The 57,671-nt window shown below is 70.2% G+C and carries 48 protein-coding genes, 1 tRNA gene and 1 riboswitch (2 of these 50 cut by a window edge); of the genes, 26 read left to right on the forward strand and 23 right to left on the reverse strand.

Going from position 1 to position 57,671, the window contains the following annotated elements; translation table 11 throughout:
- On the reverse strand, positions 1–1,219 hold the 5' portion of the coding sequence (locus ABD732_RS15225) for a M20/M25/M40 family metallo-hydrolase (RefSeq protein ID WP_344785245.1). Its footprint begins 116 nt before the window's first position; 1,219 of the gene's 1,335 nt are visible here — the first part of the coding sequence; its start codon is at positions 1,217–1,219; its stop codon lies off the left edge, out of view.
- A gap of 94 nt (positions 1,220–1,313) precedes the next feature.
- On the opposite strand from ABD732_RS15225, the gene ABD732_RS15230 reads away from it, so the two are divergent.
- Positions 1,314–1,399: transfer RNA gene (locus ABD732_RS15230), tRNA-Leu, on the forward strand.
- A 173-nt stretch (positions 1,400–1,572) separates the two neighbouring features.
- Positions 1,573–2,982 carry a ClC family H(+)/Cl(-) exchange transporter gene (locus ABD732_RS15235; RefSeq protein ID WP_344785247.1) on the forward strand — a complete coding sequence of 470 codons (1,410 nt, stop codon included), beginning with the start codon at positions 1,573–1,575 and terminating at the stop codon, positions 2,980–2,982.
- Between the two features lie 19 nt (positions 2,983–3,001).
- On the opposite strand, the gene ABD732_RS15240 is transcribed toward ABD732_RS15235, so the two are convergent.
- Both ABD732_RS15240 and ABD732_RS15245 read right to left on the reverse strand, forming a co-directional pair.
- The gene (locus ABD732_RS15240) at positions 3,002–3,736 is read right to left on the reverse strand and encodes a YciC family protein (RefSeq protein ID WP_344785249.1); all 735 of its coding nucleotides are present in this window, start codon (positions 3,734–3,736) and stop codon (positions 3,002–3,004) included.
- Between the two features lie 54 nt (positions 3,737–3,790).
- Entirely contained in the window at positions 3,791–4,486 is a 696-nt protein-coding gene (locus tag ABD732_RS15245; protein ID WP_344785252.1) for a VOC family protein, read from the reverse strand.
- 187 nt (positions 4,487–4,673) lie between these two features.
- Here ABD732_RS15245 and ABD732_RS15250 point away from each other — a divergent pair, with 187 nt between their 5' ends.
- Positions 4,674–5,507: a crotonase/enoyl-CoA hydratase family protein gene (locus ABD732_RS15250; protein WP_344785254.1), complete on the forward strand. Its 834-nt coding sequence runs from the start codon at positions 4,674–4,676 to the stop codon at positions 5,505–5,507.
- Between the two features lie 25 nt (positions 5,508–5,532).
- Here ABD732_RS15250 and ABD732_RS15255 read toward each other — a convergent pair whose 3' ends face one another.
- The gene (locus ABD732_RS15255; protein WP_344785256.1) at positions 5,533–6,006 is read right to left on the reverse strand and encodes a nitroreductase family deazaflavin-dependent oxidoreductase; all 474 of its coding nucleotides are present in this window, start codon (positions 6,004–6,006) and stop codon (positions 5,533–5,535) included.
- A gap of 7 nt (positions 6,007–6,013) precedes the next feature.
- Positions 6,014–7,930, reverse strand: coding sequence for a molecular chaperone HtpG (htpG, locus tag ABD732_RS15260; protein WP_344785258.1), 1,917 nt, complete (start codon positions 7,928–7,930; stop codon positions 6,014–6,016).
- Between the two features lie 103 nt (positions 7,931–8,033).
- Between htpG and ABD732_RS15265 the strand changes: the two genes are divergently transcribed.
- Positions 8,034–8,810 carry a PIG-L family deacetylase gene (locus ABD732_RS15265; RefSeq protein WP_344785260.1) on the forward strand — a complete coding sequence of 259 codons (777 nt, stop codon included), beginning with the start codon at positions 8,034–8,036 and terminating at the stop codon, positions 8,808–8,810.
- Here the strand turns inward: ABD732_RS15265 and recD are convergent.
- From recD to ABD732_RS15285, 4 genes are all read right to left on the reverse strand, one after another.
- The gene (gene recD / locus ABD732_RS15270; protein ID WP_344785262.1) at positions 8,793–10,667 is read right to left on the reverse strand and encodes an exodeoxyribonuclease V subunit alpha; all 1,875 of its coding nucleotides are present in this window, start codon (positions 10,665–10,667) and stop codon (positions 8,793–8,795) included. The two genes, ABD732_RS15265 and recD, sit on opposite strands and share 18 nt — an antisense overlap.
- Positions 10,664–14,008: a UvrD-helicase domain-containing protein gene (locus ABD732_RS15275; protein ID WP_344785264.1), complete on the reverse strand. Its 3,345-nt coding sequence runs from the start codon at positions 14,006–14,008 to the stop codon at positions 10,664–10,666. Before ABD732_RS15275 ends, recD begins: the two co-directional genes overlap by 4 nt.
- Entirely contained in the window at positions 14,005–17,334 is a 3,330-nt protein-coding gene (recC, locus tag ABD732_RS15280; RefSeq protein WP_344785266.1) for an exodeoxyribonuclease V subunit gamma, read from the reverse strand. The genes ABD732_RS15275 and recC overlap by 4 nt, the downstream gene beginning before the upstream one ends.
- A gap of 109 nt (positions 17,335–17,443) precedes the next feature.
- Positions 17,444–17,884: an acyl-CoA thioesterase gene (locus ABD732_RS15285; protein ID WP_344785421.1), complete on the reverse strand. Its 441-nt coding sequence runs from the start codon at positions 17,882–17,884 to the stop codon at positions 17,444–17,446.
- 69 nt (positions 17,885–17,953) lie between these two features.
- Here ABD732_RS15285 and ABD732_RS15290 point away from each other — a divergent pair, with 69 nt between their 5' ends.
- Both ABD732_RS15290 and ABD732_RS15295 read left to right on the forward strand, forming a co-directional pair.
- Complete coding sequence (locus tag ABD732_RS15290) at positions 17,954–18,544, forward strand: GNAT family N-acetyltransferase (RefSeq protein WP_344785268.1); 591 nt, start codon at positions 17,954–17,956, stop codon at positions 18,542–18,544.
- A 100-nt stretch (positions 18,545–18,644) separates the two neighbouring features.
- Positions 18,645–20,114, forward strand: a complete 1,470-nt coding sequence (locus tag ABD732_RS15295) for an NAD(P)/FAD-dependent oxidoreductase (protein ID WP_344785270.1) — start codon at positions 18,645–18,647, stop codon at positions 20,112–20,114.
- A gap of 58 nt (positions 20,115–20,172) precedes the next feature.
- Here ABD732_RS15295 and ABD732_RS15300 read toward each other — a convergent pair whose 3' ends face one another.
- On the reverse strand, positions 20,173–20,589 hold the full coding sequence (locus tag ABD732_RS15300; RefSeq protein ID WP_344785272.1) for a PaaI family thioesterase: 417 nt from the start codon (positions 20,587–20,589) through the stop codon (positions 20,173–20,175).
- A 276-nt stretch (positions 20,590–20,865) separates the two neighbouring features.
- Here ABD732_RS15300 and ABD732_RS15305 point away from each other — a divergent pair, with 276 nt between their 5' ends.
- The 14 genes from ABD732_RS15305 to ABD732_RS15370 all read left to right on the forward strand — a co-directional run bounded on the left by ABD732_RS15305 (position 20,866) and on the right by ABD732_RS15370 (position 36,999).
- Complete coding sequence (locus tag ABD732_RS15305) at positions 20,866–21,258, forward strand: BlaI/MecI/CopY family transcriptional regulator (RefSeq protein WP_344785274.1); 393 nt, start codon at positions 20,866–20,868, stop codon at positions 21,256–21,258.
- Between the two features lie 149 nt (positions 21,259–21,407).
- A complete protein-coding gene (locus tag ABD732_RS15310; protein ID WP_344785276.1) occupies positions 21,408–22,355 on the forward strand; it encodes a M56 family metallopeptidase in 948 nt (315 codons plus the stop codon).
- 52 nt (positions 22,356–22,407) lie between these two features.
- Complete coding sequence (gene guaB1 / locus ABD732_RS15315) at positions 22,408–23,847, forward strand: GMP reductase (RefSeq protein WP_344785278.1); 1,440 nt, start codon at positions 22,408–22,410, stop codon at positions 23,845–23,847.
- Positions 23,848–23,856: 9 nt separating this feature from the next.
- A complete protein-coding gene (locus ABD732_RS15320) occupies positions 23,857–25,239 on the forward strand; it encodes a hemolysin family protein (RefSeq protein WP_344785280.1) in 1,383 nt (460 codons plus the stop codon).
- A complete protein-coding gene (locus tag ABD732_RS15325) occupies positions 25,232–26,311 on the forward strand; it encodes a hemolysin family protein (RefSeq protein WP_344785282.1) in 1,080 nt (359 codons plus the stop codon). The genes ABD732_RS15320 and ABD732_RS15325 overlap by 8 nt, the downstream gene beginning before the upstream one ends.
- A complete protein-coding gene (locus ABD732_RS15330) occupies positions 26,308–27,210 on the forward strand; it encodes a 3-methyladenine DNA glycosylase (protein WP_425553065.1) in 903 nt (300 codons plus the stop codon). Before ABD732_RS15325 ends, ABD732_RS15330 begins: the two co-directional genes overlap by 4 nt.
- Positions 27,211–27,317: 107 nt before the next feature.
- Complete coding sequence (locus ABD732_RS15335) at positions 27,318–29,489, forward strand: malate synthase G (RefSeq protein ID WP_344785286.1); 2,172 nt, start codon at positions 27,318–27,320, stop codon at positions 29,487–29,489.
- Positions 29,490–29,649: 160 nt separating this feature from the next.
- Positions 29,650–30,828 carry a substrate-binding domain-containing protein gene (locus tag ABD732_RS15340; protein ID WP_344785288.1) on the forward strand — a complete coding sequence of 393 codons (1,179 nt, stop codon included), beginning with the start codon at positions 29,650–29,652 and terminating at the stop codon, positions 30,826–30,828.
- 260 nt (positions 30,829–31,088) lie between these two features.
- Positions 31,089–32,267 (forward strand): dimethylsulfone monooxygenase SfnG, encoded by a 1,179-nt coding sequence (gene sfnG / locus ABD732_RS15345; RefSeq protein WP_344785289.1) that lies wholly within the window; start codon positions 31,089–31,091, stop codon positions 32,265–32,267.
- Positions 32,268–32,330: 63 nt separating this feature from the next.
- Entirely contained in the window at positions 32,331–33,575 is a 1,245-nt protein-coding gene (locus ABD732_RS15350) for an acyl-CoA dehydrogenase family protein (protein WP_344785291.1), read from the forward strand.
- Positions 33,576–33,630: 55 nt separating this feature from the next.
- Positions 33,631–34,809, forward strand: coding sequence for an acyl-CoA dehydrogenase family protein (locus tag ABD732_RS15355; RefSeq protein WP_344785293.1), 1,179 nt, complete (start codon positions 33,631–33,633; stop codon positions 34,807–34,809).
- 26 nt (positions 34,810–34,835) lie between these two features.
- Entirely contained in the window at positions 34,836–36,059 is a 1,224-nt protein-coding gene (locus ABD732_RS15360) for an LLM class flavin-dependent oxidoreductase (protein ID WP_344785295.1), read from the forward strand.
- Complete coding sequence (locus tag ABD732_RS15365; protein WP_344785297.1) at positions 36,056–36,550, forward strand: flavin reductase family protein; 495 nt, start codon at positions 36,056–36,058, stop codon at positions 36,548–36,550. Before ABD732_RS15360 ends, ABD732_RS15365 begins: the two co-directional genes overlap by 4 nt.
- Positions 36,547–36,999 carry a hypothetical protein gene (locus ABD732_RS15370; protein ID WP_344785299.1) on the forward strand — a complete coding sequence of 151 codons (453 nt, stop codon included), beginning with the start codon at positions 36,547–36,549 and terminating at the stop codon, positions 36,997–36,999. Before ABD732_RS15365 ends, ABD732_RS15370 begins: the two co-directional genes overlap by 4 nt.
- A 6-nt stretch (positions 37,000–37,005) precedes the next feature.
- On the opposite strand, the gene gcvP is transcribed toward ABD732_RS15370, so the two are convergent.
- From gcvP to secA2, 8 genes are all read right to left on the reverse strand, one after another.
- Positions 37,006–39,894, reverse strand: a complete 2,889-nt coding sequence (gcvP, locus tag ABD732_RS15375) for an aminomethyl-transferring glycine dehydrogenase (RefSeq protein ID WP_344785301.1) — start codon at positions 39,892–39,894, stop codon at positions 37,006–37,008.
- Positions 39,895–40,069: 175 nt separating this feature from the next.
- Positions 40,070–40,181: riboswitch (glycine riboswitch) on the reverse strand.
- An 80-nt stretch (positions 40,182–40,261) separates the two neighbouring features.
- Positions 40,262–40,888, reverse strand: a complete 627-nt coding sequence (locus ABD732_RS15380) for a MerR family transcriptional regulator (protein ID WP_425553066.1) — start codon at positions 40,886–40,888, stop codon at positions 40,262–40,264.
- Positions 40,889–41,108: 220 nt separating this feature from the next.
- The gene (locus tag ABD732_RS15385) at positions 41,109–41,621 is read right to left on the reverse strand and encodes a bifunctional nuclease family protein (RefSeq protein WP_344785303.1); all 513 of its coding nucleotides are present in this window, start codon (positions 41,619–41,621) and stop codon (positions 41,109–41,111) included.
- 22 nt (positions 41,622–41,643) lie between these two features.
- Positions 41,644–42,381: a transcriptional regulator FtsR gene (gene ftsR, locus ABD732_RS15390; protein WP_486326940.1), complete on the reverse strand. Its 738-nt coding sequence runs from the start codon at positions 42,379–42,381 to the stop codon at positions 41,644–41,646.
- A 14-nt stretch (positions 42,382–42,395) separates the two neighbouring features.
- Positions 42,396–42,839 (reverse strand): glycogen accumulation regulator GarA, encoded by a 444-nt coding sequence (garA, locus tag ABD732_RS15395; protein WP_344785306.1) that lies wholly within the window; start codon positions 42,837–42,839, stop codon positions 42,396–42,398.
- A 187-nt stretch (positions 42,840–43,026) separates the two neighbouring features.
- Positions 43,027–43,431 carry a glycine cleavage system protein GcvH gene (gcvH, locus tag ABD732_RS15400; protein ID WP_344785308.1) on the reverse strand — a complete coding sequence of 135 codons (405 nt, stop codon included), beginning with the start codon at positions 43,429–43,431 and terminating at the stop codon, positions 43,027–43,029.
- 100 nt (positions 43,432–43,531) lie between these two features.
- Positions 43,532–44,176 (reverse strand): CDP-alcohol phosphatidyltransferase family protein, encoded by a 645-nt coding sequence (locus tag ABD732_RS15405; RefSeq protein ID WP_344785310.1) that lies wholly within the window; start codon positions 44,174–44,176, stop codon positions 43,532–43,534.
- The gene (gene secA2, locus ABD732_RS15410) at positions 44,173–46,461 is read right to left on the reverse strand and encodes an accessory Sec system translocase SecA2 (RefSeq protein WP_344785312.1); all 2,289 of its coding nucleotides are present in this window, start codon (positions 46,459–46,461) and stop codon (positions 44,173–44,175) included. The genes ABD732_RS15405 and secA2 overlap by 4 nt, the downstream gene beginning before the upstream one ends.
- Positions 46,462–46,585: 124 nt before the next feature.
- Between secA2 and ABD732_RS15415 the strand changes: the two genes are divergently transcribed.
- Genes ABD732_RS15415 through ABD732_RS15435 form a run of 5 tightly spaced genes read left to right on the forward strand, consistent with a single transcriptional unit; the run spans position 46,586 to position 50,930 of the window.
- A complete protein-coding gene (locus tag ABD732_RS15415; RefSeq protein ID WP_344785314.1) occupies positions 46,586–47,374 on the forward strand; it encodes an META domain-containing protein in 789 nt (262 codons plus the stop codon).
- A 58-nt stretch (positions 47,375–47,432) separates the two neighbouring features.
- Positions 47,433–48,455, forward strand: coding sequence for a malate dehydrogenase (locus ABD732_RS15420; RefSeq protein WP_344785316.1), 1,023 nt, complete (start codon positions 47,433–47,435; stop codon positions 48,453–48,455).
- A gap of 43 nt (positions 48,456–48,498) precedes the next feature.
- Entirely contained in the window at positions 48,499–49,335 is an 837-nt protein-coding gene (gene ppk2 / locus ABD732_RS15425; protein WP_344785318.1) for a polyphosphate kinase 2, read from the forward strand.
- Between the two features lie 36 nt (positions 49,336–49,371).
- On the forward strand, positions 49,372–50,619 hold the full coding sequence (locus ABD732_RS15430; RefSeq protein WP_344785320.1) for a polysaccharide pyruvyl transferase family protein: 1,248 nt from the start codon (positions 49,372–49,374) through the stop codon (positions 50,617–50,619).
- A gap of 14 nt (positions 50,620–50,633) precedes the next feature.
- The gene (locus ABD732_RS15435; RefSeq protein WP_344785321.1) at positions 50,634–50,930 is read left to right on the forward strand and encodes a DUF503 domain-containing protein; all 297 of its coding nucleotides are present in this window, start codon (positions 50,634–50,636) and stop codon (positions 50,928–50,930) included.
- Positions 50,931–50,970: 40 nt separating this feature from the next.
- On the opposite strand, the gene ABD732_RS15440 is transcribed toward ABD732_RS15435, so the two are convergent.
- Together ABD732_RS15440 and ABD732_RS15445 are read right to left on the reverse strand one after the other, a co-directional pair.
- Positions 50,971–51,342, reverse strand: coding sequence for a VOC family protein (locus ABD732_RS15440; protein ID WP_344785323.1), 372 nt, complete (start codon positions 51,340–51,342; stop codon positions 50,971–50,973).
- 31 nt (positions 51,343–51,373) lie between these two features.
- Positions 51,374–53,869, reverse strand: a complete 2,496-nt coding sequence (locus ABD732_RS15445) for a Tex family protein (protein WP_344785325.1) — start codon at positions 53,867–53,869, stop codon at positions 51,374–51,376.
- Here ABD732_RS15445 and ABD732_RS15450 point away from each other — a divergent pair.
- Entirely contained in the window at positions 53,868–54,554 is a 687-nt protein-coding gene (locus tag ABD732_RS15450) for a hypothetical protein (protein WP_344785327.1), read from the forward strand. The two genes, ABD732_RS15445 and ABD732_RS15450, sit on opposite strands and share 2 nt — an antisense overlap.
- Here ABD732_RS15450 and ABD732_RS15455 read toward each other — a convergent pair.
- From ABD732_RS15455 to ABD732_RS15465, 3 genes are all read right to left on the reverse strand, one after another.
- Positions 54,437–55,861 carry an MFS transporter gene (locus ABD732_RS15455; RefSeq protein WP_344785329.1) on the reverse strand — a complete coding sequence of 475 codons (1,425 nt, stop codon included), beginning with the start codon at positions 55,859–55,861 and terminating at the stop codon, positions 54,437–54,439. The two genes, ABD732_RS15450 and ABD732_RS15455, sit on opposite strands and share 118 nt — an antisense overlap.
- A gap of 184 nt (positions 55,862–56,045) precedes the next feature.
- Complete coding sequence (locus ABD732_RS15460) at positions 56,046–57,050, reverse strand: glutathione S-transferase family protein (RefSeq protein ID WP_344785331.1); 1,005 nt, start codon at positions 57,048–57,050, stop codon at positions 56,046–56,048.
- Between the two features lie 60 nt (positions 57,051–57,110).
- On the reverse strand, positions 57,111–57,671 hold the 3' portion of the coding sequence (locus ABD732_RS15465) for a hypothetical protein (protein WP_344785333.1). It continues 96 nt past the right edge of the window; 561 of the gene's 657 nt are visible here — the last part of the coding sequence; the start codon falls outside the window, past its right edge; its stop codon occupies positions 57,111–57,113.

Here is a 57,671-nt window from a genome sequence, read left to right on the forward strand (position 1 = left end):
GCAGCGGCGCGAAGCCGAAGCAGCGGATGCCCAGCTTGGCGAAGGCCTTGGCGTCGGTGCCGCCGGACAGCATGTACGGCACCGTCCGGCCCTGCGGGTCGTGCGCCAGGATCGCGTCGTTCATCGCATCGACCAGGTGACCGTCGAAGGTGGTCTCCACCGAATCGAGGTGGGTGATCCACTCGCGCTTGACGTTCGGGCCGATCAGCTCGTCGATGGCGGCCTCGAATTCGGCCTGCCGGCCGGGCAGGACGCGGCAGTCGATCACCGCCTCCGCCTTCTGCGGGATCACGTTGGCCTTGTAGCCCGCCGAAAGCATGGTCGGGTTCGCGGTGTCGCGCAGAGTGGCGCCGATGATGCGCGCCAGATTGCCGATCTTGAACAGCGCCGTCTCCAGGTCCGGGGTGTCCGGGCTGAAATCGAGTCCGGTCTCCTCCGACAGCGCCGCCAGGAACCCGGCCACCGACTCGGTCATCACCAGCGGGAAGGTGTGCGCGCCGATTCGGGCGACCGCCGCGGCGATCTCGGTGACCGCGTTCTCGTCGTGCAGGAACGAACCGTGACCGGCGCGGCCCTCGGCGGTCAGCCGCATCCACGACAGCCCCTTCTCGGCCGTCTCCACCAGATACAGCCGGCGGACCTCGCCGTCGGGCCGGTCGACGGTCAGTGAGAAGCCGCCGACCTCGCCCACGGCCTCGGTGATGCCTTCGAACAGGTCGGGCCGGTGTTCGACGAGCCACTGCGAGCCCCAGGTGCCCCCGGCCTCCTCATCGGCGAGGAAGGCGAAGACGATCTCCCGCGGCGGCACCACTTCGTCCCGTTTGAACTGCCGGGCCAGGGCCAGCACCATCCCGGCCATGTCCTTCATGTCCACCGCGCCCCGGCCCCAGATGTAGCCGTCGCGGATCGCGCCCGAGAACGGGTCGACGCTCCAGTCCTCCGCGGCCGCCGGCACCACGTCGAGGTGCACATGGATCAGCAGCGCCCCGCGGTCGGAGTCCGGCGGGCCGGCCAGCCGCGCGAAGACGTTCCCGCGCCCGGGTTGGCCGGACTCGACGTATTCGGTGACGTAGCCGACCTCCTCGAGTCGCTGAGCGACCCATTTGGCGCAGTCCTCCTCGCCGCGGGTCGTCTCCAGATCTCCGGTGTTCGAGGTGTCGAACCGGATCAACCGGCTCACCAGATCCACCACTTCGTCGGTCGCACGGGGGGTAGTCACCCTCTCATTCAAGCCCATTTCCGGCGGATTTGGGATACCCGGGAAACCTTGGTTAGAGTTACACGGCGCGCCGCGGGAGCGGCGTGCTGCTCGAGTCCGAGTGGCGGAATGGCAGACGCGCTAGCTTGAGGTGCTAGTGCCCTATTAACGGGCGTGGGGGTTCAAGTCCCCCCTCGGACACCGCGTCATGAGCCGCGGCATCGTTCACACACGATGTCGCGGCTCATCTGCTTTCTTCCCGGACGCGCCGACATCACCGATCAGACACGGCGGTACCGATAAGGTGCCGGTATCTTTCGTATCCGCCGGCGGCCGCCGGCGCACGGTCGAGTCGAGTCCATGGGGAGCCGCGGATGAGTGAGGGACGGCAGGACGGCGACGACGACGCCGATGCCCCACCGCCTCCTGCCCCACCACCGGCGCCCGGCGAGCAGGGCGCCGACTCGAACTTCCCCGGACCGCGGACCCTGTACTACCTGACGTTGCTGGCGGTGCTCGCCGGAGTCCTGGCGGGATTCACCGGGGGCGCCTTCCGCTGGGTGCTGGTCAAGACCGACGCGGCCCGCGCCGATCTCGCGCAGTGGGCCCTGGACCACGGCCCGTGGGGATGGCTGGTGACGGTGCTGGTGAGCACGGCGGCCGCGGCGGCGGCCACCTGGATCGGCACCCGGTGGCCGATGTCGGCCGGCAGCGGCATTCAGCAAGTGGAAGCGGTGGAACGGGGCGAGGACCGGGCCGCGCCCGCCAGCACCATCCCCGCCCGCTTCATCGGCGGTGTCCTCTCGATCGGTGTCGGCGGCCTGGTGCTGGGACGCGAGGGCCCGACCGTGCACATGGGCGCCTCGTTCGGCGCGCTGGCCGGGCGCCTGGGCCGCGCCACCCGCGACGAGATCCGCGTCCTGCAGAGCTGCCTGTCCGGCGCCGGTCTCGCCGTGGCGTTCAACGCGCCGATCGGCGGCGCGATCTTCGTCTTCGAGGAGATCTCGCACAAAATCCGGCTGCGCTACCTGGTCTGGACCATCGCCGCGGTGGTCGCCGCGATCTCGTGCAGCCGGGTGGTGCTGGGCAACCATCCGGACTTCACGGTGCGCGCCATCACCGAGCCCGCGGTCGCCAACCTCCCGATCTTCGTGGTCTTCGGCGTCTTCCTCGGTGTCCTGGCCGTCGGCTACAACGTCGTCATCGCGCGCCTGCTGAGCGGACTGCGATCGATCCGCCGCATCCCGGCCGTGGCGAAGGGCGCCGCGATCGGCGCGGTGGTCGGCGGCGGACTGGTCTACGTGCCCGACGCCGTCAGCGGCGGCGACACGGTGGCCCAGTCCATGCTCGACGGCCGGCAGCTCGCCTTCTGGACGGTGGCGATCTATCTGGTGCTGCGGTTCTTCTCGGGCCCGCTGTCGTACGCGGCCGGGACCCCGGGCGGCCTGTTCGCCCCGATGCTGGCGCTGGGCACCCTGTGCGGCGTCTTCTTCGCCCGCGTGGTGGAGGCGGCCGGCGTCACCGTCGACACCGACACCCGGATCACGCTGATGATCGCGGGCATGTCGGGACTGTTCGCCGCCTCGGTCCGCGCGCCGTTCACGGGCATCGTGCTGGTGATGGAGATGTGCGCCATCACCACCGTCTCCATCTCCATGCTGGCGACGGCAGGAGCCGCGGTGATCGTCGCCGCGGCACTGCGCTCGGCACCGATCTACGACACCCTGCGCGAACAGATGCTGGCCGTCGAAGCCGCCCGACGCACCCGGTCCGGCGACGGCTGACGCACCCGAGGCCGGGCCGCTATGCGACTCCCGGCGGGATCGGCCTGCCCACCAGGTTCCGGTAGCAGTGCACCAGAAACGCTTCGCCCATCGGCAGGGTCACGACGGCGCCGAGCCCGAAGGCCACACCGCCGATGTAGCCGTAGACGTAATGCACCAGCAGCACCAGCAGACTGTCGAGGGGCTTGGCGAAGGCCAGCCGCGCCGAGGCGGCGACCGCCTGGGTCGGCGACATCTTCCGCTCCAGGACGTAAACCGGCGCGTACTGCAGCGCGAAGACCGCGATCAGCCCGGGAATCACCAGAAGGACGAAGCCGACGGCGATGATGATCGCCATCAGGATCACCGTGCCGACGAACGCCGCGGTGCGCGTGGGCACCAGGAAGTCCCGGACCCCGACCGATCGCCCGTCGGCCACCCGGATCACGCCCGACGTGACTGCGCCCTGCAGGTAGATCACAGCGAAAACGAGCAGCAGGGCGACGACGATGACCAGAATCAGACCGCCGACGGCGAAGCCGTCGGTCGCCGCGGTCTGGCCGTAGTCACCGTCCACCGAGGACGGCACCATCCAGAACACTCCGGCGATGATCAGCGCCGTGCCGATCACGGTGACGATCAGGATCGCCAGTCCCGGCACCACCATCGGCCCCGGCCTTCTGCTGAAGACCTGCCACGACCACTTCAGTGCCTCGCCGACATCGGCTCCCCCCGACGGCGGCACGGGCGGCGGGTTCTCTCCGGATTCGGCCATGATTCGCACGTTAGCCGCTCGGCTCGCCCGACTCATCCGTCTCCGGAGTTCCGGTCAGGGCTCCGTCTGCTCCAGCAGAATCGTCGGCGTGCCCAGCGCCGGTTCGCGGATCGTCGCCACTCGGGTGCCCGGCTTGCGGCCGGCTCGGATGTCACTCACGGGGAGCCCGGCCCCGGTCAGTCGCCGGTGTTCGGCATCCAGGTCCGGGCAGCGCCACGCCAGTCCCCACACCTCGATGCCCGGTCCGGCCCCGTCCGCGCCGGCCAGCACCTCGATCACCACCGTCGAGGTACGGAAGAACACCTGGTGCACCTCGCCGAAGGTCCGGACCAGGCGCAGATTCGCGCCCAGCCGACCGGCGAACAACGCGATCGCCACGTCCACCGACGGTGCGGTGAACACGATGTGGTCGAGCAGCGGCGCCCCGGGCCGCGCCCCGGCGGCCCCGGTGATCCCCACCGCGGGCGCAGCGTCGAACCAGCGGACGCCGCCGTGCCCGGTGACGGCCGACCCGCGGCGCGCCAGCAGGCGCGCCGCGCCGTCGGGGTCGGCCACCTGGAAGGCCGCCGACACCCCGGCCGCACCGTCACCGGCGTCCGCGGCGGCGATCGCCCCGTTGCCCGCCGACCATCGGCCGGTCACCGAATCGGCCGGCCCGAGCAACGCGGTGTACGCGGCGGCGGTGGCCGGCCGGTCGGTGGCCTCCACGGTCACGGCCACGTCGGAGAGCTGCAAGGGATCCGGTGCCATCCGGTCATCGTGACACATTCCCGCCGGTGACCGGCCGCGTGCCGTGGCGCCGCCCACCCCGGCGGCGGGTCCGTACCCGCCCGGGCGCACGCATCGCCTACTGTCGCTGGCAGGACGGTCCGCTTCGCCGACCGTCGTACTGCACTTCCGCCGTGCCGGTCCCCGACCGGCCCCACCAGGAGCAATCATGAGCTACCGCACCGCCGAGTACGAAGCCTTCGAGGTCAGCATCACCGATCACGTCGCCGAAGTGACCCTCATCGGGCCGGGGCGCGGCAATGCGATGGGACCGGCCTTCTGGGCCGAACTGGTGCCGATCTTCACCGGAATCGACGCCGACCCCGAGGTGCGCGCGGTGGTGCTGACCGGGTCCGGCAAGCACTTCTCGTACGGTCTGGATCTGCCCGCCATGGCCGGCGACTTCGGCCCGGTGATGGCCGACGGTGCACAGGCGGCCCCGCGCACCGCGTTCCACGACACGATCAAGCGCATGCAGGCCGGGATCAACGCGGTGGCCGACTGCCGCAAACCGGTCGTCACCGCGATCTCCGGCTGGTGCATCGGCGGCGGGGTGGACCTGATCACCGCCGCCGACATCCGGCTGGCCAGTGCCGACGCCAAGTTCAGCGTCCGCGAGGTTCGGGTCGCGATCGTCGCCGACATGGGTTCACTGGCCCGGTTGCCGCTCATCATCGGCGACGGCCACACCCGCGAACTCGCGCTCACCGGCAAGGACATCGACGCCGCGCGCGCCGAGAAGATCGGTCTGGTCAGCGACGTCTACGACGACCAGGAGGCCGTGCTGGCCGCGGCTCGGGCGACCGCCGCCGAGATCGCGGCCAATCCCCCGCTGGTGGTTCAGGGCGTCAAGACCGTCCTCGACCACAGCCGCGCCGCCCGGGTGGACGACAGCCTGCGCTACGTCGCGGCGTGGAACTCGGCGTTCCTGCCCAGCAAAGACCTCACCGAGGCGATCACCGCCGTCTTCGAAAAGCGCGAGCCCGAGTTCTCCGGCGAGTGACCCCGGTCCCTCGCGTGGCGGGGGTTCACTCTGCGGCGGGCGTGAGCCGGAACACCGGGATCACGCGCGTCGTCCGGCGTTCGTAGAGGTCGAAGTTGGGCCACACGCCGCGCAACTCCTGCCACGCCGCCGCGCGCTCGTCCCCGGCGAGCTCGCGGCGGCGCATCGGGACCAGCCGGCCGTGCCGCTCCACCTGGATCGTCTCCGCCGCCCGCAGGTTGTAGACCCAGGCCGGGGTCTTGGGCCCGCCGAAGTACGACCCGGCCACCAGCCAGTCGTCTCCGACCGGCGCGGCGAGCACCGTCGTGGTGCGCTCGACCCCGGACTTACGCCCGGGAATCACCATGGTCACGCTGGGCAGTCCCGCGACGGTCAGCAGGTCGACGCGGCCTGCGGTGGCCCACTGAAGCCCGTCGTCGACCTTGACGATCCACGGCAGGTAGTCCGGGAGCCATTCGATGGCTCCCACGCGGACGGCGATCGGGGTCAGCAGGCCCATGCGCAACTCACTTCAATCCGGCGACGAGGGTGTCCGAGAGGAGCTTGGCGAACTCGGCCGGATCGGTCAGCTCGCCGCCTTCGGCCAGCAGCGCCATCGCGTAGATGAGCTTGGCCGTCGGCTCCAGCGCGGCGTGGTCGTCTCCGCCGCCGGTGTAGGCCTCGGCCAGACCGGTGACCAGCGGGTGGTCCGCGTTGAGTTCCAGCACCCGCTTCATGTGCGGCACCTCCTGACCGGATGCCCGGTACAGCTTCTCCAACTGCGGCGACATCGAGAAGGTGTCACCCACCAGGCAGGCCGCCGAATCGGTGAGGCGCTTGGACAGCCGGGTGGCGCTGACATCCTGATCCAGCACCCCGGTCAGCCACTCCAGCAGGCCGGCGAACTCCGCGTCGCGCTCGGTGTCCTCGTCGGTGTCCTCGTCGTCCAGCGCGGCCTCGCCCTTGGCGACCGAGACGAACTGACGGTCGTCGAACTCGGGCATCTGCGAGGTCCAGAGCTCGTCGACCGGATCGGACAGCAACAGCACCTCGATGCCCTTGGCGCGGAAGCCTTCCAGGTGCGGCGAGTGCTCGATCTGCTGACGCGACTCCCCGGTCATGTAGTAGATGACCTTCTGGTCGGCCGGGCAGCGGGCCACGTAGTCGGCGAGGCTCGTCGGCTCGGTGGCCGAATGCGTGGTTTCGAAGACCGAGGCCTTGAGCACGGCCTGGAAGTTGTCCGGATCGTTGACCAGGCCCTCCTTGAAGACCTTGCCGAACGCCGACCAGAACGTGGCGTAGTCCTCCGGCTTGCGGTCCTGCAACTCCTGGACGGTGCCGATGACCTTCTTCACCAGACGCCGGCGGATCGCACGGATCTGCCGGTCCTGCTGCAGGATCTCGCGGGAGACGTTGAGCGACAGGTCGTTCGCGTCGACCACACCCTGAACGAAGCGCAGGTACTCGGGCATCAGTTCCGGGCAGTCGTCCATGATGAACACCCGGCGCACGTACAGGTGCAGGCTGCTGGAGCGTTCGCGCATGAACATGTCGAACGGCGCCTGCGTGGGCAGAAACAGCAGCGCCTGGTACTCGAAGGTGCCCTCGGCGTGCAGCGAGATCACCTCGAGGGGCGAGTCCCAGTTGTGGCTGATGTGCCGGTAGAACTCGGTGTACTCCTCCTCGGAGACCTCGTCCTTGTTCTTGGCCCACAGCGCCTTCTGCGAGTTGAGCGTGGCGTCGGCCTCCTCGGTGGTGGGCTCGCCACCCTCCTCCTCGGCCGGCACCGACACGGTCTCGGTCATCCGGATCGGCCAGGCGATGAAGTCCGAGTAGCGCTTCACCAGACCGCGCAGCACCTGCGGGTCGGCGTAGTCGTGCACGGCGTTCTCGACGTCGACGGGCTTGAGCGACAACGTGATCGAGGTGCCCTGCGGGGCGTCGGCGACGTCGTCGATGGTGTAGGTGCCGTCGCCGGTGGACTCCCAGCGGGTGCCGACGCTCTCGCCCGCTTTGCGGGTGACCATGCTCACCCGGTCGGCGACCATGAACACCGAGTAGAAGCCGATGCCGAACTGGCCGATCAACTCCTCGGACGAGGATGCGTCGCCGGCCTCCGACAGCGCCTGACGCAGCTGCGCGGTACCCGACTTGGCGACAGTGCCGATCAGTTCGATCACTTCGTCGCGGCTCATGCCGATGCCGTTGTCGGACACCGTGAGAGTCCGCGGTTCGGCCGCGGGGGTCAGCCGAACGTGCAGATCGGTGGTGTCGGCGACCAGCTCCTTGTCGCGGAGGGTCTCCAGCCGGAGCTTGTCGAGCGCATCGGAGGCGTTCGAGATCAGCTCCCGCAGGAAGCTGTCCTTGTTCGAGTAGATCGAATGGACGACGAGGTCGAGAAGTTGCCGCGCCTCGGCCTGGAACTCATGCACTTGTGAACTCATGGTGAAACGTCCCCCAATCAGGTCGGAATCGAAGCTGCCGTGCGCGGCCGTCCGCGCGCGAGGACAGCTTACCGTCGCCTCACACCACGTATTGTCTTGAGTTGTGTCCGCTGCACCGAATGCGTTGTTCATCCACGCCCACCCCGACGACGAGTCGTTGTGGACCGGCGGCCTGATCGCCGACCTGGCCGCCCGCGGTGCGCACACCTCGCTGATCACGTGCACCTGGGCCGAGGGCACCCACCGCCATCGGGAGCTCCTGGACGCCACCGCCGCCCTGGGCATGAGCGAGCCGCCGATCATGCTCGGCTACGCCGACCGTTTCGTGCCCGAATCGGCCCCCGGCGCCCCACCGCTGATCGATGTGCCCTTCGACGACGCGGTGCGCCTGATCGTGGAGAACATCCGGCGCCTCAAGCCCGACGTGATCGTCACCTACAACGCGTACGGGATCTACGGCCACCCCGATCACATGCATGCGCACCGGCTCGCCGTCATCGCCGCCGACGCCGCGGCCATCGGCAGCTACGCCCCCGAACTGGGTGAGCCGTGGCAGACCCGGTCGCTGTACTTCGCGACCCTGCCCAAGGCCACCGTCGAAGCACTGCGGCCCCACCTCGGCGCCGACTCCAAGATCCAGGTCGCCGGAACCGCGCCGGACCTGGTGGACGTCCTCCTGGATCTGCGGTACCGGCTGGGCGACAAGATCCGCGCGATCACCTCGCACAAGACCGAACTCGCCCGCAGCGCGTCGATGCAGCAGTTCGCCGCGCTCCCCCGCGACATGCAGCGACTCTTCCTCGGCTGGGAGGCCTACCGCCGCCGCGATCTGGTTCCCGGCGGCCGCGACCTGCCCGCGCCTCTAGAGCTCGCGGACTGACGAGCCCAGTCCGCTCGCCCGCTGCACCGACCGCTCCACCGCGGCCCGCAGCGACTCCTCGGTGCCGACGATGCGCACCGTGTGCCGGGCGCGGGTCACCGCCGTGTACAGCAGTTCCTTGGTGAGCAGTTCGGCCCCGGTGTCGGGCAGGACCACGGTGACCGCGCCGAACTGGCTGCCCTGACTGCGGTGAATGGTCATCGCGTACACCGGAGACGAATCGGACACCTGGCTCGGGTGCAGCAGCACCACGTCCTCGCCGCGGCCGAACGCGACGCTCACGCCGTCGCCGTCGGCCAGCACCACCCCGGAGTCGCCGTTGAAGATCCGGTGGGTCGGGTCGTTGGCGTTGACCAGCAGCGGCTCACCCGGATACCAGCCCGACGCCGGGAACGGTCCGCCCAGCGCCTCGGCGATCCACCCGGTGATCCGCCGGGTCCAGCCGGAGACGCCGTAGCGCCCGTCCCGGTGCGCGCACAGCACCCGGTGGGTCACCAGGGCCTCCAGGGCACCGCGTGCGTCGCCGGCCCCCGCCGCCGACCGCAGCTGCTGCGCCCAGGCCACCACCTGATCGCGCACCTCGTCCAGCTCACCGGGGTCGTCGGGATCGAGCAGGACCACCCGCGGTTCCCCGGCCGGCACCGGAGGTCCGGTGACCAGTTCCAGCACGCGATCGGCGTCGCCGGCCTTGACGGCCTCGGCCACGTCGGAGATCTGCCCGCCGTAGCGGTGACCGCGCTGCAGCGTGATCACCCCGTCGGCCAAGGCCCGTTCCTCGGCCGCGGAGAAGTGCCCGGCCGGATCGGCGACCGCCGTGAACTCCGGCGACAGCTGTCCGTCGCCGGACTCCTCGCGCTCCACCAGATCGGCCAGGACGGCACCGGCATCCACCGAGGCCAGCTGGTGCGGGTCACCGACCAGGATCAGCCGGGTGTCGTCGCGCAGGGACTCGAGCAGCCGGCTCATCATCGTCACGGCCAGCATCGACGTCTCGTCGACCACCACCACGTCGTACGGGAGACGATTGCCCGCGCCCCGGGAGAAGGTGCCGTCCGGACGCCAGCCGAGCAGCCGGTGGACGGTGGTGGCGGTCGGCGCGTGGTGCAGGGCGTGCTCGTCGGACGGGTAGTCGTTGATCGAGGCCTGCATCTGCGCCGCGGCCCGGCCGGTCGGCGCGCACAAGCCGATCCGGACGTCGTCGCCGAGCAGTCGCTCCATCACCGCCAGAATCCGTGCCACCGTGTAGGTCTTGCCGGTGCCCGGACCGCCGGCCAGCACGGTGGTCCACGACGTCGCCGCCAGGGCCGCGGCCGCGCGCTGCCTGTCGTACTCGGCGGGGTTCACCGGACCGAAGACGGCCTCGATGGCACCGGCCAGCGCTGCCGGATCCACCGCAGGCCGGCTCTCGCGCCGCCGCGCCAGGATCTCCCGGATGGTCTGCTCCTGCCGGAAGTACTTGCGCAGATACAGCAGGGGGCCGTCGATCGAGGTCATCAGCGCGAGGGGACGCAGCGGTCCGCTGGGGCAGCCGGTGACCAGCGGCGAGGAGCGCAGCGCGCTCACCAGCTGTTCCGGGTCGGGCCAGGGCAGCTCGACCGGTTCGGCCGGGGCATCGGAGTCCTCGTCGCGGGGAGGCTCGGGCACGATGTCGCCGATCGAGCGCAGCGGCACACAGGTGGAACCGGTGCGCACCGCGCGCACCGCCAGGGCGGTGGCGATCAGCTCGTCATCGCTGATCGGCGCGCCGCTGAGATCGGCGATCCGGCGGGCGACGTGCACGTCCGCGGCGGCGAACACCCCGGCCTCGTTGAAGATCGCCAGCGCGCCGGCGTCGGCGGCCACCCGTTGCGCGTTCATCGTGGTCCCTCCACTCCGGCCAGCAGGTCCGACAGCGCGCAGATCAGCGCGGCCGGCGGTCGCCACTCGAAGACGCCGCACCCGGGCGGAGTCTGCGGCCCGGCCATGCCGCGGACGAAGTGGTACTGGATCGGTCCCAGGTGACGCTCCGGCTCGTAGCCGGGCAGGCGCCAGCGCAGGTACCGGTGCAGGGCCACCGCGTAGAGCAGCGCCTGCAGCGGATAATGGGCGGACATCATCTCCGCCGCCATCGCTGCGGTGTCGAAGTCCTCGACCGTCAGCTCCCCCGGGCGGAGACGGTTGGTCTTGTAGTCCACCACCACGAACTGCCCGTCCGGAGTCCGCAGCACCGAGTCGATGCTGCCGGTCAGATAGCCGCGGAAGTGCTCCTCGGAGACCGTCCGTACCACCTCGGCGTAGTGGTGCAGCGGATCTGCGGCGGGCAGGTGGGCGGCCAGCAGGTCACCGACCTCGTCGAGGGTGAATCCGGGCGGCGCCAGCGGCAGCTCGAAGTCCAGTTCGGCGAGCCGGTCGGCGGGGCCGATGCTCGCGAGGTCGCCGAACCCCAACGGCGTGGTGAGCACGCCCGTCAGCGCTCGCGCCAGGGTGTCGACGTCCAGGTCCACGCCGCGGTGCGCGGCTCCCTCCACCGTCCGGTCGTAGACGTGCGCGGCCAGATCGGGACTGGCTGTGTCCACATGCTCGAGGACCTCGTGCACCAGCGTGCCGAACCCCGCACCGAAGGGCAGTCCGTTCATCGGTGACGGCGTGCCCGCGGTAGCCTCGCGCACCCCGGCCGGCTCCGCCCCGTCGGCGGGATCGGCCGGCTCGTCGTCGATCAGGCCGTCCTCCGGCTCGCTGCCGGTGTGCAACCGCTCCCCGGCGTGCGCGGCGTGCGCGTCGCGGACGATCCCCGAATACGAGGTGCGCCGCCAGGCCTGGTCGATGGTGCGGGTGAACTCGGCCGCGCTCAGCGTGGGCGGGGTGCCGCCCGCGGGATCGGCCCGCCAGCGCTGCCCTCGCGGATGCCGGCCGGCCGGTTCCACCGCGATCTGTTCCGGGGCCAGCGCTGCCACTGCCCGCAACCCGTCGACGATGTCGCGGTCGGTGGCGGGCAGCTCCACCGACGGCGGCACGGCGGTGGCGGCCGTCCCGGCCCGGACGAGCCGGTCCCGCTCGGCCGCGGTGAACAGCAACCGATGCAGCGCGCCGGCCTTCGTCGGCACACTGGGCCCCCACCAGGCCACCACCTGGGAGCGCGCCCGGGTCATCGCGACGTACAGCAGCCGCAGATCCTCACCGGCCTCTTCATTGTCGGCGCGCCACGCGCGCTTGTCGCGTCCGGGCGCGTGCTCGCCGCCGACGTCCAGGCTGCGTCGGCCGTCGTCGTCGTGGAACAGGAAGGTCTCTGGATTCGGCACCCTGGCACCGTCCCAGCCGAAGGGCACGTAGACGATCGGGAACTCCAGACCTTTGCTGGCGTGCACGGTCATGATCTGCACCGCGTGGGTGTCGCGGTCGAGCCGGCGGGTCTGCGCCCCGCCGTGCCGCAGCCGCGACCCGTCCTCGATCTGCTCACTCAGCCAGGTGACCAGGGAGGACAGGCCCCCGGGGCCGGTGGCGACGCGGCGGTTGCACAGGTCGGCCAGCTGCCGCAGATCGGTCAGCAGCCGCTCCCCGTCGGCGCCCGCCAGCAGGCGCGCTTCGGTGCCGAAGGTCTCCAGCAGCCGCGCCGACATCGACGCGAAGCCGCCCTCGGCGAAGATCCGCCCCAGATCGGCGAGCTGCGCGGCCAGCGCCCCGACGGCCTCGTCGCCGCCCGCATCCAGTTGCTCGGCCGTCCGGCCGAGCAACGGCGTGAGCGCGGCCAGGCGGACCCGGCGCGAATTGGACGGCTGTTCGATCGCCGACAGCACGTACCACCAGTGCCGGGCTGCCGGCGTCTTGAAGATCGAGGTGCCCGACCGCACCACCGACGAGATGCCGCGCACCGCCAGCGCCTCCTGCAGCGGTTCGACGGTCTTGTTGGCGCGCACCAGGATCGCGATGTCGCCGGGCGCCACCGGCCGCTCCCCCGCACCGTCGACCCCGTCGATCAGCGTCCCGGAGTTCAGCAGGACGGCGATGTCGTCGGCGACGTCGTCGATCACCCGCTCGCGGACCTGCCCCACCGACGGCAGACCGTCGCCGGGGAAGTCACCGGTGACGAAGGCGCGGAGGCGCAGCGGCGCGCCGCAGGCGATCCGGGAGACCGACTGCTTGGCGGTCACCGGCGGGTAGCCGATCTCGCGGTCCCCGAAGGCGCTGCCACCGAAGACCGCACCGAGGGCCTGCACCAGCGGACCGTCCGACCGCCAGTTGGTGGTGAGCTGCCGCTTGTCCTGTGCGTCCCTGACTGCCTGCAGGTAGCTGCGGACCTCGGCGCCCCGGAAGGCGTAGATCGATTGCTTCGGGTCGCCGACCAGGACCAGTGGCACGTGGCCGTGGAAGCAGCGCCGGATGATCTCCCACTGCTGGGGGTCGGTGTCCTGGAACTCGTCGATCAGGACCACCGAGAACTGCTCACGGATCCGCCGGCAGGCCGACTCCCCCACGTCCGGGTCGGTGATGATCCGGTACAGGACGTTCTGCAGGTCGTCGTAGGTGCGGATCCGGGCGAGCCGCTTGCGCTGGTCGACCTGGGTCCGTGCGGTGCGCGCCAGGTCCAGACGCACCTGCGCGGCCTCGTCGGCTTCGTCGGTATCCGGCGCCAGCACGGCGGCGGACTGGGCGACCGCGGCGATCGCGATCTCGGCGACCGTCGCATCCGGCGGCGCCTGCTCGGGCGCTCCGGCGAACCGTGCCAGATACAGGTCGCGGGCCAGTTCGGCGACCAGCTCGTCGACGTTCTCGACGATCGGATAGCGCTGGGCCCGCTCGCCGAGGAAGCCGAGCGCGGCGAGCATGCGGTTGCAGAAGGTGTGCGTGGTGGCGACCGTGGCCGCGTCGAAATCGCTCATCGCCTCGGTGAGTCCGCGGCGACGCAGCTCCACCTCCTCGGTCGTGCCCGCGCGCAGGAGGGCGACCACCTCGTCGTCGCTGGGACGGTGCCGATCACGCAGAGCCGCAAGGCATTCGGCGACCCGGCTGCGCGTGCGGTGCCGGAGCTCGTCGGAGGCGGCATTGGAGAAGGTCGCCATCAGCAGCCGATCCACCGGTGTCCCGGCGGCCAGATACTGCACCGCGAGGGAGACGATGGCGTGGGTCTTTCCGGTCCCCGCACTCGCCTCCAGCACCACCGTGCCGGTCGGCAGGTCGTCCTTCAGGTCGAAATCGGTCACCTCGACTGCGGTCTGACTCATCGGTTCCCCTCGTGTCGGCGCAGCGGCCCGAAGACCGTGTCGGCCAGACGCAGAAAACGATTCGCGTCCTGGATCGGCGTCAGCAGCGGGTCGAGCGCTGCGAACACCTCGGCGTCGTCGAGCGCCATCAGCTCCTCGGCCGTCGGGATCCGCCCGGGATCGTCGTACAGCACCAGCCCGCAGTAGCGATCGGCGAAGGCCCAGGGCTTCATGCCGGTCACCCGCGCCATCGCGCTGGTCACCCGGCCCGCCCGGCCGTAGGCGCCCGCGGCCGCGTCGGCCACCATCGGCGGCAGCCACATCGGCGCCCGCAGGCCCGCGTCCCGGACGGCCACCAGGAGGGTCAGCACCGCGGTCGGATCCTCCGGCAGCGTCAGCCGGCTGATCGCCGCACCCGGCTCCCGCCCGGGTACCGCACCGATCACCACCGCCTCACGCACCGTGCGCGACGATCCGGCCGCGATGGCCAGCAGCGCGATCCACGCCGACAAGCGGTGGCGGGGCGCCAGTCTGGAGTAGTTGACCGCCACCAGACGCTGGTCGAAGACGTCGCCGACGGTGCCGTACAGGCGCCGCCCGTCCGGCAGCCGGACCAGGACGTCGACGGTGTCGCGCCGGCCGGTCTGCTGCGACTGCGCGGCCACGCCGATCGCCCGGGCCTTCTCCTCGATGGGGTCGAGGGTGCGTTGTCCGAGCGCGAACGGCGGCAGCGTCCCGCGGCGCAGTTCCGCCGCGCGGAGCGCCTGCGGGTCCTCGCCGGCCAGGAATCTGGTCAGATAGCGATTGCCGATCTGCCACGCCTGCAGGCCGTCCAGATCCACGTCGAGCTGATCGGGGTGCGACTGGTCGTGCTCGGGCAGCATCGCCCCGAGCCGCTGACGGACGAACCGTTCGGTGGGCTTGTCGAAGAAGTCCATCAACTCGGCCAGGTCGATGTCGGCGGAGGGATCGACCGGCGGCAGCGCGGCGGCGCGCAGCAGCGGCAGCCGGTCGCCGCGTTCGCCGGTCGCGGTCAGAGCGCTGAGCGCGCGAGCGCCGGCCAGCAGAGCGGTGTCGTAGCTCAGCGGCCGCTGCCCGTCGTCGACGACGAAGTTGCGCTCGTCGAAGGCGTGCAGGGTGTGTCGGCGCACGACGCCCGGGGTCTCGCCGTCCAGGACCTCCTCGGCCGTCTCGATCAACTCGCTGACCACCACCGGCGGCGGGACCGGCGAACCCGTCACCGGATCGGACCCGGTGTAGAAGACCAGCAGATGATCGGTGGCCGACGAGATCGCCTCGAGGAAGACCTGCCGGTCCTCGTCGCGCCGGTTCCGTTCGCCCACCAGCGGTGCGAGACCGAGGATGTCGTCGCCGTCGACGGCGCCGGCCCGCGGGAACGATCCGGTGTCCATGCCGAGCAGGACCACGGCACGGTGCGGGACCGAACGCATCGGCGTCAGCGTGCACACGGTCAGCTCCCCGGTGCAGAAGTTCGACCGGGTGGGCCGGGCGGCGAGCAGGGTGTCCATCAAGTCCCGCAGGTCCGGCAGCGACAGGTCCACGCCGTGTGCACCGGGCGAGCCCAGCGAGTCGGTGATCATGCCGACCGCCTGGGCGCGCTGCCACTGGGTGTCGCGGTCGGGTTCGGTGAGCGCGTCGATCGCTTCCACCAGCAACTCCGCCCAGTCCTGAGCGCTGCGCGGGGTGTCCATCGCGGTCAGCAGGGCGGCCAGCCGGTCGATCAGCTCGGCGAACCGGCCCACCAGGTCGATCTTGGTGGACTCGATGCCTTCCAGGGGAAGTCCGACGCCCAGCCATTGGTTCTCCGACTCCTCGGCGAGCACACCGAGGAGCAGTCGGTCACGCCCGGTGGCGGCGGTGCCCTGCGGGAACCCGGCCAGCCCGAACCGGTCGCGCTGCGTCGCATCGATGCCCCAGCGGATGCCGGCGCGCTCCACCCACCCGGCCAGGGTGTCCAGTTCGTCATCGGTGAGGGCGAACCGTCGGCGCAACGCCGGCGAGCCGATCAGGTCGAGCAGGTCGCCCGAACGCACGCGGCCCGCCGCCAGCTCCAGCACCGAGGCCAGCACGTCCAGCACCTCGTTGGTTTCCCGCAACCCGCGGTCGGCCAGCCGCACCCGCAGCGCATACCCAGGGTGTCCCAGATCGGTCTGCCCGAAGGCCCCCTGGATCAGCGGGGCGAAGTGCTCCACGTCGGGGCACATGATCAGCACGTCCCGCGGTTCCAGATCCGGATGCTCGTCGAACAGGCGCAGCAGCCGGTCGCGCAGCACTTCCACCTGACGTTCCGGCCCGTGGCAGGCGTGCACCTCCAGGGTGTCGTCGGCGGTGAGCCGGTCGCCCCGAGTCAGCCGGTCGCGCCGCAGACCGTCCTGCACCGTACCCAGCAGCGTCGTGGAGGCCGGGGTCGGCAGCGGGTGGTAGACGTCGTCGCCGATCGCCGGTGTCAGCACCTCTTGCAGTTCCCGCACGTCCCGGGACAGCGCGGCCAGCAGCGGATGCTCGGGGCGCAGGTCCGTATCGGCGCTGCGCAGCCGCGGGATCGGCGGCGGATCGGCGGCGATCGTGCGCCACAGCGCGTCGGACGGGTGCGGCAGGTACAACGAGACCTCGCGCTCGGCCGCGAGGGCCTCCAGGATCGCCCGCAAGGCCTCCGGAATCCGGGTCGGCCCGAAGAACTCGAGGCGCTCGGGCAGGTCGACCACACCGGGGTCGGACCGCAGCCGGCTCACCACGTCGCCGAGTTGTTCGGCCAGGTGCGGCTGTCCCACCTCGGCGCGCACCAGGCGCCAGAACCACGACTGCCACAGCAGCGGTCCGGGCAGTTCCCGGCCGGTCCCGTCGGTATCGCCGCCGGCCGCCCACTCGGCCAGCATGGAAGGCCGCTGCCAGCCGTAACCCGATATCAGACCGGCGATGGTGGACGCCGCCGACAGCCGGCGCCCGCGCCGTTCGTCGCCGGCCAGGTGACTCTTCAGAACGTGCAGCCGGGCATCGTCGAGATGCTCGTCGAGCACCCGCAGCACCGGCCACACCAGGGCGTCGGTGTACCAGGCCTCCGCAGCAGTGGGATCGTCGGCGGTGGCGAGCACCGCCCGGCGCAGCAACGCCCGCGGAGAGGTGAAATCGATGTTGGCGGCGATCCCGTCACCGTGTCCGGCGGCACCCAGGCGCACCGCCAGCCGCTGCTGCAGCCACCGCTCCACCCCGTGGGCGGGCACGGCGACCACCTCGGCCTGCATCGGATCGGGCAGCGGGATGGCCAACTGCCCGGCCAGAACCTCGGCCAGCACGTCGGCCCGCTCGGCCCGGTGCACCGTCAGCATCGCCGCCCCCTTCACATCCGCCGGTGTGTGATGACCGAGCCTATCGACGGCCCCCGACAGCTTCGCAGGCGAGAGGGCGCTGCGGGCGGGACCGCGGATCCCTCCCCGTTCAGCGGCGGCGCCGGAAGGGCACCGGATCGGCGAGATGGGCCTGCAGGACCTCGCGCAACCGCGGCGGGATCGACGTCGCGCGCCCCTGCGCCAGTTCCAGCACGGTCAGCGTCGTCTCGCACAGCGCGCCGACCGTTCCGTCGGCGGCGACCAGCCGGCAGCCGTAATCGAAGGACTTGTCGCCGATCCGCGAGACCACGACCTCGCAGCGGGCCGGAGACGTCGAATAATAGATGGGAGCGACGAACTCGATCTCCTGGTGGGCCACCACCATCCCGTACCGATCGTCGACCTCGTCACCGACCCAGGCGGTCATCGCCCGGATCCGGGCTTCTTCGAAGAGGCGGGCGAACTGCACGTTGTTGACGTGGCCGAACGAGTCCATGTCGCCCCATCGCAGTGCGAGTTCGACGACGAACGGCCCGGGGCTTCGCTGCATGTCCGACACGACCAGCACGGTAGCGCAACCGTCCCGCACCCTCAGCGCCCGGCCACTACAGTGGGGCGAGTGCTGCTGAACACCACCCGGCTCCGCCTGCGCCCGGTCGCCGCCGCCGACCTGCACCACTTGTCAGCGCTCGACGCCGACCCCGAGGTGATGCGTTTCGTCAGCGGCGGGCAGGCCACCAGTGCCGCCACCATCGCCGACTGGGTGATCCCGCGCATGCAAACCCAGCAGCGCGAGCACGGCACCGGGATGTGGGTGCTGTCGGCCATCTCGCCGCCGCCCGGGACCGCGGCCGGCGACGGCGCCTTCCTGGGCTGGGTGCAGTTGCGGACCCCGCGGCACAGCGCCGCCGGTGAACTGGAACTGAGCTATCGCCTGCACCGCTGGGCGTGGGGCCACGGCTACGCCTCCGAAGCGGCGGCCGCACTGATCGCGGTGATGTTCACCGGCACCGGAGCGACGCGGATCTTCGCGGGCACCCACGTGGTCCACACCGCGTCGCGGCGGGTGATGGAGCGCCTCGGGATGCGCCTGGCCGCCGACACCGACGCGGCCGCACTGAGCCGCCCGGATGCGATCGTGGAGTACGAAATCCTGCGCGATCAGTGGCTCGCCACGCGCGGCCGCGGCGCAGTCTCCCGGACGGCATGACCGCCTGACACCCACCCGGCTACCGTGAGACACTGCGATTGTCCGAACTTACTCGGCAGCCACCCGTAACCACCCTTCCCGACCCCCGCAGGAGAACTCGATGACCACTGGCCGCACCACCGATTCGAAGCGACGCCAGGTCGTCATCATCGGCTCGGGTTTCGGCGGGTTGTTCGCGGCGCAGCGCCTGAAGAAGGCCGACGTCGACGTCACCCTCATCGCGAAGACCACCACGCACCTCTTCCAGCCCATGCTGTATCAACTCGCGACCGGCATCGTCGCCGAGGGCGAGATCGCACCGGCCACCCGCGTGGTCCTGGAGAAGCAGAAGAACACTCGCGTGCTGCTCGGCGAGGTCTTCGACATCGACACCGAGAACCGGGTGGTCCGGTCTCAGCTCCTCGAGCGCGTGACCGACACCCCGTACGACGACCTGATCGTGGCCGCCGGCGCCGACCAGTCCTACTTCGGCAACGACCAGTTCGCCGAGTACGCCCCCGGCATGAAGACCATCGACCACGCCCTGGAACTGCGCGGCCGGATCCTCGGCGCCTTCGAGCAGGCCGAGCTCTCCCACGACCCGGCCGAACAGGCCAAGCTGATGACCTTCGTGGTGGTCGGCGCGGGACCCACCGGCGTGGAGATGGCCGGCCAGATCGCGGAGATGAGCGACAAGACCCTGCGGGGCGCGTTCCGCAACATCGACCCCACCCAGGCCCGGGTGATCCTGCTCGACGCCGCTCCCGCCGTCCTGGCGCCGTTCGGCCCCAAGTTGGGCGGCAAGGCGACGCGCCGGCTGGAGAAGCTGGGGGTGGAGATCCAGCTGGACGCGATGGTGATCGACCTGGACTACGACGGCCTCGTCGTGCGCGACAAGGACGGCACCGAGCGCCGGATCGAGAGCCAGTGCAAGGTGTGGTCGGCGGGCGTGCAGGCCAGTGGCCTGGGCGAGATCCTCCGGGAGAAGACCGGAGTGGAACTCGACCGCGCGGGCCGGGTGAAGGTGGGCCCGGACCTGGCTGTTCCCGGTCACCCGAACGTCTTCGTCGTCGGCGACATGATGGCCGTCGACGGGGTTCCGGGCGTCGCGCAGGGAGCGATCCAGGGCGGCCGGTACGCCGCGGATGCGATCAAGGCCGAGATCAAGCACGGTCAGACACCCGATCAGCGCAAGCCGTTCAAGTTCTTCGACAAGGGCTCCATGGCCACGGTCTCGCGGTTCAGCGCCGTGATGCAGGTGCCGATCCCGGGCACCAAGAAGAAGTTCGAGAGCGAAGGCTACTTCGCGTGGCTGGGCTGGCTGGCCCTGCACCTGGTGTACCTGGTGGGCTACCGCAACCGGCTCAACACGCTGGTGAACTGGTTCTTCGCCTTCACCACCCGCGGCCGCTCGCAGCTGGCGATCACCGAGCAGCAGGTCTATGCGCGGTCCGCGCTGAAGGAGTTGTCGTACCTGGAGCGACTGCGCCTCTCGCAGGCCGAGCGGGACGGCGACACCTCCGCCGCCGCCAAGATCGTCGACGAGGAGATCACCACCGGCACCGTGCCCGAGGACGGCGCCTCCGCCTGATTCCGGCCGGCGCGCACCGGGGCCGGTGCGCGCGCCGGACGGTCAGTTCCCCGGTCGATCAGCTTCCGGGCAGTTCGATGTTCTGCAGTCGCACGCGGGACTGGGCGAGCAGCCGGCCGTCGTCGTCGGTCATGTCCACCTGCCACAGCTGCTGACGGCGACCGCGGTGGATCGGGGTGGTGGTGACGTTCACCGCCCCCTCGCTGACCGAGCGCAGGAAGTCGGTGCTGTTGTTGGCGCCCACGGCGGTGCCGCCGGTGCCCTGTTCCTGCAACCAGCAGTAGCCGCTGACGCTGGCCGCACTTTCGGCGACGGCGCAGTAGACGCCGCCGTGCACGATCCCGAAGGGCTGGTGGTGGTCGGGGCCGATGGTCAGAGTGCCCCGCACACCGTCTCCGGAGACCTCGGTGAACTCCAGGCCCAGGATCCCGTCGAGCCCCTTACCGGCGAATTCCGCACTGTCATTGGTTCCCATGGCCACCAGGGTGCCACGCACCCGGCCCGAACAGGACGATGGCCCCCAGCGCACCTCATCGGCGCCGGGGGCCATCGCCCGTGAGGATCGGGGGTCTCTGCAGCCCTCAGGACACTCACTCGATCCCTGAGAAGTAATGTAGGCTAGCCTTACCTCGGTGTCAAACCATCGGGGAAAGATGAGGTCAGAGCCATGCGGGCGCGAACGGGAACTTCTCGCACGTGTCTGCCGTTGGAACCACAGGACGACTGAAGCGCGATTTGGAGCGGGCGTAGAATGAGAAAGATGAATGGACTCGGTGATCTCGAACGCGCCGTGATGGACACGTTGTGGGCCTCCCCCACACCGCAGACGGTGCGTCAAGTGCATGCCGAACTGTCGAAGACGCGGTCCCTCGCGTACACCACCGTGATGACGGTGCTGCAACGCCTGGCCAAGAAGGATCTGGTCACCCAGATCCGTGACGACCGCGCACACCGTTACACCGCGACCCGGCCCCGCGAGGACCTGGTCGCCAGCCTGATGGTCGATGCCCTCCGCGGCGCCGACGCACCGGGTTCACGCCACGCCGCGCTCGTCTCGTTCGTGGGCCGGGTCGGTGCCGACGAAGCCGCCGCCCTGCGCGAGGCACTCGACGAGCTGGAAGTCTCCGAGCGCGCCGTCCGCTGAACCTCCCCGCCCATCGGGAATCCGCGGCCGCGGCCCAGTAGGGTGAGAGGTGCCCGTAGTGTGAACAGTGGGCCGCCCCGGTACCGGAGATCGACTTCCCCGATTGCCCGAGCCCTGAGTTCCGACCATCCGACCCGCAAGGAAGATCGATGACCGCGCTGTTGTTCGGCATCCTCACCCTCGCCCTGGTCGGTCCCATCCCCGCGGCCCTCGCCCGCGCCGAGTGGCCCCTGTACGCGCCGCGTGCCGCCATGACCCTCTGGCAGGCGATCGCCCTGGCCGCCGTCCTCTCCGCATTCAGCACCGGACTCGCCATCGCCGCCAACCTGCTGGCCCCCGGCCCGGACGGCACACCGACCACTACGCCGGCCGCCGAGCTCGAACGGCTCGGCTGGTTCACCTGGACCGTGTACGTCCTGGTCTTCATCGGCACCGTCGTGATCGGTCTTCGTCTGATGTTCACCATCGCCGCAGTCGGCCTGCGCACCCGCACCCGGCGGCGCAGCCATCGCACGCTGATCGATCTGCTCGACCGGGTGGAGCTGCGCCGCCGCAGCGGCTCGGACATCCGGATCCTGGACGTGTCCACCCCCATGGCCTACTGCCTGCCCGGGCTGCGCTCGCGCGTGGTGCTCTCCGAAGGCGTCCTCGCCCGGCTCTCCACCGACGAGCTGGCCGCGGTGATCGAGCACGAGCGGGCACACCTGCGGGCGCGTCACGACCTGGTCCTGGAGGCCTTCATCGCGCTGCACGCCGCCTTCCCCCGCTGGGTGCGCTCGGAATCTGCGCTCAGCGCGGTCCGGTTGCTGGCCGAAGCCCTCGCCGACGATCAGGCCGTCCAGGCCACCGGCCGCACCTCGGTGGGCCGCGCATTGGTCGCCTGCGCCGATGCCACCGCACCGCGCGGCGCGATGGCCATCGGCGGTCCCACCACCGTGGCCCGGCTGCAGCGACTGACCCATCAAACCTCGGCAGCCGGCTCCGCGCGGCGGCTGTCGATCACGGCGTACACTCTCGCCGCAGCCCTTCTGGTGGTCCCGACCCTGGCGGTCGCCATCCCCTGGCTGACCGAGCTGAGCCGGCTCCTCGGCCAGTGACCCGCACCCGAGTACCCCGCTCCCCGTTCCCGACCCCGCCGAAAGGTCAGTAGTGCGTTTCCTGTCCGGACACGAGCCCGATCACGACCTGACCTACGACGATCTGTTCATCGTCCCCAATCGTTCCGAGGTGACCTCCCGGTTCGACGTGGACATCGCCACGCACGACGGCACAGGCACCACCATTCCGCTGGTGGTCGCGAACATGACCGCCGTCGCCGGTAAGCGGATGGCCGAGACGGTGGCCCGCCGCGGCGGGCTGGTGGTGATTCCGCAGGACGTCCCGGAGGCTGCCGCCGCCGACACGATCGCGTTCCTCAAGTCGCGGCATCTGATCGCCGACACCCCGGTGATCCTCGGCCCCGGCGACCTGATGGCCCACGCCCAGGTGCTCATCCCCAAACGCGCGCACGGGTGCGCCGTGGTGGTCGACGACGAGGGCCGCCCGCTGGGCCTGGTCCCGCGCGCCGAGCCCGGTCCGGACCTGGACATGTTCAGCGAGCTCGGCGCGGCGATGCATCCGATTCCGGTGCTGCTGCCGGACACCACCGAGCCGCGCACCGTGTTCGAGACCCTCACCGAGGCGAATGTCGAGCTGGCGGTCCTGGTCGATCCGGACGGCCGGCTGACCGGTGTCCTCTCCCGGGTCGGCGCCCTGCGTGCCGGCATCTACCGGCCCAACGTCGACGCCGACGGCCGCCTGCGGATCGCCACCGCCGTCGGCATCAACGGCGACGTGGTCGGTAAGGCCCGCGCCCTGGTGGAGGCCGGCAGCGACCTGCTGGTGATCGATACCGCGCACGGGCATCAGGACAAGATGCTGTCGGCGCTGTCCGCCGTGGCCGACGCCGATCTGGGCGTCCCCATCGCCGCCGGCAACGTGGTCTCCGAACAGGGCACCCGCGACCTGATCGGCGCGGGCGCGTCGATCGTGAAGGTCGGTGTGGGCCCCGGCGCCATGTGCACCACCCGCATGATGACCGGTGTGGGCCGGCCGCAGTTCTCCGCGGTGGCCGAGTGCGCGGCGACCGCCGCCGAGCTCGGCGCCTCGGTCTGGGCCGACGGCGGCGTCCGCCATCCTCGCGACGTCGCGCTCGCCATCGCCGCCGGCGCCTCGAACGTGATGATCGGCTCCTGGTTCGCGGGCACCTACGAGTCTCCCGGCGACCTGCACACCGACGACGGCGGCGAGTACAAGGTGAGCTTCGGAATGGCCTCCAAGCGGGCCGTCGCGGCCCGGTCCGCCGCCGACGGCGCATACGACCGCGCCCGCAAGGGGCTCTTCGAGGAGGGCATCTCCTCGTCCCGGATCCGTATCGATCCCGACCGTCCCAGCGTCGAGGACCTGATCGACCACATCTGCGCCGGGCTGCGCAGCACCGCCACCTACACCGGCGCCCGCGACCTCGCCGATCTGCACGAGAAGGTGGTTCTCGGCGTGCAGTCCGCCGCCGGTTTCGCCGAGGGCCGTCCGCTGCCCGGGGGTTGGTGACCGACTGCAGTGGAGATCGTCCTGATCATCGCCAAACTGGTCGGTTTTCTGGCGCTGACTCTCGGTACGGCATTGTTCGTCGCCTCCGAGTTCTCGCTGACCGCCCTCGAGCGATCCACCATCACCGATGACCTGACCCGCCGCGACGACCGCCGCGCCCGCACCGTCGCCCGCGCGCATCGGACGCTGTCGTTCCAGCTCTCCGGCGCCCAGCTCGGCATCACGATCACCACCCTGATCACCGGTTATCTGGCCGAACCCGTCCTGGCGCAACTGCTCGATCCGGTGCTCAAGCACCTGCCGATCCCGGAGGGTGCCGCCGCGGGCGTCTCGCTCGCGATCGCCCTGATCCTGGCCACCTCGCTGTCGATGGTGCTCGGCGAGCTGATGCCGAAGAACATGGCGATCACCAGCCCGCTCAGTGTCGCGCGCGCCACCTCGGGGCCGATGATCGCCTTCTCGACCGTGTTCAAGCCGGCCATCGTCGGCCTCAACGGGTCGGCCAACGCGATCGTGCGCCGGCTGGGCATCGAACCGACCGAAGAGCTCGGGTCGGCGCGGTCGGCGGCCGAACTCGGAGCACTGGTGCGCAACTCGGCGCTGCGCGGGGCCCTGGACCCGGACACCGCGAAGCTGGTCGACCGCTCGCTGCGCTTCGGTGAACTCAGCGCCGACGAACTGATGACCCCGCGCGTGCGGGTGCAGGCCCTCGAGCCCGGCGACAACGTCCGCGATCTGGTCTCGGCCTCCTCGCAGACCGGGCACTCCCGCTTCCTCATCGTCGAGGACGGCGACCTGGACAACCTGGTCGGCGTGGTTCACATCAAGCAGTCCTTCACCGTCCCCCCGCACGCCCAGACCACCACGTCCCTGCGGTCGCTGGCCCGGCCGGTGACCCGGGTGCCGGGCAGTCTCGACGGCGACGCCCTGATGGACCGGATCAAGGCCGACGGCCTGGAGATCTGCGTGGTGGTGGACGAGTACGGCGGCACCGCAGGCATCGTGACGTCGGAGGATCTGATCGAAGAGATCCTCGGCAACGTCACCGACGAGCACGACGACGAGGAGTCCGAGGTGACCCGCGTCGGCAACGGCTACCGCTGCGCCGGGCTGCTGCGCAACGACGAGGTGGCCGAGGCCATCGGCTATCAGGCTCCCGAAGGCGCCTACGAGACGCTCGGCGGCCAGGTGATGTACCTGCTGGGCGCCATCCCGCAGGTCGGCGACATCGTCGACCTGCCCCCGCGCCATCTGGTCCCCGACCCCGACGACGGCCCCGAGACGGCGTGGCGCGCCACCGTCGTCGCGATGGACGGACGCCGCGTGGACGCGGTGTGGCTGACCCCGATCGACCCGGCGGCGACCGGCGATGAGGCGGCCGACCATGGGTGATCTCTGGGGAGTGCTGCTGACCGTTCTGCTGCTCGCGGCGAACGCCTTCTTCGTCGGTGCCGAGTTCGCCCTCATCGCCGCCCGCCGGGATCGCCTGGTGGCACTGGAGGAGAGCGGCAAGAAGCGGGCCCGCACGGTGATCAAGGCGGGCGAACGCCTGTCGCTGATGCTCGCCGGCTCGCAGCTGGGCATCACCATCTGCTCGATCCTGCTGGGCCGCGTCGGCGAACCCGCGATCGCCCACCTGCTGGAACGTCCGCTGGATCTGATGAACGTGCCCGACGGTCTCCTGCACCCGATCTCGTTCGTGATCGCCATCAGCCTGGTGGTGATCCTGCACATCCTGCTCGGCGAGATGGTGCCCAAGAACATCGCCCTGGCCGGTCCCGAACGCGCCGCGATGCTGCTGATCCCGGTGCAGCTGATGTTCATCCGGCTGGTCCGGCCGGTGATCTGGTTCTACAACGCCCTCGCCAACGGTGCGCTGCGGCTGTTCGGCGTCGAACCCAAGGACGAGGTCTCGTCCACCGTCACCGAGGCCGAGCTGGCGCAGATGATCGGCGAGTCGCGCGAGCTGGGCCTGCTCGACGCCGAGGAGCACGAGCGCCTGACCCGCGCGCTGGAGACCATCGAGCGCACCGCGGTGGAGGTGATGATCCCGTTGCGCGACGTCCGCACCGTCCGCGCCGCCGTGGACGCGCGCACCGGCCGCCTCGGCCCCCGGCTCGGAGCGGTCGAACGCGCCGTCCGCGAGACCGGCTTCTCCCGGTTCCCCGTGCGCGGTCTCGACGGCTCCTACATCGGGTATCTGCACCTCAAGGACGTCCTCGAGGACATCCTCGACGAGAACCTGGGGCCGGAGAGCATCCTGGGCACCGACAAGATCCGGCCGCTGCCGCGCGTGCGGGCCGGCACCCCGCTCGACGAGGCCAGCGGACTGCTGCGCCGCGCCAGCGCCCACCTGGGCGGCGTGGTGGACGAGACCGGCACCCTGATCGGCGTGATCGCGCTGGCCGACCTGGCCGAAGCCTTCGTCGGCAGCCTCCGCGACGGCACCCACCGGATCGGATGACGGGCGTGCCCGGCTCACCCCTGGCACGGCCCGACTGGCAGGCCTCGGCGCAAGCCCATGCCGCGCGCATCGACGCCCGTATCGGCCCCTATCTGGCCGAGCGGCGCCGCGGCCGGAAGCACCCGGTGATCGACTTCCTGTTCACCTACTACTCGGCCCGGCCCGTGCAGGTGCGGCGCTGGCATCCGGGTTACGGCGTCGCTCTGGCCGACGCCGACGACTACCTCACCGGCAAGGACTACGTGCGCCGCGACGACGGCGCGCTCACCGTGAGCGAGGAACTGCTCCGCCGCCGGCGCCCCCTGCTCGGCGCCATTCACGAGCTGATCACCGCCACGGCCGCGCGGCCGGCCCGGCTGAGCTGTTTCGGTCTGCACGAGTGGGCGATGGTCTACCGCACCCCGAATCCCCGGCACGAGCTGCCGCTGCGGCTCGGCGCCGCCGGCACCGACGCGGTGGTCGAGGCGCTGCCGCTGCGCTGCACCCACTACGACGCCTTCCGCTTCTTCACCCCGGAGGCGACCGGGCGCAACGCCGTCCCGCTGACCCGCGCCACCCAGCCCGCTCACGAGCAGCCCGGCTGCCTGCACGCGACGATGGACCTGTACCGGCACTGTCTCAAACTCGGCCCGCTGATCGGCGGCGAACTGCTCGCCGACTGCTTCGAACTGGCGCTGGACGCCCGCACCCTCGACATGCGGGCCAGCCCCTACGACCTCACCGAGCTCGGCTACCGCCCCGTCGCGATCGAGACGCCGGAGGGCCGTGCCGACTACGTGCGCATCCAGACCGCGCTGGCCCGGCGCGGCACACAGTTGCGCGAGCGCCTCACCGACACCTGTCGTGACCTGCTGCACACCGCCGCCGCCCCCGCGGGACCAGGGGCTACCGGGAGGTAGGGGGCTAGTAGCATGGACATGCCGCGCGCACGCGAGTGCCGCGGAATGCCCCGGGCCCGGCGACGGTTGTCCCGGATGCCAGTTCACCAGGTAAGAGAAGGGTTGCCATGACCGAACGCGTCAACGTCCATGGATTGCAGGTCGCGAAGGTGCTGTACGACTTCGTGAATGAGCAGGCTCTGCCCGGGACCGGCACCGATCCCGAGGCCTTCTGGGCCGGCGCGGCCGCCGTCATCGGCGACCTCGCCCCCCGCAACCGCGAACTGCTGGCCGTGCGCGACGATCTGCAGGCGCAGCTCGATCAGTGGCACCGCGATCACGCCGGCGGCTTCGACCAGGCCGAGTACATCGACTTCCTGAAGCAGATCGGCTACCTCGTCGAGCCCCCGGCCGACTTCGAGATCACCACCACCGGCGTCGACGCCGAGATCGCCGAGACCGCAGGCCCGCAGCTGGTGGTCCCGGTCCTCAACGCCCGCTTCGCCCTGAACGCCTCGAACGCCCGGTGGGGCTCGCTGTACGACGCCCTCTACGGCACCGACGCCATCCCGGAGACCGACGGCGCCGAGAAGGGCACCTCGTACAACAAGGTCCGTGGCGACAAGGTGATCGCCTTCGCCAAGGCCTTCCTGGACCGTGCGGTGCCGCTGGAGTTCGGCAGCCACGCCGACGCGACCCGCTACGTGATCGACGGCGACAAGGTGACCGTCGTCCTGGGTGACGACACCGAGACCACCACCTTCGCGGACCCGAAGGCCTTCGCCGGCTACACCGGCGATGCCACCGCGCCGTCGTCGATCCTGCTGCGCCACAACGGTCTGCACATCGACATCCTGTTCGATCCGCAGTCGCCGATCGGCTCCACCGATCCCGCCGGGATCAAGGACGTCGAGCTGGAGTCCGCGGTCACCACGATCATGGACTTCGAGGACTCGGTCGCCGCGGTCGACGCCGAGGACAAGGTGCTCGGCTACCGCAACTGGCTGGGCCTGAACAAGGGCGACCTCAGCGAAGAGGTCACCAAGGGCGGCAAGACCTTCACCCGCGTCCTCAACCCCGACCGCGTCTACACCGGCCCGAAGGGCGACGAGGTGCAGGTGCACGGCCGTTCGCTGCTCTTCGTGCGCAACGTCGGTCATCTGATGACCAACCCGGCCATCCTCGACGCCGACGGCGACGAGGTCCCCGAAGGCATCCTGGACGCGCTGATCACGTCGGCGATCGGTGTCCACGGCATGAGCGCCCAGGGCCTGCAGAACTCGCGCACCGGATCGATCTACATCGTGAAGCCGAAGATGCACGGCCCCGACGAGGTCGCCTTCACCGCCGAGCTGTTCGGCCGCGTCGAGGACGTCCTCGGCCTGCCGCGCAACACCATCAAGGTCGGCATCATGGACGAGGAGCGCCGCACCACGGCCAACCTGAAGGCCGCCATCAACAACGCCTCCGAGCGCGTGGTGTTCATCAACACCGGCTTCCTGGACCGCACCGGCGACGAGATCCACACCTCCATGGAGGCCGGGCCGATGGTCCGCAAGGCCGACATGAAGCAGCAGACCTGGATCAAGGCCTACGAGGATTGGAACGTCGACATCGGTCTGGCCGCCGGCCTGCAGCACAAGGCGCAGATCGGCAAGGGCATGTGGGCCATGCCGGACCTGATGGCCGACATGCTCGAGCAGAAGATCGGCCACCCGAAGGCCGGTGCGAACACCGCGTGGGTTCCCTCGCCCACCGCGGCCACCCTGCACGCCATGCACTACCACGACGTCGACGTCTTCGAGCGTCAGGACGAGATCGCCAAGCGCGATCCCGCCAAGATCGAAGACATCCTGACGATTCCGCTCGCCCCCAGCACCGACTGGAGCGACGAGGACAAGCGCGAGGAACTGGACAACAACTGCCAGTCGATCCTCGGCTACGTGGTGCGCTGGATCGACCAGGGCGTCGGCTGCTCCAAGGTCCCCGACATCCATGACGTCGCGCTGATGGAGGACCGCGCCACGCTGCGCATCTCCAGCCAGCTGCTGGCCAACTGGCTGCGTCACGGCATCGTCAGCGAGGGCGACATCGTGGCCGCGCTGGAGCGGATGGCACCGGTGGTCGACCGGCAGAACGCCGGCGACCCCACGTACCGGCCGATGGCCCCGGACTTCGCCGACAACATCGCCTTCCAGGCGGCCAAGGCGCTGATCCTGGAGGGTGCGGCGCAGCCGAGCGGCTACACCGAGCCGATCCTGCATCGCGCCCGGCGCGAGTACAAGGCCGCCAACGCCTGAGCCGGCAGTGCACAGAACGCGCGGCACACCGCATCGGCCACCCGGCCGTGCGGTGTGCCGCGCGCGCATCGGCACCGGTCCCTGATATAGACGAGAGATACATCGGTATCCGGACCGGCGGCGTTCGGCGGATACGGATGCGCAGGAGGAAGGGACACACGTGGGTAATCACCGCAGCGGGGGCACACGCCAGCTGTTCAGTCGGCCACTGCTGTCCGGGGTGCTCGGCGTGATGCTGATCATCGCGCTGGTCCTGGCCTGGCGCGGGTTCGGCGACCGGATCGACGACGGCAGTTCCGCGACCGCCACCTGCTTCGAGGGCGATGCCACGGTGCCCATCGTCGCCGACCCGGCGATCGCTCCGGCACTCCAGGAGATCGCGAAGAACTACAACGCACAGCATCCAGTGGTCCGCGATCACTGCGTCACCGTCGAGGTGCGTCCCGCCGACGCCAGCACCGTACTCGAAGGCCTGACCGCCGACACCTGGGACGCCCAGGCGCACGGCCCGTATCCGGGCGCGTGGGTTCCCGAGTCATCCATCTGGGCCGCCGCCCTGCAGGAATCCGGGACCGACGTCCTGGCCGGCACCCCCGAATCTCTGGTGACCTCCCCGGTCCGTCTGGCGATGGAACCGGTGATCGCCGAGGCCGCCGACGGCGACCTCGCATGGGCGGACCTGCCGGCCCTGACCCGGGCCAACTCGCTGAGCGCCTTCGGCCGCAGCAGCTGGGGATCGCTCCGGATGGCCATGCCGACCGGCCCCCAGTCGGATGCGACGTCGCTGGCCGCCCAGGCGGTGGCCGCTGCCACCGTCGGCACCGACACGGCGCTCACCACCGCCCAGGCCCGCTCCGGCGAGGTCACCACCGCGATGAACGAACTGATGTCGGCGCCACCGCGCGTGGGCGACGGCTCCGCCGAAGCCGCGGTCGGTTCGATCGCCGAGACCACCGAACCCTCCTCGGCCCCCGTCCGGGCAGTACCGATCAGCGAGCAGCGCCTGTACGTGCTCACCAAAGACGACGCGGAGGCGAGCGTGGCAGTGGTGGCGCCGCAGGGGCAGACGCCGATGGCCGACTACCCGGTGATCGGTTTCACCTCGGCGCAGCTCTCCGGCTACGTGACCGATGCGACCTCCGAGTTCTTCACCTTCGCCCGCAAACCCGAGCAGATGGGGATTCTGACCGGCGCCGGCTTCCGCGGATCCGGACCGCTCCCCGAGCCCACCGCGACCGTCCGGTTCGACGAGGTGTCCGATCCCCTGCCGACTCCGGAAGCCGGAGCAGTGGTGGCCATCGACCGGGTCGTCCTGCCCTCCGCGGTCGCCGGGAACTGATCCCGCCTCGGCACCCCCTCCGAGATCCCTGTCACCAGCGGTGACAGGGATCTCGTCGTCTCCGCCGACGGTGTTGCGTCCACGCTGGGCGCAATGATTGCCGCGGCCGCCGCACCGGCGCAGACTCGTGCCATGCCCACCGCAGACCGTCGCCGCCGACGCGGCGCAGCGCGATGTCACACCGACCCGTTCTGTTGATTCCCGGCTGACCCCGGCACACGTACCCACTCACTCACGACCTCGAGGAGGTCTATTCCGTCATGCCCGAAAACACCACGCGCACCGCCGAGAGCAGGCTGGAGGCGGCCCACCAGCCGCTGCAGTTCGCCTACTGGGTTCCCAATGTCAGTGGCGGACTTGTGGTCTCGTCCATCGAGCAGCGCACCGACTGGGGATACGACTACAACCGGGAACTCGCCGTCCTGGCCGAGAACAACGGCTTCGACTACGCGCTCACCCAGGTGCGGTACATCGCCTCGTACGGGGCGGCCTATCAGCACGAGTCCACGGCCTTCTCCCTGGCCCTGCTGCTGGCGACCGAGCGACTCAAGGTGATCGCCGCGGTCCACCCCGGCCTCTGGCAGCCGGGGGTGCTGGCCAAGCTGATCGCCACGGCCGACCAGATCTCCGGCGGCCGCGCCGCGGTGAACGTGGTCAGCGGCTGGTTCAAGGACGAGTTCACCAAGCTGGGCGAGCCCTGGCTGGAGCACGACGAGCGGTACCGGCGTGCCGAGGAGTTCATCGGCTACCTGCGCGAGATCTGGACCCGCGAGCACGCGGAGTTCGCCGGTGACTTCTACCGGCTGCACGACTTCGACCTCAAACCCAAGCCGGTCGACGTCCCGGGCCGACCGCACCCGGAGATCTTCCAGGGCGGCAACTCCACCGCCGCCCGCGCGATGGCCGGCCGCGTCTCGGATTGGTACTTCAGCAACGGGAAGGACTTCGACGGGATCACCGAGCAGGTGATCGACGTCAATACCGAAGCGGCACTGCATGATCGGACCGTCAAGTTCGGTCTCAACGGCTTCCTCATCGCCCGCGACTCCGAGGCCGAGGCCCGCGACGTGCTCCGCGAGATCGTCGACAAGGCCGACCGCGAGGCCGTGGAGGGATTCGGGTCGGCCGTCCGGCAGGCCGGCCGGTCCGCCGGCGACGGCAAGGGCATGTGGCAGGACTCCGAGTTCGCCGACCTGGTGCAGTACAACGACGGCTTCCGCACCGGCCTGATCGGGACGCCCGAGCAGATCGCCGAGCGGATCGTCGCCTACAAGACCCGCGGCGTGAACCTCTTCCTCCTCGGCTTCTTGCACTACCTGGAAGACGTCTCCTACTTCGGCGAGAAGATCCTTCCTCTGGTCCGCGAGTTGGAGGCCGACCTGGCCGCCAGCGGCCGCCTGGAATCCGAACTCGCCCGCCACGGCGTCCTCACCGCCTGAGAGCGCCCTCCTCCCCTTCTCCGGTCGATCGACCACCCTCAGCTCACCCGAAAGGACGACATCATGACCACGACCGAATCCGCCCGCACCGCACTGGACCGCTCGCCGGACACCGCTTCTTCCCCGGACAATGCCGCCCGCTTCGCCGATGCCCTGCGCCGGGCCGACCTGGTGGCGGCGGAACTGCGCGCCACCGCCGCCGAGCGCGACCGCGCCAACGCCGATCCGATCGCCGAGGTCGCACTGCTCCGTGAGCACGATCTGCTGCAGGTCGGCGAGCCCGTCGAGTTCGGCGGCGACGGACTGGACTACGCCCAGTCCCAGCAGCTCACCCGCCGGATAGCGCGCGGTGACACCTCGATCGCCCATCTGCTCGGCTACCACTATGCGCAGCAACGCATTCCGCACCTGTTCGGCACCGCTGAGCAGGCCCGGGAACTCTCCCTGCGGAACGCCCGGGAGAAGCTCTTCTGGGGTGGCGTGCAGAATCCCCGCGGCGCCGACGGGCTGGAGCTGACCCGCGACGGCGACGGCTTCCGGCTCAACGGGCGCCGCACCTTCGCCTCGGGCGCCGGGGTGGCCGATCAGCTCTCGGTGACCGCCGCCTTCGAGGGCGATCTGGTCTTCCTCACCCTGCCGGCCGGGCGCGAGGGCTTCACCGCGCTCGGCGACTGGGACAACATCGGCCAGCGTCTCACCGACTCCGGCGGCGTGGTCTTCAGCAACACCCCGGTCGCCCGCGAGGAGATCCTCGGCGACGACCCGCTGACCGGCCGCGAACTGTCCGCGTACCAGACCCTGGTGACCCCGCACTGGCAGCTGGCCTTCGTGAACTTCTACATCGGCACCGCCGAGGGCGCCCTGGAAGAGGCGCTGGACTGGACGCGCCTGCACGCCAGCCCGTGGGAGACCTCCGGGCTGGAGGCCGCCACCGACGATCCCTATCTGCTGGAGCTGGTCGGAGCACTGCGCGCACAGGTCACGGCGGCGGCGCTGCTCGCCGACCGGGCCGGGCAGGCACTGCAGCAGGCTCTCGACACCGGGGATTCCCTGACCGCCGACCAGCGCGCGGAGACGGCGGTCGCGATCGCCGAGGCCAAGTTCGTGACCACCAAGGTGGCCCTCGAGGTGGCATCCCGGCTCTTCGAGATCCAGGGTGCACGGGCCACCACCAGCGCGTACGGCTTCGACCGGCACTGGCGGAATCTGCGGACCCACACGGTGCACGATCCGGTGGCGTACAAGGCCCGCGAGATCGGCGACTGGGTGCTCAACCACCGGGCGCCCCAATTCACCCTGTACAGCTGATCAGCCTGGACAGCTGACCCGCCCGGCACCCGACGACGAAAGGACCGACACTCCCGTGTCCCAGCCCATCCAGGACGGCGAGCACGCACTGGACGTTGCGGCTGCGCTCGCCCCCGCTCTCGCAGCGGGGGCGAGCGGCCGCGACCGCGACCGGCGGCTCCCCGACGACGAGGTGGCCGCGCTGTCGGCCTCCGGTCTGCTCGCCGTCACCGTGCCCGCCCGGTTCGGCGGGCCGGAACTCGGAGCCGGGCCCCTCAGCCGGATCGTGGCCGTTCTGGCCGCCGCAGATCCGAGCGTCGCCCAGATCCCGCACAGCCATTTCGTCTTCCTCGACGCCCTGGCCCGCGCCGGGTCACCGGCACTACAGGCCGAGATCTTCGGGCGGGTGCTGTCCGGCGCGCGCGTGGCGAACGCCCAGACCGAACGCCACACGGCGACCACCCTCGAGGACACCACCGCGATCCGTCGCACCGCCGACGGGCTCCGGCTGACCGGGACCAAGTACTACTGCACCGGGGCGGCCTTCGCGGACATCCTCGCGGTCCGGGCCGCCCTCGACGACGGCACCGTCGTGGCTTTCGTCGACGCGGACGCTCCGGGTATCACGATCGCCGACGACTGGAACGGCGTCGGTCAGCGCACCACCGCCAGTGGCACCGTCGTCTTCGACGACACCCCGGTCCCCGACGGTGGTCTGCTCGATTTCACCGCGCTGCTCGCCGGTCCCAGCACCTACGGAGCACGGGCACAGCTGCTGCACGCGGCCATCGACACCGGGATCGCGCGCGGGGCGCTGGATGCGGCCGCCGATGCCGCCGCCGGCGCCCGGCCGTGGTTCGAGGCCGAGGTCGACCGGGCGGTCGACGATCCGCTCCTGGTGGCTCAGGCGGGAGATCTGGAACTGGCGGTCCGCGCCGCCGAGTCCCTGCTGGCCACCGCGGCCCAGCGGATCGATGACGCCGACGCCGCCCCCGAAGCCGATCCGGCCGCGATCGCCGAGGCCTCCCTGGCCACCGCCGCGGCGAAGGTCGCCGCCGGACGGGCTGCCCGGCGCGCCGGAACCGAGCTGTTCGACTTCGGCGGGACACGAGCGGCCGCCGCAACGGCGAACCTCTCGCGGTACTGGCGCGATGCCCGCACACACACCCTGCACGACCCCGAACGCTGGAAACTCCATCACCTCGGCCGGTGGGCACTGACCCGCCGGTCCCCACCGAGCCACAGCGCCCTGTGAGCCGGTCCCCGAACGAAAGCCCGAACATGACACCGACCTCCCTCCCCTCGGCACACCCGACCCCGGCGAACCGGGAGTCGCTGAAGCTCCACTGGTTCCTGCCCACCTATGGCGACTCGCGGTTCATCGTCGGCGGCGGCCACGGACTGCCCGCCGGCGTCGCCCGCGGCGACCGGGATGCCTCGATCGGGTACCTGTCGTCCATCGGCCGCGCCGCCGAGGATTTCGGGTTCACCGCAGCCCTGACCCCGGCCGGCGCGTGGTGCGAGGATGCCTGGCTGACCACCGCCATGGTCGCCCGGGAAACCGAGCGTCTGGGCTTCCTCGTGGCCTTCCGGCCAGGCCTGGTGAGCCCGACCCTGGCCGCGCAGATGGCGGCGACGTTCAGCAGGCACGCCCCCGGGCGACTGCTGCTCAACGTGGTGACCGGCGGAGAACCGGCCGAACAGCGCGCCTACGGCGACCACCTGGACAAGGCGGCCCGCTACGCCCGCACCGACGAGTTCCTCGCCATCGTCCGGGAGCTCTGGCGGGGCGAAACGGTCACCTATCGCGGCGAGCACCTCGGCGTCGACGACGCCCGGCTCGCCACCATCCCGCTGCCCACCCCGCCGATCTACTTCGGCGGATCGTCCCCCGAAGCCGGGCCCGTCGCGGCACGCCACAGCGACGTGTACCTGACCTGGGGTGAGCCACCGGAGGCGGTGGCCGCCAAGATCGCCTGGATCCGCGAACTGGCGGAGGCCCAGGGCCGCACGGTCCGGTTCGGCATCCGGCTGCACGTGATCACCCGGGACACCGCGGCACAGGCCTGGGACGAGGCCGGCCGGCTCCTCGGCGCACTCGACGAGGAGACGGTGTCCGGGATCCAGCAGGGGCTGGCGCGCAGCGAGTCCACCGGACAAGCGGCCATGGCCGCACTGCACCGGGACCGGCGCGCCGACGGTTCCTGGCGCGACCCGCACTCGCTGGAGGTGATACCGAACCTCTGGGCCGGTGTCGGGCTGGTCCGCGGCGGCGCGGGCACCGCGCTGGTCGGCAGCCACGCCGAGGTGGCCGACCTGATCGAGACCTACGCGGACCTGGGCATCTCCGAGTTCGTGCTGTCCGGCTACCCCCACCTGGAGGAGCTGTACTGGTTCGGTGAGGGCGTCATCCCGCAGCTCGCCCGACGCGGCCTGTTCGACGACGCCCGCGCCGAGCGCGGCGCGGCGGCCGTCGGCCGCCCGTTCCTGGCGGGCGCCCGATGAGCGCCCCGGCCACCGATCCGGCGGCGCTGCGTCACGTCTTCGGTCACGTCCCGTCCGGGGTCGTCACCGTCGCCGCCCTGGGCTCAGCCGGCCCGGTGGGCCTGCTGGTCGCCACCTTCACCCCGGTATCGCTGGAGCCTGCGCTGGTCTCGGTCAACATCGGGCGATCGTCGTCCACGTTCCCGGCGCTGCGCGCCCAGACGCACTGGGGGCTCAGCGTGCTGGCCGACCACCAGCACGACGTCGCCGACCGTTTCCGACTGCCGTCGGCACAGCGGTTCACCGATCTGGACTGGACTGCCACCGAACAGGGTGCCGTGCACGTCTCCGGCGCGGTCGCCACGTTGACTGCGCGGCCGGTTCAGCTGGTCCCGGCCGGCGATCACGTCATCGCGGTGCTTGCCGTCGACGACCACCGCACCGATTCCGGCGCCCCGCTCGTCTTCCACCACAGCAGATTCCACCGCCTCGAGAAGGAGATCCTCCGATGACCCCGCCACCCCTGCGCCTGGCCGTGCACTACGACCACGGCTGGACCGAACTGACCGCCCCGCACCAGGACGCCGAGAAGGTGAGCCGCGTGCGCACCGGAAGCCTGGCCGAGGCCGCCCGGATCGCGGCCGCGACCCCGCGGCCTGCCTTCCTGGACATCGACGTCCTGCTCGCCGGGTCGGTGAACGAGGCGTTCGTGCACTTCACCGAGCAGCGCCCGGGCTGGTCGCCCGGGGCCCGCGCGGAGACCGTCGTGCATCCGGGCACCCCGACCACCCTCGCGGGCCTGCTTCTGGACATCTGGGCCGCCCGGGTCGCCCCCGGCGTCACCCTGTACGCCACCGACCCGGGTGCCCTCACAGAGCGCGTGCTGAGCGAGGTGGTGCCGCTGCTCGCCGCCCGGGGGCTGACGCTGGATCTGAGCCCGGCCGCGACCTCGGCCGCCTGAGGCCGGTCAGGCGTCGGCGAAGGCCTCGATCGGCGGGCAGCTGCAGACCAGGTTGCGGTCGCCGAAGGCGTTGTCGACCCGGCGCACCGACGGCCAGACCTTGGCGCGTGCGCCGGCCGAGGGCAGCCCGGCCGGGTACACCGCGGTCATCCGGTCGTAGCCGGCCGTCCAGTCGGCGGCCAGGCACTCGGCGGTGTGCGGTGCGCCCGCCAGCGGGTTGTCGTCGACGGTCCACGTGCCGTCGGCGACCTTCGCGATCTCCCCGCCGATGGCGATCATCGCGTCGATGAAGGCGTCCAGCTCCGCCAGGTTCTCGCTCTCGGTGGGCTCCACCATCAGCGTGTTGGCCACCGGGAAGCTCATCGTCGGCGCGTGGAAACCGTAGTCGGCCAGCCGCTTGGCGACGTCGTCGACGCTGACGCCGGTCTGCTTGATCAGACCCCGCAGGTCCAGGATGGCTTCGTGCGCCACCCAGCCGTCGGAGTCGGTGTACAACACCGGGAAGTACTCGTCGAGCCGGCGGGCGATGTAGTTGGCCGCGGCGATCGCGGTCAGTGTCGCCGTCCGCAGCCCCTCCGCGCCCATCATGGCGATGTAGGCGTAGGTGATCGGCAGGATCGACGCCGAGCCGTAGGGCGCAGCCGAGATGGTGATGCCGGTGTCCGGCAGTTCCGGGGCCAGCGGATGACCCGGCAGGTAGGGGGCCAGGTGCTCGCGCACCGCCACCGGCCCCACCCCGGGTCCGCCGCCGCCGTGCGGGATGCAGAAGGTCTTGTGCAGGTTCAGGTGCGAGACGTCGCCGCCGAAGCGGCCCGGGCGGGCCAGCCCGACCAGCGCGTTGAGGTTGGCGCCGTCCACGTAGACCTGGCCGCCGGCGTCGTGCACGGCCGCGCAGATGTCGGTGATCTCGTGCTCGAAGACGCCGTGGGTACTCGGGTAGGTGATCATGATCGCGGCCAGCTCGTCGGCGTGCTCATCGATCTTGGCGCGCAGATCGTCGGTGTCGACGTCGCCGTTCTCGCGGCAGGCCACCACCGCCACACGCATCCCGGCCATCACCGCGGAGGCCGCGTTGGTGCCGTGGGCGCTCGACGGGATCAGGCAGACCTCACGCTGCGCCGCCCCCTGCGCCAGGTGGTATCGGCGGATCGCCAGCAGCCCGGCGAACTCGCCCTGCGATCCCGCGTTGGGCTGCAGGCTGACGCGGTCGTAGCCGGTGATCTGCACCAGCCAGTCCTCGAGGGTGCCGATCAGCTCGCGGATGCCGACGCTGTCCTCCAGCGGGGCGAACGGGTGCAGCCCGGCGAACCCGGGCCACGTGATGGGCTCCATCTCGGTGGCCGCGTTGAGCTTCATGGTGCACGAGCCGAGCGGGATCATGCTGCGGTCCAGCGCGATGTCCTTGTCCGAGAGCATGCGCAGGTAGCGCAGCATGGCGGTCTCGGTGCGGTACGTGTGGAACGCCGGATGCCCCAGGTAGTCGCTGGTCCGGTCGGCGATGTCGACCGCGAAAGCCGCGGTATCGGCCGCGTCGATGACGCCGAATGCCGCGAGGACCCCGGCCAGATCGGCGTCGGTGGTGGTCTCGTCGCAGGCGATGCCGACGCGGTCCGCGTCGATCAGCCGCAGGTTGATGCCGTGATCGGCCTTGGCCTTCGCGACGATGGCCTCGGCCGCGCCGGGCACCTCGACGACGATGGTGTCGAAGAACCGGGCGTGCGCCACCGTGCGGCCGGCCGCGGTCAGCCGGTCGGCCAGGTCCGCGGCCTTGGCGTGCACGCGCTCGGCGATCGCCTTGAGGCCGGCCGGACCGTGATAGGAGGCGTACATCGCCGCGAGCACCGCGAGCAGCACCTGAGCGGTGCAGATGTTGCTGGTGGCCTTCTCCCGGCGGATGTGCTGTTCGCGGGTCTGCAGCGAGAGGCGGTAGGCCAGATTGCCGTCGGCGTCCTTGGTGACGCCGACCAGGCGCCCGGGCAGCTGACGGGTCAGTTTGGTGTGCACGGCCAGGTATCCGGCGTGCGGGCCGCCGAATCCCATCGGCACGCCGAAACGCTGGGTGGTACCGAAACAGGCATCGGCGCCGGACTCCCCGGGCGGGGTGATCAGGGTGGCGGCCAGCAGATCCAGACCGGCGGCCACCAGGGCGCCCCGCTCGTGCGCGACCGCGATGATCGGGGCGGCGTCGGCGATCCGGCCACTGGCGCCGGGCACCTGGAGGATCACCCCGAAGAAGTCGCCGTCGGGCAGACCGGCGTCGGGCGCTTCCGGGTCCAGCGCCGCCTCCACCACCTCGATGCCCAGCGGCTCGGCGCGGGTGTCGATGAGCGCACGGGTCTGCGGGAACAGGTCGGTGTCGACCACTAGACGCCGCGATGAGGACTTGCTGGCGCGGCGCAGCAGGGTCATCGCCTCGGCGGCGGCGGTGGCCTCGTCGAGCATGGAGGCGCCGGCCACCTCCATACCGGTGAGATCGGCGATCATGGTCTGGAAGTTCAGCAGCGCCTCGAGACGGCCCTGGCTGATCTCCGGCTGGTACGGGGTGTAGGCGGTGTACCAGGCCGGGTTCTCGACGATGTTGCGCTTGAGCACCGCCGGGGTGTGGGTGTCGTAGTAGCCCAGCCCGATCATGCTGCGCGCCACCGTGTTCTTCTCGGCGAGTGCGCGCAGGCGAGCGGTGGTCTCGGCCTCGGTGAGCGGCGCATCGAGCGCGGCCAGGGCGCCGTCGGTGTCGGCGATCGCGGCCGGCACCACCTTCTGCGCGAGTTCGTCGAGGGAGCCCACTCCCAGGATCTCGAGGATGCGCGCGGTCTCGGCGGCATCGGGGCCCAGGTGACGGGCGGCGAACTCCGGGCCGCCGTTCCCCGGGGTGTCGGTCACGGTGATGTCGGTCATGGCGGGACGGCCTCGTCTCGAAAGGTCCGGAACTGCGCCCGGACACCGGGCCCTCCCCCTCTGTCATGTCGCGGCCGAGCCGCGGCGCCTGAGAGATTCAGCGCTCCGTCGCAGACGACGGAGGCCTTTCACCGTGGGCGGACGGGCGCGGGCCCGTCGCTTTCCAGAGACGCCGACTGATGCCACGGTCCGGGTGCCTGAGAGTTTGACGGAGAGGTGTTGCTCCTTCGGCGGCCCCGCCGAGGATCGAGTAGATCACTCGCGGAACGCTCTCCCGCAGCGCAGCGGCGTGCGCCCAGTGTACTCGGGGCGCACGGCGGCCACGGCATGTGCAGCGGTGACGTGAACCACCCCTCGGCGCGCGGCCCTATCCGGTGCGGCGGGCGCGATCCTTGCGCCGGGCGGCGAGCTCGTCCTCCGGCGCGGTCTCGGACACTCCCCCGTCGGCGCGCTCGCCCGGGAAATCGGCGATGGTGCCGGTCAACTCGCGCATGGCGCCGGAGACGGCGATCCCGAAGACGCCCTGGCCGCCCTGCAGCAGGTCGACCACCTCTTCGGCGGAGGTGCATTCGTAGACGGTGGTGCCGTCGGAGAAGAGCGTGATCCGGGCCAGGTCCTCGACGCCGCGCTGGCGGAGGTGATCGACGGCCACGCGGATGTTCTGCAGCGAGATACCGGTGTCGAGCAGGCGCTTGACGATCTTCAGGACCAGGATGTCCTTGAACGAATAGAGGCGCTGACTGCCCGAGCCGGCCGCGCCGCGAATGGACGGCACCACCAGCGAGGTGCGGGCCCAGTAGTCGAGCTGCCGATAGGTGATCCCGGCGATCTGGCAGGCACTGGGAACCCGGTAGCCGACGAGTTCGTCGGGGACGGTGTCGTTCGGGAACAGTCCCGGTGCCACCTCGTCGAGACCGCCCTGTACCGGCGCAGTCACCTTGCCCTCGAGCGCGCTCTGCTCTTCGGGACGCAGATCAGACGGCTGATCGCCCACGGTGTCTCCCTCACGCAACTTCGGACCGGCCGAATGGGGTCCTCGTTCGAGGATACTCCGCCGAGTCGTTTCAGTGTGTCGGCCGCGCAAGTGAGCGTCGGCGTTGTCATTGAAACTAGGGACCGGCGACGTCGGAGACAACACGACGCGCGGGAGAGCTCAACCTAAACTTCAGGTGTAGGTCAATGGTGACCCGGCAGAGACCGATCCGTGACCGGCTCTAGGACTCTTCCGGCGCGTCGGGGCCGAGGAAGTCTTCGGGCGAGACCTGATCGAGGAACTCGCGGAAGGCTTCCAGGTCCTCCTCGCTGGGCGCCTCACCGGGCTCGCCGCCCTCTTCCTCGGGCATGGCCAGACCGGCGTCGTCGAGCACCTCTTCGCTGGCGATGATGGTCGCCCCGACCCGCATGGCCACCGCGATCGCATCCGACGGCCGCGCCGAGACCACGGCCCCGCCGCTGAACGCCATCTCGGCGTAGAAGGTGCCCTCCTGCATGTCCACGATCCGGACCTGCGTGAGGTCCTGATCGAAGGCGGCGCACAGGTTGACGATGAGGTCGTGGGTCAGCGGCCGCGGCGGCTCTATTCCCCGCTGCTGCAAGGCGATCGACGCCGCTTCGCTCTGCCCTATCCAGATGGCCAGGTAGCGAGCGCCCTCGGCCTCCCGCAGCAGTAGCACCGGCTGATTCTGGGGCGCCTCCACCCGGATGCCGACGACGCGCATCTCACCCATTGGACCTGACCCCTCTCTAGGCTCAGTCGAGAACGCCGCGCAGCGCGGCCTTCACCAATTGAGTATGCAGCGTCACCGACAGCGCCGCCATCTCCCGGACGAGCTCCTCGGCGCGATCGCGCGCACCGGTGCCCTTCCCCTTGGCGATGGGGCCGGCGATCTGCGCGACGAGCCCCGCCTCGCGGTCGGCACTGACCTTGAAGGCCCGCAGGTGGCGGGTCTCCAGGCCGAAGTTGGCGAGCGCGGCGGCGGCCTCGACCAGACGCACCGCGTCCTCGTCGAAGAAGCCGCCCGGGCCCGACGACAGCAGACTGTTGCGCATCAACTCGCTGATGAAGGCGGCGTCCACGCCGGTCCGCTCGATCAACACCTCGCGGGAGACGCGCCCACCGCGGGTGGCGAAATCGGTGGCCGGGGCCACCGCCGTGCGCGCCGACGACAGCAACCGGGCGCCGGGCGCATCGGCGCCCTGGGCGTCGATCGCGTCGAGCTGCTCGCGGATCACCTTCAGCGGGAGATACCTGTCGCGCTGCGCGGTCAGCACGAACCGCAGCCGCTCGCAGTCGGCATCGCTGAACCGCCGGTAGCCCGAGGGCGCCCGGTCGGGAGTGACCAGGCCCTCGGCCTCCAGGAAGCGGATCTTGGAGATGGTGACGTCGGGGAAGTCCTCGCGCAGGATCGTCAGGACCGCACCGATCGACATCGACCGATCACCCGACTCCTGGCGCGAGGTATCCGCGCGCGCAGCATTGCCCGTCACGACGCAGCTGTGTCCTATTCCCCGGCGCGCGGGCCGGACAGGAAGACCAGCCGGAACTTGCCGATCTGCACCTCGTCGCCACTGCTGAGGGTCGCATCGTCGACCGGCTCACGATTGACGTAGGTGCCGTTGAGGCTGCCCACGTCCACCACCTTGAAGTCCGTGCCGGACAGGCGGAACTCGGCGTGGCGACGGCTGACCGTCACATCGTCGAGGAAGATGTCGCTGTCGGGGTGGCGCCCGGCCGACGTGGTCGACTGATCCAGCAGGAAGCGGGAGCCCGCGTTGGGTCCGCGCTTGACCACCAGCAGGGCAGTGCCCGGCAGCAGCCGCTCGACACCGGTGTCCGCCGGTTCCGGAGTCGTCGCCGGGGCGTCGATCTCCTTGATGAACTCCTCGCGGAAGACCGAGGTGGTCTCCACCGGGGCTTCAAAACCGTCGTCGTTACCGCTCACCACAACTCCTTAGCCGGCCCTTGGCCGGTCCTGTCAGCACATACATGGCAGCGAACACTCCTCGCCGTTGAGCGCGTCCGCGGGCAGGATCTCTTACCCAGAGAACCTACCGGTTCACCCCCGGTGTCGTCTGCGAGTCGCAGACGTTCGGGCATGGATCAAATACTACTTCCTCAGCCCGACATCCGACTCAGTCGGCAATCACCTGGAGGTATCCGTCGGCGTCGAGCAGACCGGCCAGGAGCGCGTCCAGGTCGGCGTCGTCGGCGACGGTGATCTCCACCAGCCAGCCCTCGCCGTACGGGTCGGAATTGACCAGCTCCGGCGCGTCCACCACCGCATCGTTGAGGGCCGACACCGTCCCGGGCAGCGGCCCGTAGATGTCCGAGACGCTCTTGTGCGACTCGACCTCGGCGAAGGACTCGCCCTCGGTCACCTCACTGTCGGCCTCGGGAAGCTGCACGAAGACGACATCGTTCAGCGCATTCTGCGCAAAATCGGTGATACCGACGCGCACGGTCGACGGGCCGACTTTGCGGAGCCACTCGTGTTCGTCGGTGTAGCGCAGTTCCGCGGGAACCTCGGTGGAAGTCACGGGGTCTCACCTTTCTCGGGTCTGGACGCTCAGCGCGCCGCTGAGCCGTCTCGAACGCCTCGTTGCCGGCGTGCACGTCCCGCGCACGCCGAGTTGAACTCTATCGGTCGGTGGCGGCGGGCGCTGACGTAACCCGGGGCATCTCACGCAGCACCGCGACCGTCTGGATCCAGTACAGGACGAGCGACCACAGGTACATCCCGACACCCCAGATCAGGAAGGCCCAGCCGATCGGGAAGCTGACGGTACCGACGATGCCGTCGATCTGGCCGCCCAGCAGCCACGGGAAGGCGCTCATCAGCGCGAAGGTCGCGGCCTTGCCGATGTACAGCGTGGGCAGCGCCGTGACTCCGCGGCTCTTCAGCAGCGGCGCTGTGGCGAACAGCAACACGTCGCGGCCGACGATGAGCCCGATGACCCACCACGGCACGTAGCCCTTCAGCGCGAAGCAGATCGGGATGATGATCACATACAGGCGGTCGGCCGCCGGATCCAGCAGGGCGCCGATCTTGGACGACTGGTCCAGCCAGCGGGCCAGTTTCCCGTCGAGCCAATCCGACAGTCCCGAGACGATGAGGATCGCCAGCGCCCAGCCCGGGGAGTCGGCCACCATCAGCACCCAGATGAAGACCGGGATCAGGGCCAGCCGCATCAGGCTCAGCGCATTCGGGACGGTCCAGACGGTGTCTCGCCGCGCTGCGGTGTCCGGGGGCACCGAGTCGTCGCCCCCGGGCGCCGGACTCATCGGAAGATGCCCACGATGCCCTGCATGGCCTGCGACCCGGCCGAGAACTGATTCTCGTGCACCAGGTACGTCCACGTCATCGTCGAGCGATGCAGGTCGGCGTCGTCCAGGTCGACGCCGTCGGCGGTGATCTCGACCTCCCGGAAAGTCTCGCAGGAGGCCTCCATCGCCTCCTCCACGATCTTGGTGAACTCGGCGAAGATCAGCTTGTGGAACTCCTCGAGCGGGCTCTGCGCACCGAGCGCCCGCAGGTGGATGCTGGCCTGCACGTCGGCGACATAGGCCAGGTGATCGGCCCAGGCGCGATCGAGGTGGTACAGCACGATCTCGCGCGCCGCGTCGGTGAGGACTTCGTCGTCGATGTCGCCGAGCTCGTCCCAGCGCTCGGGCTCGCGGGTGCGCAGCTCCTGCGCGGCGTCGTCGGTGGTGAGGATCGCCATCCGGCGGCGGACGATCGCCTCGCGCTGCTCGTTGACCTGCCGGTTGAAGTTCCAGGTGTTCGAGTGCAGCGTCAGCATGGCGCCCTCGGCGATGCGCTGCGCCTGCTCCACGGTCTCGATCCCCTTGGGGCCCAGCAGACCGTCCGGCTCGGTGGCGTGCACCTCGCGCATACTCGTGATGTTCTTGGTCACCAGCGGGTCCTCCAGGCTGGAGAAGAACACCGAGCGGCCCGGGTCGCCCTGGCGGCCGGCGCGACCGCGGAGCTGGCTGTCCAGGCGTTCGGTGTCGTAGCGGCCGGTGCCGACCACGCACAGTCCGCCCAGCTCCAGCACCTCGTCGCGCGCGTCGTCGTCACCGGTGGACCCGCCCAGGCGGATGTCGGTGCCGCGGCCGGCCATCTGGGTGGAGACGGTGACCGCGTTCTTGCGACCGGCCTCGGCGATGATCGCGGCCTCTTCGGCGTCGTTCTTCGCGTTCAGCACCACGGCGGTCACCCCGGCACGCTCGAGGAAGTACGCCAGCTCTTCGGACTGGGCGACGTCGTGGGTCCCGATCAGGATCGGCTGTCCGGTCTCATGGACGCCGGCCACGAACGAGACCACCGCCTCGACCTTGTTCGCCTTGGTGTCGTAGACGCGGTCCGGTTCGTCCTCGCGGATGTTCGGAGCGTTCGACGGGATCTGCGAGACGGCCAGATCGTAGAACTGCCGGAACTGCTCGCCGGCGGCGATGGCCGTGCCGGTCATCCCGGCCACCTTCGGGTAGCGGCCGATCAGCGCCTGCACGGTGATGGTGTCGATCACCTCGCCGGCCTCGGTGAGCTCGAGGCCCTCCTTGAACTCGACGGCGGCCTGCACCCCGTCCGGCCAGCGCTGCAGCCGGGCCACCCGGCCGCGAGAGGCGTTGATCAGGTGCACCCCGCCGTCGCGCACGATGTAGTCCACGTCGCGTTCGAGCAGGTAGTACGCGTACAGGGCCACGTTGACGTGCACCAGCGTGGAGCCGACGTGCTCGTCGTCGTACAGGTTGATGCCACCGAGAGTGGTCTCCACCAGTTCGGCGCCCTCGTCGGTCAGCGAGACGTTGCGCCCGTCCGCGTCGACGTCGTAGTGCTTCTTCTTCAGTCGCGAGACCACGTCGAAGATCGCACTGTTGGGGATCGCCGCGGGCGTCGACCCGGCCAGGATCAGCGGCACCAGGGCCTCGTCCACCAGCACCGAATCGGCCTCGTCGACGATCGCCACATCCGGGGTGGGGGCCACCAGCTCCTCGGCGGTCAACGCCAGGTGGTCGCGGAGCACGTCGAAGCCGATTTCGTTGACCGAGCCGTAGGTGACGTCGCAGGCGTAGGCCTCTTGGCGTTCGGCCCGCGTCGCCTTCTCCGACAGGATGCCGACACCGACTCCGAACAGGTCGTAGAGCGGTTTCATCCACTTGGCGTCGCGCCCGGCCAGGTAGTCGTTCACCGAGATCACGTGGACGTGATGGCCGGAGAGGGCGAACCCGATGGCCGCGATCGCCCCGGCGAGCGTCTTGCCCTCACCGGTGGCCATCTCGACCACATCACCGGAGAGCATCCGGAGAGCGCCCTGGAGCTGGACGTCGAAGGGCGTCATGTCCAGCGCCCTGGTGCCACCCTCGCGGGCCAGCGCAAGGAACTTGGTGCGCCCCTCTTCACTGGTGACGTCCAGTTCACCCGCCGCGGCGGCGAAGAGGTCGTCGGAGAGCCCCTGCGCCCACTCGTCGTGTTCGGCGGATGCTTCGATCATCGCCACCGATTTCGACTGGTTCCGGGTCGCCTGGGCACCGAGCATGCGCCACACCGCGTTCGAGAGCTTTCCCATCGGTGACTATCTCACTCCTCGCCGTTTTCACTGCCCTGGCCACGGCGCGGCCGGGGATGAATCGTGATCTACCGTACGCGGGTCCGCCCCGATGGTCGCGCGCTCCTCGACTACCGTTGATGCCGTGAGCACTTACCGTGGGGTCTGGCGCGTCGGCGCGATTCTGCTGTTGATCACCGGCGCCGCCCTGGCCGGGTGCTCCTCCGATCGCGCCGATGTCCCCGATCCGGCCGACCTGACCGGCAAGACCTTTCTCTCCACCTCCGTGAGCGGCGCCACGATCCCGGGCGACGGACCACTCGAGGTGACCTTCCCCGAGGCGGGCCGAATCGCCGCGACCGCGGGCTGCAACCGGCACATGGGTGAGGTGACGTTCGCCGGCTCCACGCTCACCCCCGGACCGCTCGCCGCGACGATGATGGCCTGCCCGGGTGCGCGCGGCGAATCCGACGCCTGGCTGTCGGACCTCTTCGGCTCGCCGCTGACCTGGTCGCTGTCCGGGAAGACCCTCACGCTGCACCGCGACGACCTGACCGTCGAGCTGGCCCAGCGCGCGGACACCGAACTCGTGGGGCCGACCTGGACGGTGCGATCCCTGGTCCACGATTCGGGAGTGGAGTCGTCGGTGGTGATCGACCGCGCCGCGGCCCGACTCACCTTCACCGCCGACGGCCGAGTCACCGGATTCACCGGCTGCAACGACCTCGGCGGCAACGCGCAGATCACCGACGGGACGATCCGGTTCCAGGACATCGTCACCACCCGCAAGGCCTGCGACGAGGAGGTGATGCGCGTCGAGCAGACGGTTATGGACACGCTGCGCGGCGCGGCCACCTACCGTATCGACGGCGACCAGTTGTCCCTCACCAGCGACGCCGACCCCGGCGTAGGACTGCGGCTGACCGCCGGCTGATTCCACCCGCGGGCGGCGACGCCGCTCGATCCACACCCGATTCACGCGAAAGGCGGCCATGCCGACTCCCACCGGGCCGACTCCCACCGGCTTCACCAAGCCTCCCGTCGTCGTCACCGTCACCGGCGCCGCCGGCACCATCGGCTACGCCGCCCTGTTCCGGGTGGCGGCCGGCGCCATGCTCGGCCGCGACCAGCCGGTGGTCCTGCGTCTGCTGGAGCTCCCCGGCGCGATCTCCGCCGCGGAAGGCATCGCGATGGAACTGGACGACTGCGCCCTCCCGCAACTGGCCGCCGTCGAGATCTTCGACGACCCCCGCGCCGCCTTCGACGGCGTCAACCAGGTTCTGCTGATCGGCGCCAAGCCGCGCAGCAAGGGCATGGAGCGTGCCGATCTCCTCTCCGCGAACGCGTCGATCTTCGCCACGCAGGGTGCCGCGTTGAACGAGGTCGCCGCTCCCGACGTGCGGGTCACCGTGGTGGGCAATCCGGCCAACACCAACGCCGCGATCGCCGCGCGCCACGCCCCGGACATTCCGCGCGAGCGCTTCTCGGCGCTCACCCGCCTGGATCACAATCGCGCGATCGCCCAGCTGTCGCACCGGGCCGGGGTGCCGGTGACCGAGATCTCCGGCGTCACCATCTGGGGCAACCACTCGGCCACCCAGTACCCGGACATCTTCCACGCGCGCGCCGGCGAGACGACCGGCGCCGAGCTGGCACGCGACCGCGAATGGCTGGTCGACGACTTCATCCCCACCGTCGCCCAGCGCGGCTCGGCGATCATCGCCGCGCGCGGGGCGTCCTCGGCGGCGTCGGCGGCCAACGGCACCATCGACCACGTCCAGACCTGGGCGCTGGGCACCCCAGGTGACAGCTGGACCTCGGCGGCCATCGTCTCCCCCGGCGCGTACGGCGTCCCCGAAGGGCTGGTGTGCTCGTTCCCGGTGCGCTCGGACGGCACCGACTGGCAGATCGTCGAGGGCCTGGAGATCAACGAGTTCTCCCGGGCCCGGATCGACGCCTCCGTCGCGGAACTGGAGGCCGAGATCGCGGCGGTCGATGCACTCGCCACGCGCTGACCATCGTGCCTCTGCACCGGCACTCCGGCACTAGGATCAACCCATGAGCAAGCAGAAGAAGCGCGACGCCGGTACCAAACTGTCGAAGAAGGTCTACGAGACCGAACTGTTCCGCTTGCAAACCGAGCTGGTGGCACTGCAGGAGTGGGTGCGAACCACCGGCGCGCGCGTGGTCGTGGTGTTCGAGGGCCGGGATGCCGCGGGCAAGGGCGGTGCCATCAAACGCATCACGCAGTACCTGAGTCCCCGGATCGCCCGTGTCGCAGCACTACCGGCGCCGACCGACCGGGAGAAGGGCGAGTGGTACTACCAGCGGTACGTGGCCCACCTGCCCGCGCCCGGCGAGATCGTGCTGTTCGACCGCTCCTGGTACAACCGGGCCGGCGTGGAGAAGGTGATGGGCTTCTGCACCCCCGAAGAGAGCACCCGCTTTCTGCGGCAGACACCGATCTTCGAGCAGATGCTGATCGACGACGGAATCCTGTTGCGCAAGTACTGGTTCTCGGTCTCCGACGCCGAGCAGCTGCGCCGGTTCCGCGCCCGCCGGGACGACCCGGTGCGCCAGTGGAAGCTCTCCCCGATGGATCTGGAGTCGATCTACCGGTGGGAGGACTACTCCCGCGCCAAGGACGAGATGATGGTGCACACCGACACCTCCGCGAGCCCGTGGTTCGTGGTGGAGTCGGACAACAAGAAGGCCGCGCGCCTGAACATGATCTCGCACCTGCTCTCGACCATCCCGTACGCGACGGTGCCCAGCCCCGAGGTCAAGCTGCCCAAGCGGCCGCTGTCGACGGGCAACTACCACCGCCCGCCGAGAACACTGAGCAAGTTCGTGCCCGACCACGTGGCCACCCTGCTCGGCGACACCGAGGGATGACGGGCACCGAGGGATGACGGAGGACGTCAGCATTCCATGAGTACTTCACCTGCCGCCGGGGTCTCTTCGCTGCGGCGGAAGGCCCGGCGCGCCTTCGAGTTCCACGATCTGATCTATCTGGTCGGACCGGCCGGCGCCCCGAACTACGGGGACGAGGTGATCACCGAGGCGTGGCTGCGCTACTTGGCCCGACACCGGCCGCTGGCCACCGTAGTGGTCGACAGCGGACGTCCGAGCTCAGCGAACCTCCTTCTGCGGCAAGCGAATCCGCGGGCGATCTTCGTCAACACCCTGTGGGAGTTGATGCTCCACGCGGAGACGACGACGACGAATCCCGACGTGGACCCGGAGCGGCCGTGGGAATGGGTCGCCGACGCCGCCAGTCGCTTCGGAGTGGCCCCCGCAGAGGGCTCCGGCATCGAGTTGCTGCTGCGCGCCAAGACCATTCATCTGGTCGGCGGCGGGTACGTCAACCGGGTCTGGCCGCACCACGTCGCGCTGGTCGCCGCGATCGCGCAGGTCTCCCGGGTGACCGGAGCTCGGGCGGTGGCCACCGGCCAGGGCCTGATGCCGCCTCTCGATGGCGCCGGCCAGGAGCGGCTGCTCGCCGACATCGCCCAGTTCGACGTCTTCGACGTGCGCGATCGTCCCTCCCGGGAGCTGGTGGCACAGATCGGCTCGCACACCTTCCACGGCGACGATGCGTGGCTCTCGCCCCGACTGAAGCACCCGGTCCCCCGCATGCAGACCGGCGAGGTGGTGCTGTGCGCACAGAGCGACCTCACCGAAGACTTCCAGCGCGGCGAGGCCACCGGCGCCGAGGCGCTGGCCGGCCTGCTGACCGAGATCCTCGACGCCTGGAAGGTGCCCGGCGACAAGGTGACGGTGGTGGAGGCCATGCCCGGTCGGGACATGGCCGTGCCGGTGCTGATGGGCGACCGGCTGGCCGGGGCGCGAACCGTGCCCTTCCTGGATCTCTGGCGCGACGGGCTGCCGACGGGCCGGGGCGGTACCTGGCTGTCGACCCGATTCCACCCGCATCTGCTGGCCGCCGCGGCGGGCGACTCGGGTGTGGCCATCGTGCCCAAACCGGACTACTACGGCACCAAGCACGCCTCGCTCACCGGGATCGGCAGCCGGTGGACCGTGCTCTCCGGCCCGGATGCGCCGCTTCCGGACTGGCCGTCGTCCGGCGGCTACTCCCCCGGCGACGTCGACGCGGCGGTCGCCGACAAACGCGCACTGGCCCGCGAGCTCTATCCCTCCGGCGTCCGGCTGCGCTAACGTGACACGGCAGTATGTGGATCGGAACGGTAGAACTGGACTTCCTGCTCGGTGACGTGCACTCCCTCAAGCAGAAGCGCTCGGTGGTGCGGCCCGTGATCGCCGAGATCAGGCGAAGATTCGAGGTCTCGGTCGCCGAAGTGGAGCACCGTGATCTGCACCGGCGCGCGGGACTAGGCGTCGCCGTGGTCAGCGCCGACCGGGAACACGTCGTCGAGGTGCTCGACGCGGTCGAGCGCCTGGCGGCCGCCCGCCCCGAGGTGCAGTTGCTGTCGGCACGCCGACGGCACCTCTCCTCCGAGGATCTCTAGCCCACACCCCCGCCGAGCACCGGCAGAGTCTGGAGGCGTCTCAGTGGTCGCCGGCCGAGGCCACGCAGAATTCGTTGCCTGCCGGATCGGCGAGTGTCACCCAGCTCAAGCCGGGCATCTCGCGCTCGGCGACCAGCGTCGCCCCCGCGTCGGTGAGCCGGCGCACCGTCGCTCCGCGATCGTCGGCGACCAGGTCCAGGTGGATCCGGTTCTTGCCGGGGGTCGGATCGTCGACCCGCTGGAAGGCCAGCAGCGGTGCTCCCTCGCCGAGCGAGAGCACCACGAACCAGCCCTCGTTCGTTTCCAGGACTTCCCCGTCCAGCGCGTCGCGCCACCAACTGCTCAGCGCCAGGGCGTCGTCGGTGTCGATGGTGACCATGGCGAGCCGCAGCGCTCGGGGAGTGTTCGTCATCTGTCCACTCTAAAACGGCGGCCCGGAGATGTCAGCGCCCGAAGCCGGCGTCGCGCAGCGCCTGGGCCATCGACCCTGTGGCCGGGCTGTTCTGGCCGCCGCCCCGCTGGCCGCCACTCTTCTTGCCGCCGCCTCTGTTGCCGCCACCCGGCCTGCCGCCGCGCTTCGGGTCGCCGGCCCGCCGATCTCCGCCGCGCTGATCGCCCCGCGGCGCGTCGCCGCGTCCGGTGGCCGGTTCCTTCCCGCCCCGGCGGCCGCTTCCCCGGCGGTCACCGGGTTCGTCGTTGAGCCGCAGTGTCAGACCGATGCGCTGGCGGTCGAGGTCCACCTCGAGCACCTTGACCTTCACCACTTGGCCCGACCGGACCACCTCGTGCGGGTCGGAGACGAAACTGTCACTCATCGCCGAGACGTGGACCAGACCGTCCTGGTGCACCCCGACGTCCACGAAGGCGCCGAAGGCCGCGACATTGGTCACCACCCCCTCCAGCACCATTCCGGGCTTGAGGTCGGCGACCTTCTCCACGCCCTGCGCGAATGTCGCGGTGGCGAAGGCGGGCCGCGGATCGCGTCCCGGCTTCTCCAGCTCGCCGAGGATGTCGGTCACCGTCGGCAGGCCGAAGCGGTCGTCGGCGAACTCGGCCGGCGCGAGGGTGCGCAGCGTCCGGGTGTCCCCGATCAGCTCGCCGAGGGCCAGTCCGGTGCGATCCAGGATGCGCCGCACCACCGGATACGACTCGGGATGCACTCCGGAGGCGTCGAGCGGGTCCTCGCCGTCGCGGATCCGGAGGAAGCCCGCGCACTGCTCGAATGCCTTGGGGCCCAGCCGCGGTACGTCCAGAAGTCCGCGCCGGCTCCGGAAGGCGCCCACCCCGTCGCGGTGGGCGACGATGGCTTGCGCCAGAGCGGGCGTGACACCGGAGACCCGCGAGAGCAATGGCACCGACGCGGTGTTCAGGTCGACGCCGACCGCGTTCACCGCATCCTCGACAACGGCGTTCAGGCTCTTCGCGAGAGTGCCGGCGGCGACGTCGTGCTGGTACTGGCCCACCCCGATCGACTTCGGGTCGATCTTCACCAGTTCGGCGAGCGGATCCTGCAGACGACGGGCGATGGAGACCGCACCACGGAGCGAGACGTCGAGTTCGGGGAGTTCCAGCGAGGCGTACTCGGAGGCGGAGTACACCGAGGCGCCGGCCTCACTCACCACGGCTTTGGCCGGTGCCGCGCGTCCGGCGGCGCGCAGGTCGGCGATCAGCTCCGATGCCAGCGCATCGGTCTCCCGGGAAGCGGTGCCGTTGCCGACGGCGACCAGCTCCACATCGTGCCGGTCGACGAGCGCGGCCAGGGTGGCCTTGGCCTGATCCCATTTCTTGGCCGGCTGGTGCGGGTAGATCGCGCAGGTGTCGAGGACCTTGCCGGTGCCGTCGACCACGGCGACTTTCACCCCGGTCCGGAAGCCCGGGTCCAGGCCCAGCGTCGGGCGGGTGCCGGCCGGGGCGGCCAGCAACAGATCCTTCAAGTTGGTCGCGAACACGGCGACGGCCTGCTCCTCGGCGCGTCCGCGCAACTTCATCCTCGCGTCGATGGTCGCCGAGATCAGCAGCTTGGTGCGCCAGGCCCAGCGCGCGGTGGTGCCCAGCCAGTCGGTGGCGGCACCGCCGGCGGCGCGATCGATACCGAGCGTGGCGGCCACCATCGTGATGTAGTCCTCGTCCTCGCCACCGTCGAAGGCGAGCGTCAGGACTCCCTCCTTCTCCCCGCGCAGCACCGCGAGTACCCGGTGGCCTGGCATCGTGTCCAGCGACTCACTGAAATCGAAGTAGTCGCGGAACTTCTGCCCGGCCGGGGTGGTGGCGACCTCCTCGGACTTCGGTGTGGTGCCGAGACGACCTGCGGCCCAGAACTTCTCCCGGACTGCGCCGACCAACTCGGCATCCTCACCGGCCCGCTCGATCAGGATGTGGCGCGCACCGTCGAGGGCGGCGGCGGCATCGGCGACGTCGTCGTTGCAGTACGCGGCGGCGGCCTCGTCCGGGACGAGGGCCGGGTCGGCGAGCAGCGCATCGGCGAGCGGTTCCAGCCCGGCCTCACGTGCGATCTGGGCTTTGGTGCGCCGCTTCTTCTTGTACGGCAGATAGATGTCTTCGACACGCGACTTGGTGTCGGCGGCCGCCAGCGCGGCCCGCAGCCGGTCGGTCAGCTTGCCCTGTTCGTCGATCGCCGCGACGACCGCGGCACGACGTTCGTCGAGTTCGCGCAGATAGGTCAGCCGCTCATCGAGGGCACGCAGCTGCGCGTCGTCGAGGCTGCCGGTGGCCTCTTTGCGGTAGCGGGCGATGAAGGGCACCGTCGAGCCCTCGTCGAGCAGTTTCACCGCTGCCGCCACCTGCTTCTCGGCGACGCCGAGTTCCTCGGCGATGCGGGCGTTCACGGGGGTGACGGGCTGGGGACGGGCGGGGCCGCGATCGGTGGATGACACCCGCGCAAGGCTACCGGGCCGAGTTCGGCGGCTACAGTGAGCCATGCCCCGTTCCCGCCGCGATCCGGACCGGCCACCGGATCCGTCGGCGGTGCCGAACGACCTGGACGACGCCGTCGCCGCAGGTGAGAACGCGGCTGAGCAACGGCGGATCGCCGATCGCTTCGCGCGGACTCTGGCGGTGACCGGCCGGGCTCTGCGTCTGCTGATCTTCACGCTGGCCGGGGTGGCGGCGTTACTCGGTCTGATCGCCCTCGTGGTGGGCGTCGCCTCGTGGCGGCACGCCGATCAGTGGCGGCTACCGATCGGCGCGATCGTCGTAGTGCTGCTGTGTCTGCCCGCGGTGACGCTTCCGTTCGTGGTGCACCGACGGCTGGCGCCGCTGACCCGGGCGATCGAGCGTCCGGCCGTTCTGGTGGCGCAGGCCCGGGACTATGTGACCGATGTGCGTTCGGGCACGGAGTTGTCGGACCTGGCGGCGATCGCCGGTAAGCCGTCCCGCGCCTGGCGGCCGGGCAGCCTGTGGCAGATGACGCGACTGGTGGGCGCCTTCACCACGCGCGTGACACCCGATCCCCAGCGTCAGCCGCTGCTGACCGCATTCATGCCGGTCTATCTCAAGACTCTGTGGCTGGTCGTGATCGTCTGCGCCTGGGCACTGGTGGTGGCCGTGGTGGTCCTGGTGGTCTCGTTGGTCGCGGTGCTGGCCGGCTGGACGCCGACCGGCTGAACCCCGTCCGGGTCGTCCTCGACCGGCTCGACATCGACCTCGTCCTCGACCGGCTCGACGGTCTTCGGTCCCGGATCGATGTCGGTCGCCCGCGCGGCGGCGAGGCGGCGGACCAGAACGACCACGATGCCTATCGTGACCAGTTGCAGCAGTCCGCCACCGACCAGTGGCGCACGCGGACCGAAGATCTCGGCCAGCCAGCCGAGCAGGGGCGCGCCGATCGGTGTGCCGCCCATGAGCACCGTCATGTAGAGCGCCATCACCCGGCCGCGCACCTGCGGATCGACACTGGTCTGGATGTACATGTTGGCCGCGGTGAGGGTCAGCAGCACCGTGAGCCCCATGATCGGCAGGATCACCGCGTACCAGAGGTAGCCGGGAGCGAGTCCGGAAGCGGTGATGACGACTCCGACGAAGCTCGCCATGCCGACCACGAACCGCAGGCTCGGCACCTTGCCTCGCCGTGCGGCGAGGAGTGCCCCCAGCAGGGAACCGATCCCCATGATCGAGCCGAGGAGGCCGTACGCCTCTGCGCCCAGGTGGAACTCGTTGCGCACCATCAGCGCATTGGTCATCTGGAAGTTCATTCCGAACGTACCGACGGCGAACGCCACGCCCAGCGCGATCATCAGGTCGGCGCGGTGAAACACGTACGAGAAGCCCTCGCGCAATTGCCCCTTCGCCCGCACCAGGGGCTCGGTCTTCGCCAGCTTGCTGCGATCGAGCGCTGCCAGGGCGATGAGGAAGGCGAGGTAGCTGACCGCATTGGTCAGGATCGCCCAGCCGGCCCCGGCCGACGCCATGATCAGCCCCGCGATCCCCGGCCCGATCAGGCGCGCGGCGTTGAACGAGGAACTGTTGAGACCGATCGCGTTGGTCAGATGATCGGCGCCGGCCACCTCGGAGACGAAGGCCTGCCGCGCGGGGGCGTCGAAGGCGGCGCCGAGTCCGAAGACGAAGGCGAACAGGTACACGTGCCATGTCTGGGCCACACCGGTCACGGCCAGCAGACCGAGCGCGAGCGCGGAGACCGCCATCCACGACTGAGTGAGCATGAGCAGTTTGCGCTTGTCGAAGCGGTCAGCCAGCAACCCGCCCATCGGGGACAGCAGCATGGCCGGCAGGAATTGGAGTGCGGTGGTGATGCCCACGGCCATCGCGGAGCCGCCGGAGAGATTGAGGACCAGCCAGTCCTGAGCGACGCGCTGCACCCACGTACCGATGTTGGAGACGAAGGCTCCGGAGACGTAAGTGCGGAAGTTGGGTACGGACAGCGCGGCGAATGTCTGACTCCGCGCGATCCTCAATGCCGTCGACCTCCTCAACTCCCAACGATGTTCAACTACCGTCGGGGCGGATTTGTTCCCGCCCGGTCGAGCCCTGTTACCGGCCTCACGGAGTCGGGACCGCAGAGTGTCGAATCGTCACCGGTATGCGGTGCAGTTGCGACACTCTGGCAGATCGCGGACGCAGAGTTCGGTCTCGCCGCCGCTACCTCAGGGGCGCCGGCGGCTCGCCGTCACCGAAGGGACGCCCGCCCAGGGCCTCCCGGCCGTGCGGGGAGTTCCAGTTCGACAGATCCGGGCCCTTCGGGACGATTCCGGACGGATTGATGTCGCGGTGCACCTGGTAGTAGTGCCGCTTGATGTGGTCGAAATCAGTCGAATCACCGAAGCCGGGGGTCTGGTAGAGGTCGCGCGCATACGCCCAGAGCACGGGCATCTCCGACAGCTTCTCCCGATTGCACTTGAAATGGCCGTGATAGACCGGGTCGAAGCGCGCCAGCGTGGTGAACAGCCGCACATCGGCTTCGGTGATCGTGTCGCCGACCAGGTAGCGCTGCCCCGACAGTCGCTCGGACAGCCAGTCCAGCCGCGAGAACAGCTGGTCGTAGGCGGCCTCATAGGTCTCCTGCGACCCGGCGAAACCGCAGCGGTACACGCCGTTGTTCACGTCGCGGTAGACCAGCGCGTTCACCGCGTCGATCTCCTCGCGCAGATCCTCGGGGTACAGCACCGGCGCACCGGGACGGTGGTAGTCCACCCATTCGGTTTCGAAGTCGAGGGTGATCTGCGGGAAGTCGTTCGTCACCACGGCGCCGCTGCGCTCGTCGACGATCGCCGGGACGGTGATCCCCTTCTCGTAGCCGGGGATCCGCGCGAAGTAGGCGTCCTGCAGGCGCGGGATGCCCAGCACCGGGTCCACCCCGCCCGGATCGAGGTCGAAGGTCCACGACCGCTTGTCGTGCGTGGGACCGCAGACGCCCATGGAGATCGCCCGCTCCAGCCCCAGCAGCCGACGCACGATGATCGTCCGGTTGGCCCACGGGCAGGCGTACGAGACGACGAGCCGATACCGGCCCGGCTCCACCGGATAACCGTCCTCGCCGTCGCGGGTGATTCTGGTCTCGATGTACCGGGTATCGCGCTCGTACGGCTTGTCCGCCTCGACGTAGGTGCCCTGTTCGCTGGTCTGATTCTCATCCGGGGTGGCCATGCCTCCAGCCTTCCAGGTAATGGCCGGGCCGACCACCTCTCTCAGGTACCGGGCCGATCCCTACCCGGCCGGGTCGGCAGGCGTCTCGGCGTCGACCACTTCTTCCGCCGCCAGTTCGGCGCTCTCGGCGACGTCGGCCAGTGCCTCGGCCTCGTCGTCGGCGGAGCCTTCCAGCGCCCGGGACAGCTCGGCTGCGACATCGATGTAGCGCGCCTTGCGGACGTCGGGTTTGTCGATCTCCTCGGCGACGGTCTTGGCGATCACCCGGCGGATCTCCGCGTCCACCTGCGCGAGATTGCGGATGATCTCCCCGCGCATGTTCCGCGAGTTGACGTCGACGAAGACGTCGCGCGGCGCCGGCGGATCCACTTCGATGCGCAACTCGAGCGGCTTGGCGCAGCGCACCGTCAGGGGCAGGGTGATCAGCCCGTCGACGTCGTACTCGAGGCGATCGAGCTTCAGATCGATCACCAGGCCGATCGCCAGCGGCAGCCGGACGGTGAACGTGATCAGCTCGCCGACGTCACGGGTGATCTCCGGCTCGGCGATACGCACCTCGGCGACCACCTTGACCATGCCGCCGGGCCCGGCCGGAAGCGGACCGACCCGGAACTCTTCTCC

The sequence above is a fragment of the Gordonia caeni genome, assembly GCF_039537105.1.
Lineage (GTDB): Bacteria > Actinomycetota > Actinomycetes > Mycobacteriales > Mycobacteriaceae > Gordonia > Gordonia caeni.

Excerpts from the sequence above, each read along its gene's own strand:
- ABD732_RS15235 (WP_344785247.1), top strand. The coding sequence starts at position 1,573 with ATGAGTGAGGGACGGCAGGACGGCGACGACGACGCCGATGCCCCACCG.
- ABD732_RS15240 (WP_344785249.1), bottom strand. The coding sequence starts at position 3,736 with ATGGCCGAATCCGGAGAGAACCCGCCGCCCGTGCCGCCGTCGGGGGGA.
- ABD732_RS15245 (WP_344785252.1), bottom strand. The coding sequence starts at position 4,486 with ATGGCACCGGATCCCTTGCAGCTCTCCGACGTGGCCGTGACCGTGGAG.
- ABD732_RS15250 (WP_344785254.1), top strand. The coding sequence starts at position 4,674 with ATGAGCTACCGCACCGCCGAGTACGAAGCCTTCGAGGTCAGCATCACC.
- ABD732_RS15255 (WP_344785256.1), bottom strand. The coding sequence starts at position 6,006 with ATGGGCCTGCTGACCCCGATCGCCGTCCGCGTGGGAGCCATCGAATGG.
- htpG (WP_344785258.1), bottom strand. The coding sequence starts at position 7,930 with ATGAGTTCACAAGTGCATGAGTTCCAGGCCGAGGCGCGGCAACTTCTC.
- recD (WP_344785262.1), bottom strand. The coding sequence starts at position 10,667 with ATGAACGCGCAACGGGTGGCCGCCGACGCCGGCGCGCTGGCGATCTTC.
- ABD732_RS15275 (WP_344785264.1), bottom strand. The coding sequence starts at position 14,008 with ATGAGTCAGACCGCAGTCGAGGTGACCGATTTCGACCTGAAGGACGAC.
- recC (WP_344785266.1), bottom strand. The coding sequence starts at position 17,334 with ATGCTGACGGTGCACCGGGCCGAGCGGGCCGACGTGCTGGCCGAGGTT.
- ABD732_RS15285 (WP_344785421.1), bottom strand. The coding sequence starts at position 17,884 with ATGCAGCGAAGCCCCGGGCCGTTCGTCGTCGAACTCGCACTGCGATGG.
- ABD732_RS15295 (WP_344785270.1), top strand. The coding sequence starts at position 18,645 with ATGACCACTGGCCGCACCACCGATTCGAAGCGACGCCAGGTCGTCATC.
- ABD732_RS15300 (WP_344785272.1), bottom strand. The coding sequence starts at position 20,589 with ATGGGAACCAATGACAGTGCGGAATTCGCCGGTAAGGGGCTCGACGGG.
- ABD732_RS15305 (WP_344785274.1), top strand. The coding sequence starts at position 20,866 with ATGAGAAAGATGAATGGACTCGGTGATCTCGAACGCGCCGTGATGGAC.
- ABD732_RS15310 (WP_344785276.1), top strand. The coding sequence starts at position 21,408 with ATGACCGCGCTGTTGTTCGGCATCCTCACCCTCGCCCTGGTCGGTCCC.
- ABD732_RS15325 (WP_344785282.1), top strand. The coding sequence starts at position 25,232 with ATGGGTGATCTCTGGGGAGTGCTGCTGACCGTTCTGCTGCTCGCGGCG.
- ABD732_RS15330 (WP_425553065.1), top strand. The coding sequence starts at position 26,308 with ATGACGGGCGTGCCCGGCTCACCCCTGGCACGGCCCGACTGGCAGGCC.
- ABD732_RS15335 (WP_344785286.1), top strand. The coding sequence starts at position 27,318 with ATGACCGAACGCGTCAACGTCCATGGATTGCAGGTCGCGAAGGTGCTG.
- sfnG (WP_344785289.1), top strand. The coding sequence starts at position 31,089 with ATGCCCGAAAACACCACGCGCACCGCCGAGAGCAGGCTGGAGGCGGCC.
- ABD732_RS15350 (WP_344785291.1), top strand. The coding sequence starts at position 32,331 with ATGACCACGACCGAATCCGCCCGCACCGCACTGGACCGCTCGCCGGAC.
- ABD732_RS15360 (WP_344785295.1), top strand. The coding sequence starts at position 34,836 with ATGACACCGACCTCCCTCCCCTCGGCACACCCGACCCCGGCGAACCGG.
- ABD732_RS15365 (WP_344785297.1), top strand. The coding sequence starts at position 36,056 with ATGAGCGCCCCGGCCACCGATCCGGCGGCGCTGCGTCACGTCTTCGGT.
- ABD732_RS15370 (WP_344785299.1), top strand. The coding sequence starts at position 36,547 with ATGACCCCGCCACCCCTGCGCCTGGCCGTGCACTACGACCACGGCTGG.
- gcvP (WP_344785301.1), bottom strand. The coding sequence starts at position 39,894 with ATGACCGACATCACCGTGACCGACACCCCGGGGAACGGCGGCCCGGAG.
- ABD732_RS15385 (WP_344785303.1), bottom strand. The coding sequence starts at position 41,621 with ATGGGTGAGATGCGCGTCGTCGGCATCCGGGTGGAGGCGCCCCAGAAT.
- ABD732_RS15405 (WP_344785310.1), bottom strand. The coding sequence starts at position 44,176 with ATGAGTCCGGCGCCCGGGGGCGACGACTCGGTGCCCCCGGACACCGCA.
- secA2 (WP_344785312.1), bottom strand. The coding sequence starts at position 46,461 with ATGGGAAAGCTCTCGAACGCGGTGTGGCGCATGCTCGGTGCCCAGGCG.
- ABD732_RS15420 (WP_344785316.1), top strand. The coding sequence starts at position 47,433 with ATGCCGACTCCCACCGGGCCGACTCCCACCGGCTTCACCAAGCCTCCC.
- ppk2 (WP_344785318.1), top strand. The coding sequence starts at position 48,499 with ATGAGCAAGCAGAAGAAGCGCGACGCCGGTACCAAACTGTCGAAGAAG.
- ABD732_RS15430 (WP_344785320.1), top strand. The coding sequence starts at position 49,372 with ATGAGTACTTCACCTGCCGCCGGGGTCTCTTCGCTGCGGCGGAAGGCC.
- ABD732_RS15435 (WP_344785321.1), top strand. The coding sequence starts at position 50,634 with ATGTGGATCGGAACGGTAGAACTGGACTTCCTGCTCGGTGACGTGCAC.
- ABD732_RS15440 (WP_344785323.1), bottom strand. The coding sequence starts at position 51,342 with ATGACGAACACTCCCCGAGCGCTGCGGCTCGCCATGGTCACCATCGAC.
- ABD732_RS15450 (WP_344785327.1), top strand. The coding sequence starts at position 53,868 with ATGCCCCGTTCCCGCCGCGATCCGGACCGGCCACCGGATCCGTCGGCG.
- ABD732_RS15445 (WP_344785325.1), bottom strand. The coding sequence starts at position 53,869 with ATGGCTCACTGTAGCCGCCGAACTCGGCCCGGTAGCCTTGCGCGGGTG.
- ABD732_RS15460 (WP_344785331.1), bottom strand. The coding sequence starts at position 57,050 with ATGGCCACCCCGGATGAGAATCAGACCAGCGAACAGGGCACCTACGTC.